This is a genomic window from Arthrobacter sp. 10T44, assembly GCF_056393885.1.
This window is the reverse complement of record NZ_JBFTGT010000007.1, coordinates 1-56033: the sequence shown is the minus strand read 5'-3', so window position 1 is coordinate 56033 and position 56033 is coordinate 1. Positions and strand designations below refer to the sequence as shown.

The 56033-nt window shown below is 68.6% G+C and carries 52 protein-coding genes, 7 tRNA genes and 1 riboswitch (1 of these 60 running past the window's edge); of the genes, 37 read left to right on the top strand and 22 right to left on the bottom strand.

Features of this window, described 5'->3' with window-relative positions; translation table 11 throughout:
• The 9 genes from dxs to AC1DBL_RS12635 all read left to right on the top strand — a co-directional run.
• Positions 1-956, top strand: the 3' portion of a protein-coding gene (dxs, locus tag AC1DBL_RS12675; RefSeq protein WP_476926251.1) for a 1-deoxy-D-xylulose-5-phosphate synthase. The gene continues 1018 nt to the left of window position 1, outside the view; the window shows 956 of its 1974 coding nt (coding positions 1019-1974); the start codon falls outside the window, past its left edge; the stop codon is at positions 954-956.
• A 94-nt stretch (positions 957-1050) separates the two neighbouring features.
• A complete protein-coding gene (locus AC1DBL_RS12670; protein WP_476926250.1) occupies positions 1051-1608 on the top strand; it encodes a hypothetical protein in 558 nt (185 codons plus the stop codon).
• Positions 1609-1690: 82 nt separating this feature from the next.
• Positions 1691-1909, top strand: coding sequence for a helix-hairpin-helix domain-containing protein (locus AC1DBL_RS12665; protein WP_476926249.1), 219 nt, complete (start codon positions 1691-1693; stop codon positions 1907-1909).
• Between the two features lie 53 nt (positions 1910-1962).
• Positions 1963-2940 (top strand): aldo/keto reductase, encoded by a 978-nt coding sequence (locus tag AC1DBL_RS12660; RefSeq protein WP_476926248.1) that lies wholly within the window; start codon positions 1963-1965, stop codon positions 2938-2940.
• A gap of 8 nt (positions 2941-2948) precedes the next feature.
• Positions 2949-4001 (top strand): nucleoside hydrolase, encoded by a 1053-nt coding sequence (locus tag AC1DBL_RS12655; protein WP_476926247.1) that lies wholly within the window; start codon positions 2949-2951, stop codon positions 3999-4001.
• A 124-nt stretch (positions 4002-4125) separates the two neighbouring features.
• A complete protein-coding gene (locus AC1DBL_RS12650) occupies positions 4126-4962 on the top strand; it encodes an ECF transporter S component (RefSeq protein ID WP_476926246.1) in 837 nt (278 codons plus the stop codon).
• A gap of 3 nt (positions 4963-4965) precedes the next feature.
• Positions 4966-5718, top strand: a complete 753-nt coding sequence (locus AC1DBL_RS12645) for an energy-coupling factor transporter transmembrane component T (protein ID WP_476926245.1) — start codon at positions 4966-4968, stop codon at positions 5716-5718.
• The gene (locus AC1DBL_RS12640; RefSeq protein WP_476926244.1) at positions 5694-7274 is read left to right on the top strand and encodes an ABC transporter ATP-binding protein; all 1581 of its coding nucleotides are present in this window, start codon (positions 5694-5696) and stop codon (positions 7272-7274) included. The genes AC1DBL_RS12645 and AC1DBL_RS12640 overlap by 25 nt, the downstream gene beginning before the upstream one ends.
• Before the next feature lie 58 nt (positions 7275-7332).
• The gene (locus tag AC1DBL_RS12635; protein WP_476926243.1) at positions 7333-7722 is read left to right on the top strand and encodes a VOC family protein; all 390 of its coding nucleotides are present in this window, start codon (positions 7333-7335) and stop codon (positions 7720-7722) included.
• 88 nt (positions 7723-7810) lie between these two features.
• On the opposite strand, the gene AC1DBL_RS12630 is transcribed toward AC1DBL_RS12635, so the two are convergent.
• The 9 genes from AC1DBL_RS12630 to AC1DBL_RS12590 form a co-directional block, all read right to left on the bottom strand.
• Entirely contained in the window at positions 7811-9976 is a 2166-nt protein-coding gene (locus AC1DBL_RS12630; RefSeq protein WP_476926242.1) for a 3-hydroxyacyl-CoA dehydrogenase NAD-binding domain-containing protein, read from the bottom strand.
• Positions 9973-11244, bottom strand: a complete 1272-nt coding sequence (locus AC1DBL_RS12625; RefSeq protein WP_441418811.1) for a thiolase family protein — start codon at positions 11242-11244, stop codon at positions 9973-9975. Before AC1DBL_RS12625 ends, AC1DBL_RS12630 begins: the two co-directional genes overlap by 4 nt.
• Positions 11245-11382: 138 nt before the next feature.
• Positions 11383-12786 carry an HRDC domain-containing protein gene (locus tag AC1DBL_RS12620; RefSeq protein ID WP_476909539.1) on the bottom strand — a complete coding sequence of 468 codons (1404 nt, stop codon included), beginning with the start codon at positions 12784-12786 and terminating at the stop codon, positions 11383-11385.
• A gap of 63 nt (positions 12787-12849) precedes the next feature.
• The gene (locus AC1DBL_RS12615; protein WP_476926241.1) at positions 12850-13494 is read right to left on the bottom strand and encodes a DUF3000 domain-containing protein; all 645 of its coding nucleotides are present in this window, start codon (positions 13492-13494) and stop codon (positions 12850-12852) included.
• 69 nt (positions 13495-13563) lie between these two features.
• Positions 13564-14667, bottom strand: a complete 1104-nt coding sequence (locus AC1DBL_RS12610; RefSeq protein WP_476893021.1) for a threonine aldolase family protein — start codon at positions 14665-14667, stop codon at positions 13564-13566.
• 35 nt (positions 14668-14702) lie between these two features.
• Positions 14703-15464 (bottom strand): SDR family oxidoreductase, encoded by a 762-nt coding sequence (locus tag AC1DBL_RS12605; protein WP_476926240.1) that lies wholly within the window; start codon positions 15462-15464, stop codon positions 14703-14705.
• Complete coding sequence (locus tag AC1DBL_RS12600) at positions 15461-16882, bottom strand: DUF6421 family protein (protein ID WP_476926239.1); 1422 nt, start codon at positions 16880-16882, stop codon at positions 15461-15463. The genes AC1DBL_RS12605 and AC1DBL_RS12600 overlap by 4 nt, the downstream gene beginning before the upstream one ends.
• A gap of 148 nt (positions 16883-17030) precedes the next feature.
• Positions 17031-17573 (bottom strand): peptide-methionine (R)-S-oxide reductase MsrB, encoded by a 543-nt coding sequence (gene msrB / locus AC1DBL_RS12595; RefSeq protein WP_476926238.1) that lies wholly within the window; start codon positions 17571-17573, stop codon positions 17031-17033.
• Between the two features lie 14 nt (positions 17574-17587).
• Positions 17588-18079 (bottom strand): hypothetical protein, encoded by a 492-nt coding sequence (locus tag AC1DBL_RS12590; protein ID WP_441418805.1) that lies wholly within the window; start codon positions 18077-18079, stop codon positions 17588-17590.
• Positions 18080-18182: 103 nt separating this feature from the next.
• Between AC1DBL_RS12590 and AC1DBL_RS12585 the strand changes: the two genes are divergently transcribed.
• Entirely contained in the window at positions 18183-19505 is a 1323-nt protein-coding gene (locus AC1DBL_RS12585; protein WP_476892704.1) for an alpha/beta hydrolase family protein, read from the top strand.
• A gap of 20 nt (positions 19506-19525) precedes the next feature.
• Here the strand turns inward: AC1DBL_RS12585 and ybaK are convergent, their stop codons facing one another.
• From ybaK to AC1DBL_RS12570, 3 genes are read right to left on the bottom strand one after another with little or no spacing between them, the layout of a single operon-like run.
• Positions 19526-20026 (bottom strand): Cys-tRNA(Pro) deacylase, encoded by a 501-nt coding sequence (gene ybaK, locus AC1DBL_RS12580; RefSeq protein WP_476926237.1) that lies wholly within the window; start codon positions 20024-20026, stop codon positions 19526-19528.
• Positions 20027-20035: 9 nt separating this feature from the next.
• Positions 20036-20506, bottom strand: coding sequence for a SufE family protein (locus tag AC1DBL_RS12575; RefSeq protein WP_476892703.1), 471 nt, complete (start codon positions 20504-20506; stop codon positions 20036-20038).
• Between the two features lie 57 nt (positions 20507-20563).
• Positions 20564-21481: a sulfurtransferase gene (locus AC1DBL_RS12570; protein WP_476892702.1), complete on the bottom strand. Its 918-nt coding sequence runs from the start codon at positions 21479-21481 to the stop codon at positions 20564-20566.
• A gap of 216 nt (positions 21482-21697) precedes the next feature.
• On the opposite strand from AC1DBL_RS12570, the gene zapE reads away from it, so the two are divergent.
• Entirely contained in the window at positions 21698-22735 is a 1038-nt protein-coding gene (gene zapE, locus AC1DBL_RS12565; protein WP_441418800.1) for a cell division protein ZapE, read from the top strand.
• 166 nt (positions 22736-22901) lie between these two features.
• Here zapE and AC1DBL_RS12560 read toward each other — a convergent pair whose 3' ends face one another.
• The 6 genes from AC1DBL_RS12560 to AC1DBL_RS12535 form a co-directional block, all read right to left on the bottom strand.
• Complete coding sequence (locus AC1DBL_RS12560; protein WP_175321703.1) at positions 22902-23168, bottom strand: antitoxin; 267 nt, start codon at positions 23166-23168, stop codon at positions 22902-22904.
• A 162-nt stretch (positions 23169-23330) separates the two neighbouring features.
• Positions 23331-23402 (bottom strand) — tRNA-Val (locus AC1DBL_RS12555).
• Positions 23403-23452: 50 nt separating this feature from the next.
• Positions 23453-23525, bottom strand: a tRNA-Gly gene (locus AC1DBL_RS12550).
• A gap of 56 nt (positions 23526-23581) precedes the next feature.
• Positions 23582-23656: transfer RNA gene (locus AC1DBL_RS12545), tRNA-Val, on the bottom strand.
• Between the two features lie 41 nt (positions 23657-23697).
• Positions 23698-23768 (bottom strand) — tRNA-Cys (locus AC1DBL_RS12540).
• A 46-nt stretch (positions 23769-23814) separates the two neighbouring features.
• A tRNA-Gly gene (locus AC1DBL_RS12535) sits at positions 23815-23887 on the bottom strand.
• A 553-nt stretch (positions 23888-24440) separates the two neighbouring features.
• On the opposite strand from AC1DBL_RS12535, the gene AC1DBL_RS12530 reads away from it, so the two are divergent.
• The 14 genes from AC1DBL_RS12530 to hisF all read left to right on the top strand — a co-directional run bounded on the left by AC1DBL_RS12530 (position 24441) and on the right by hisF (position 35627).
• Positions 24441-24512, top strand: a tRNA-Val gene (locus AC1DBL_RS12530).
• 87 nt (positions 24513-24599) lie between these two features.
• Positions 24600-25445 (top strand): cytochrome, encoded by an 846-nt coding sequence (locus AC1DBL_RS12525; RefSeq protein ID WP_476892701.1) that lies wholly within the window; start codon positions 24600-24602, stop codon positions 25443-25445.
• Between the two features lie 69 nt (positions 25446-25514).
• Positions 25515-26090 carry a peptide deformylase gene (gene def, locus AC1DBL_RS12520; RefSeq protein WP_476917407.1) on the top strand — a complete coding sequence of 192 codons (576 nt, stop codon included), beginning with the start codon at positions 25515-25517 and terminating at the stop codon, positions 26088-26090.
• Entirely contained in the window at positions 26087-27007 is a 921-nt protein-coding gene (gene fmt / locus AC1DBL_RS12515; protein WP_476917406.1) for a methionyl-tRNA formyltransferase, read from the top strand. Before def ends, fmt begins: the two co-directional genes overlap by 4 nt.
• On the top strand, positions 27004-28629 hold the full coding sequence (locus AC1DBL_RS12510) for an RsmB/NOP family class I SAM-dependent RNA methyltransferase (protein ID WP_476917405.1): 1626 nt from the start codon (positions 27004-27006) through the stop codon (positions 28627-28629). The genes fmt and AC1DBL_RS12510 overlap by 4 nt, the downstream gene beginning before the upstream one ends.
• A gap of 61 nt (positions 28630-28690) precedes the next feature.
• The gene (rpe, locus tag AC1DBL_RS12505; RefSeq protein WP_441418795.1) at positions 28691-29347 is read left to right on the top strand and encodes a ribulose-phosphate 3-epimerase; all 657 of its coding nucleotides are present in this window, start codon (positions 28691-28693) and stop codon (positions 29345-29347) included.
• Between the two features lie 86 nt (positions 29348-29433).
• Positions 29434-29587, top strand: a riboswitch (FMN riboswitch).
• 247 nt (positions 29588-29834) lie between these two features.
• The gene (ribD, locus tag AC1DBL_RS12500) at positions 29835-30899 is read left to right on the top strand and encodes a bifunctional diaminohydroxyphosphoribosylaminopyrimidine deaminase/5-amino-6-(5-phosphoribosylamino)uracil reductase RibD (RefSeq protein ID WP_441418931.1); all 1065 of its coding nucleotides are present in this window, start codon (positions 29835-29837) and stop codon (positions 30897-30899) included.
• Complete coding sequence (locus tag AC1DBL_RS12495) at positions 30899-31555, top strand: riboflavin synthase (protein WP_476926236.1); 657 nt, start codon at positions 30899-30901, stop codon at positions 31553-31555. Before ribD ends, AC1DBL_RS12495 begins: the two co-directional genes overlap by 1 nt.
• Positions 31552-32235, top strand: a complete 684-nt coding sequence (gene ribB, locus AC1DBL_RS12490; RefSeq protein WP_476892696.1) for a 3,4-dihydroxy-2-butanone-4-phosphate synthase — start codon at positions 31552-31554, stop codon at positions 32233-32235. The genes AC1DBL_RS12495 and ribB overlap by 4 nt, the downstream gene beginning before the upstream one ends.
• 21 nt (positions 32236-32256) lie before the next feature.
• Complete coding sequence (ribA, locus tag AC1DBL_RS12485) at positions 32257-32952, top strand: GTP cyclohydrolase II (protein WP_476909547.1); 696 nt, start codon at positions 32257-32259, stop codon at positions 32950-32952.
• Between the two features lie 60 nt (positions 32953-33012).
• Entirely contained in the window at positions 33013-33498 is a 486-nt protein-coding gene (gene ribH / locus AC1DBL_RS12480) for a 6,7-dimethyl-8-ribityllumazine synthase (protein ID WP_476926235.1), read from the top strand.
• An 81-nt stretch (positions 33499-33579) separates the two neighbouring features.
• On the top strand, positions 33580-33843 hold the full coding sequence (locus AC1DBL_RS12475) for a phosphoribosyl-ATP diphosphatase (RefSeq protein WP_175321714.1): 264 nt from the start codon (positions 33580-33582) through the stop codon (positions 33841-33843).
• A gap of 99 nt (positions 33844-33942) precedes the next feature.
• Positions 33943-34785 carry an ATP phosphoribosyltransferase gene (gene hisG, locus AC1DBL_RS12470; RefSeq protein ID WP_476909548.1) on the top strand — a complete coding sequence of 281 codons (843 nt, stop codon included), beginning with the start codon at positions 33943-33945 and terminating at the stop codon, positions 34783-34785.
• Between the two features lie 65 nt (positions 34786-34850).
• On the top strand, positions 34851-35627 hold the full coding sequence (hisF, locus tag AC1DBL_RS12465) for an imidazole glycerol phosphate synthase subunit HisF (protein WP_476917404.1): 777 nt from the start codon (positions 34851-34853) through the stop codon (positions 35625-35627).
• Between the two features lie 98 nt (positions 35628-35725).
• Here hisF and AC1DBL_RS12460 read toward each other — a convergent pair whose 3' ends face one another.
• Positions 35726-36370, bottom strand: coding sequence for a TIGR03085 family metal-binding protein (locus AC1DBL_RS12460; protein WP_175321717.1), 645 nt, complete (start codon positions 36368-36370; stop codon positions 35726-35728).
• A gap of 144 nt (positions 36371-36514) precedes the next feature.
• On the opposite strand from AC1DBL_RS12460, the gene hisI reads away from it, so the two are divergent.
• The 11 genes from hisI (at position 36515) to pyk (ending at position 51995) form a co-directional block, all read left to right on the top strand.
• Positions 36515-36991, top strand: a complete 477-nt coding sequence (hisI, locus tag AC1DBL_RS12455; protein ID WP_476892693.1) for a phosphoribosyl-AMP cyclohydrolase — start codon at positions 36515-36517, stop codon at positions 36989-36991.
• 73 nt (positions 36992-37064) lie between these two features.
• Positions 37065-38633, top strand: a complete 1569-nt coding sequence (locus tag AC1DBL_RS12450; protein WP_476892692.1) for an anthranilate synthase component I — start codon at positions 37065-37067, stop codon at positions 38631-38633.
• A complete protein-coding gene (locus AC1DBL_RS12445) occupies positions 38630-39256 on the top strand; it encodes a Trp biosynthesis-associated membrane protein (protein WP_476892691.1) in 627 nt (208 codons plus the stop codon). Before AC1DBL_RS12450 ends, AC1DBL_RS12445 begins: the two co-directional genes overlap by 4 nt.
• A gap of 91 nt (positions 39257-39347) precedes the next feature.
• Entirely contained in the window at positions 39348-39635 is a 288-nt protein-coding gene (locus tag AC1DBL_RS12440) for an HGxxPAAW family protein (protein WP_476926234.1), read from the top strand.
• Between the two features lie 2 nt (positions 39636-39637).
• Complete coding sequence (trpC, locus tag AC1DBL_RS12435) at positions 39638-40453, top strand: indole-3-glycerol phosphate synthase TrpC (RefSeq protein WP_476926233.1); 816 nt, start codon at positions 39638-39640, stop codon at positions 40451-40453.
• 92 nt (positions 40454-40545) lie between these two features.
• Positions 40546-41895 carry a tryptophan synthase subunit beta gene (trpB, locus tag AC1DBL_RS12430; RefSeq protein WP_441418782.1) on the top strand — a complete coding sequence of 450 codons (1350 nt, stop codon included), beginning with the start codon at positions 40546-40548 and terminating at the stop codon, positions 41893-41895.
• The gene (trpA, locus tag AC1DBL_RS12425; protein ID WP_476892689.1) at positions 41892-42725 is read left to right on the top strand and encodes a tryptophan synthase subunit alpha; all 834 of its coding nucleotides are present in this window, start codon (positions 41892-41894) and stop codon (positions 42723-42725) included. Before trpB ends, trpA begins: the two co-directional genes overlap by 4 nt.
• 3 nt (positions 42726-42728) lie before the next feature.
• A complete protein-coding gene (gene lgt, locus AC1DBL_RS12420; RefSeq protein ID WP_476892688.1) occupies positions 42729-44066 on the top strand; it encodes a prolipoprotein diacylglyceryl transferase in 1338 nt (445 codons plus the stop codon).
• Positions 44067-44337: 271 nt separating this feature from the next.
• Positions 44338-48954 (top strand): glutamate synthase large subunit, encoded by a 4617-nt coding sequence (gene gltB, locus AC1DBL_RS12415; protein WP_476892687.1) that lies wholly within the window; start codon positions 44338-44340, stop codon positions 48952-48954.
• Complete coding sequence (locus AC1DBL_RS12410) at positions 48947-50404, top strand: glutamate synthase subunit beta (RefSeq protein WP_476909553.1); 1458 nt, start codon at positions 48947-48949, stop codon at positions 50402-50404. The genes gltB and AC1DBL_RS12410 overlap by 8 nt, the downstream gene beginning before the upstream one ends.
• Before the next feature lie 91 nt (positions 50405-50495).
• A complete protein-coding gene (pyk, locus tag AC1DBL_RS12405; RefSeq protein WP_476892686.1) occupies positions 50496-51995 on the top strand; it encodes a pyruvate kinase in 1500 nt (499 codons plus the stop codon).
• A gap of 85 nt (positions 51996-52080) precedes the next feature.
• On the opposite strand, the gene AC1DBL_RS12400 is transcribed toward pyk, so the two are convergent.
• Positions 52081-52686 (bottom strand): ANTAR domain-containing response regulator, encoded by a 606-nt coding sequence (locus AC1DBL_RS12400; protein ID WP_056739732.1) that lies wholly within the window; start codon positions 52684-52686, stop codon positions 52081-52083.
• 206 nt (positions 52687-52892) lie between these two features.
• On the opposite strand from AC1DBL_RS12400, the gene AC1DBL_RS12395 reads away from it, so the two are divergent.
• Positions 52893-52974 (top strand) — tRNA-Leu (locus tag AC1DBL_RS12395).
• A gap of 554 nt (positions 52975-53528) precedes the next feature.
• On the opposite strand, the gene AC1DBL_RS12390 is transcribed toward AC1DBL_RS12395, so the two are convergent.
• The gene (locus AC1DBL_RS12390; RefSeq protein ID WP_441418777.1) at positions 53529-53918 is read right to left on the bottom strand and encodes a VOC family protein; all 390 of its coding nucleotides are present in this window, start codon (positions 53916-53918) and stop codon (positions 53529-53531) included.
• A 156-nt stretch (positions 53919-54074) separates the two neighbouring features.
• The gene (locus AC1DBL_RS12385; protein WP_476926232.1) at positions 54075-54854 is read right to left on the bottom strand and encodes an alpha/beta fold hydrolase; all 780 of its coding nucleotides are present in this window, start codon (positions 54852-54854) and stop codon (positions 54075-54077) included.
• Between the last annotated feature and the right edge of the window lie 1179 nt (positions 54855-56033).

Sequence of the window (56033 nt, the reverse complement as noted above, 5' to 3'; positions counted from 1 at the left end):
AACGCAAGGACATCGTCGGCATCACCGGCGCCATGCTGATCCCGGTGGGGCTGCACAAGTTCGCCGCCCGCCACCCGGAGCGCGTGTTCGACGTCGGCATCGCCGAACAGCACGCCCTCACCTCCGCCGCCGGCATGGCATTCGGCGGACTTCACCCCGTGGTGGCGGTCTACGCGACCTTCCTGAACCGCGCCTTCGACCAGCTGCTGATGGATGTCGCCCTGCACAAGGCCGGCGTCACGGTGGTCCTGGACCGGGCCGGCGTCACCGGCCCCGACGGCGCCAGCCACCACGGCATGTGGGACATGGCGATGGTCCAGATCGTCCCCGGCCTGCACCTCGCCGCGCCCCGCGACGCCTCCCGGCTGCGCGAGGAACTGCGCGAGGCCGTCGCCGTCGAAGACGCACCCACCGTCATCCGCTACTCCAAGGGCACCGTCGGCGCGGAAGTCGAAGCCCTCGAACGGCTCAGCGACGGCGTCGACGTGCTGGCCCGCCGCCCGGCCGGATCCAGCGACAACGACGTGCTCATCGTCAGCGTCGGCGCCATGTCCGAACTCGCGCTGGACGTCTCGAACCGGCTCGGCGCCCAGGGCATCAGCTCCACCGTGGTGGACCCGCGCTGGGTCCTCCCGGTGCCGCAGTCCGTCATCGCCCTCGCCTCGCACCACCGCCTCGTGATCTGCATCGAGGACGGTGTCCGGGCCGGCGGCGTCGGCTCCCGGATCCGCCAGGAAATGCGGGCCGCCGGGGTGGACACCGCCCTCAACGAGGTGGGCCTCCCGGTGGAGTTCCTGGACCACGGGAGCCGCAGCCAGGTGCTGGAGCGGGTCGGGCTGACCGCCCAGCAAATCACCCACGACGTCGTCGCGCAGGTCCTTGGGACCAAGGTGCCGTTTGCGCGGCCGCTGCCCGGGCAGCAGCACCCCAGCACCGGCAGCCTGCCGATCCTGTGAGGGATCCGGCGTCGGACCAGCCTTACCCAGCCGTCAAGGCACAGCAATCACCCTTCGACGGCACTGACCGCGGACGGTTTACGAAGGGACAGCCATGAGCGGCATCATCCGGGTCTACAAGCGCGACGAAGAGGGAGTCCTGCACTTCAGGGAAGCCTGGATTGACGAGGAGTACCACGAGTTCGTGATGAACCACGGCGTCGTCGGGCACCAGAGCAAGACCGAGGAGACCGAGGCGGCCGACGCCGCCGCGGGCGAGGGACTCATGGAGGCCTTCGCGGCGCAGTGCGCCGAGGACGGCTACGCGGAGATCCCGGACGAGGAACAGTTCTGGGTGGTGGCGCAGTACGCGCTGAAGACCAAGGACGGCACCAGCCGCGACCGCTACCTCGAGGAAAAAGCCAAAGACGCCCTGATCAGCCACCTCGCCTGGCGCGGCCTCGGCGTCGTGGACCGGTCCGAGTTCTCCGACGCCAAGCTCAACATCTTCTGCCTCACCCCGGACGTCAACAAGACCGTCAACGCGATCAAGGTCTGCATCCGCGGTGAGGACCTGGATTTCACCAAGCTGAGCATCGGCGCCGCCCCGTTCGGCAGCACTGACTTCAAGCTCAAGCACTCGGCCAAACCGGCCAACAGCTTCACGCTCTAGGCACCGCGCCTGGACATCCACCGGTAAGGAGCCGGCACCGGCTCACATCAGTTTTGGGGGCAAGCGATTGGAAGGAAACGCAATGACGCGGAAATCCCCTCGACCAGGCAGCACTCCACTTCCCGCCGGGCTGGCGGCGCCGGCCCGAAAGTCCCTCGCCCATGCGGGGGTGGAAACCCTTGAACACCTGGTGCTGCTGGGCCGGCGCCGGCTGGCAGGGATGCCGGGCGTCTGCCCGCGCACCCTTGCGCAACTACAGGACGCCATGGACGAACAAGGGCTGGAGCTTCCCGCGGGGTAGCACGTCCGGGAGCCTGCCCGGGAGCCCGCCGCGGCCGTTATAGGCTGATTCCCATGACTGAATACCGCCGCGTAGGAAATTCCGGACTAACCGTCTCCGTCGTGGGACTTGGCTGCAACAACCTGGGCCGGGCCAACACCGCCACCGAGTCGCAGGAGGGGACCGACGCCGTCGTGCATGCGGCCCTGGACGCCGGCATCACGTTCTTCGACGTCGCCGACGCCTACGGCCGGGAGCCCGGGCTCAGCGAAACCATGCTGGGCAAGGCCCTCGGTTCGCGCCGCGCCGACGCCGTGATCGGCACCAAGTTCGGCATGGACATGCGCGGGACCAACGGCAACGACTTCGACGCCCGCGGCTCCCGGCGCTACATCATCAAGGCAGCCGAGGCCTCGCTGCGCCGGCTCGGAACGGACTGGATCGACCTCTACCAGTTCCACACGCCGGACCCGCTGACACCCATCGACGAGACCCTCGCCGCCCTCGACGAACTCGTGGCCAGCGGCAAGGTCCGCTACATCGGCCACTCCAACCGGGCCGGCTGGCAGATCGCGGAGGCCGAATTCGTGGCCCGCGGCCGCGGCGGAGCCCGCTTCATCTCCAGCCAGAACCACTACAACCTGCTGGACCGCCGCGCCGAGCTGGAGGTCACCCCGGCCGCCGAGGCCTACGGCCTGGGCGTGCTGCCGTACTTCCCGCTGGCCAATGGCCTGCTGACCGGCAAGTACTCGCAAGGTAAGGCGCCGGAGGGGTCGCGCTTGAGCCACACCCGCACCAACCTCGTCCACGACGCCGACTGGAAACAGCTGGGTGCCTTCTCCGCCTTCGCCGCCGAGCGGGGGCTCAACGAGATCCAGGTGGCGTTCTCCTGGCTCGCCGCCCAACCCTCCGTCAGCAGCGTGATTGCCGGTGCGACCCGGCCCGAACAGGTCCGGCAGAACGCCGCCGCGGTCGCCTGGGTCCCGGACGCCGCCGAGCTGGCAGAACTCGATGAGATCTTCCCGCGCACGCCGAAGGTCGCACTCTTCTGAGCCCGGAAATGCCCCGCGCCCTGGACGCCGACCACCTGGTCCTGATGGACGTCGATACCGGGATCGACGACGCCCTCGCCATCGTGTACCTGCTGTCCCGGCCCGAGGTCCGGCTGCAGGCCATCACCTGCACCGCCGGCAACGTCGGGGCGCGCCAGGTGGCGCTGAACAGCCTGTCCCTGCTGGAGCTGTGCGGGCGGGAAGGGATCGAAGTCGCCGTCGGCGCCGAGGTCCCGCTGGAAATCCCGCTGGTCACCACCGAAGAGACCCACGGGCCGCAGGGGATCGGCTACGCCGAGCTGCCTGCCCCCGCCCAGGCCATTTCGCCGCGGCACGCCGTGGACGTCTGGGTGGAGGAGGCCAGGGCGCATCCGGGGGAGATCACGGGCCTGATCACCGGACCGCTGACCAATTTCGCCCTGGCCCTGCGCCGCGAACCGGAACTGCCGCGGCTGCTCAAGGGCCTGGTGATCATGGGCGGCAGCTTCTATTACCAGGGCAACACGACGCCGACGGCGGAATGGAACACCGCGGTGGACCCGCACGCCGCCAAGGAGGTCTACGCGGCCTACCGCGGGATGCCCGAGGACAAGCTGCCGGTCGTCTGCGCGCTGGAGACCACGGAGCGGATCGAGATGCTGCCGGAGCACCTGCGCCGGCTCGGCGAGGCCGCGGGGGCTGCCGAACCCGAGCTGGTGCTCCCGGAGCAGCCCGAAGGACTGCGCAGCGGCTCCAGCAGCCCGCTGGTGGCGTGCCTGTCGGACGCGATCCGCTTCTACATGGAGTTCCACCGGCTCTATGACCAGGGCTACGTCGCCCACATGCACGACGCGTTCGCCGCCTGCGCCGCCGTCGGACGCACGCCCTTCAGCACGCGGCTGGCGACGGTCGACGTCGAGACGGAGTCCCCGCTGCTGGCCGGCACAACGGTGGCCGACTTCCGCGGCCTGTGGGGGCTGCCGCCGAACGCCAGGATCGTCAGCGGCAACGACCCCGGCCAGTGCTTCGACGAGCTGATTGCCTCCGTGGGCGCGCTGGCACGCTCCCTGGGCGCACGGTAGCCGCGGGCGCCGGCCGGGCCCGCGGCGCCGGTGTTCCCGGGAGGGCCGGCCGATCGCTAAGATGGTAGCTGCGCCGAGGTGACATGAGGCGGTTGTTGCAAACCCCAGCCGAAGGATTTTTCCCATGTCACCGCAGCCCCTGACCCTCCCCGACGCAGGCTCCCGCACCGGAGCCGGCACGGCACCCGGCCGCCGCCGGCTGCTCGAAATCGCAGGCGCCGCGGCCATCGCCGCCACCTACGTCTTTCTCGTCCTCACCCAGCCGGTCGAGATCGCCAACGGACCGGCAAGCTTCTCCGCCCTGGTTGCCCTCGGCGGCTTCCTGCTCGGCGCGGTGCTGCTGCTCGTCGCCGTGCTGCCCGTCCTGCCCACCTCCACCTTGGTCCTGATGCCGGTGGCGATTGTGCTGAACGTGGTCCTCGGCCAGCTGATGGGCAGCACCGGACTGCCGTTCTACCTGGACGCGATCGGCACGGTCCTGATCGCCGTCCTCGCCGGGCCGGCCGCCGGTGCCGCCACCGGAGTGCTCGGCAGCATTGTCTGGTCCTTCTTCAACCCCACCGTGCTGCCCTTCGCCGCCGGCGCGGCCCTGATCGGGTTCCTCGCCGGGCTGGCCGCCCGCGGGGGACTGTTCCGCCGCTTCTATTTCGCGCCCGTGGCCGGCTTCCTTACCGGCATCCTGGCCGGCGTCGTCTCCGCCCCGATCGCAGCCTTTGTCTACGGCGGAACCGCGGGCCTGGGCACCGGCGCCATCGTCAGCGCGTTCCGTGCCATGGGCGACACCCTGCTGGCAGCGATCACCAAGCAGGCACTCATCTCCGACCCGATGGACAAGGCAATTGTCTTCACGATCGCCGCGCTGCTGGCCTACGCCCTGCCGCGGCGCACGACGTTCCAGTTCGCCTTCGTCCGCCGCTTCCGGGTACTCGCGGGTAAGGTCCCGGCGGATCCCGCAGCCTAGGCCATGCGCCTGCACCCGCTCACAGCCCTGACCGCGGCGTGCTGCGCCGCGGTCATTACGACGGCGGCCGGCAGCTGGCGGCTGTCCGTCGCCGTGGCCGTGGCCGCCGTGCTGCTTGCCGCACGCGCGGGCGTCGCAGCGCGGGTGCTGCTGGCTGCCGGGGTCATCCTCGCACCGTTGTTCCTGTCCCTGCTGGTGCTGCACGGCTTGTTCTTCCCGGAGGGGCACACCGTGCTGGCGCAGTGGGGGCCGGCCCGGGTCACCGCCGAAGGACTCAGCTTCGCCCTGGAGCTGGCCTCGCGGACAGCCGCGTGCGTCCTGCTGCTGCTGTTGTTTTCCTTCACCGTCAGCGTCCCGGATCTGCTGACCGCCCTCGCCGCGCGGCGCATCCCTCCGCAGTTCAGCTTCGTGCTCGCGTCCACGCTCACGCTGGTCCCTGCGATGGCCGAAAAGGTGGAGAAGATCCGTCAGGCCCAGGAAGCGCGCGGGCTGGTGGTCGGGCGCGGGCTGCTGTCCCGGCTGGCGGCGGCCAGGCTGCAGGCGGTGCCGCTGGTCCTGGGCCTGGTGGAGGATGCCGGGCTCCGGGCACAGGCCCTGGACGCGCGGGGTTTCGGCACCACCGGACCACGGACCAGCTACCGGCAACTGCAGGACCCTCCTGCGCAACGCATCGTCCGGGCCGCAGCGCTCCTGCTGGCCGCCGCCGCCGTGGTCCTGCGGCTCATCACGGCATGGCCCGCGGCGGTGCACTCGTGAACGGGGACGGACGCGCCAAGCCCGGGCAGCCCGCCACCGGGGCGCTGCCCGCGGCCGCTGCCCGGATCAGGAGCTTCAGCTTCCACGGGGATGCGGGCGATGCGCTGCGGGATGTGCAGCTCTCCGTCCTGCCGGGAACCCTGACCGCCGTGCTGGGAGGTTCCGGCAGTGGCAAGACCACCCTCGGCAAGCTCCTCGCCGGCTGGCTTCGGGGCGGCCATTCCGGTGTCCTGCGCGGCAGTCTGGCGCTGGGCGCGGACCGCCTCGAATTCCACGGCGGCAGCGGCGACCCCCGGATCAACCCCGCTGCCTGGTCCGGCCGGGTGGGTTACGTGCCGCAGGACGCCGCCGCCATGCTGTCCTCGGTGCGCTCTACGGTGGCGGATGAACTGGCCTTCGGCCTGGAAAATCGGGGTGTGCCCCGCCCCGAGATGATCCGGCAGGTGGCCCGAATCGCCGAACAAACCGGCCTGTCCGGGCTGCTGGAGCGGGACCCGGCAGAGCTCTCCGGCGGCGAGCTGCGCCGGCTGGCAGTCGCGTGCGCGGTCATCGCCGACCCGCAAGTGCTGGTGCTGGACGAACCACTCGGGTCCCTCGACGCCGACGGTGCCAGCCGGCTCCGCACCCTGGTGAGCCGGCTGCTCGAAGCCGGCACCGCTGTGGTGCTCCTGAGCCAGACGGCAGACGCACTCGCCCGCAGCGCCGGGCACTGGATCGTCCTGAACGGCGGCACGGTAACGGCGGAAGGCCGGCCGGCCGAGCTGGGGAACGGGGCCGCGCTCCGCGATGCAGGCGTCGTGGCGGAGAGCCTGGACGCCGGGATGCCGAAAGACCTGACCTGGGCCGCCGCGTCGACCCCGGTCCTTGAACTGCGAGGCATCGGCTTCGGCTACGGGCCAGGCAAGACTCGCGCGGGGGGATCCGCGAGGGGACCGGCGGGGAACGTGCCCCGCGCGGCCCTGCTGCGCGACCTGGACCTGACCGTGCGCCCGGGGGAGATTGTCGCTATCACCGGCCCCAACGGCACCGGCAAGTCCACGCTGCTGCGCCACTTCAACGGCCTGCTGCGGCCGCAGGCCGGTGAGGTGCGCGTCGAAGGTCGAGGCATCGACCGGATCCCGACGGGCCGCATCGCCGCTTCGGTCGGGATGTTGTTCCAGCAGCCGCGCGACCAGCTTTTCGAACGGACGGCGCTGCGGGAGGTCGGCTTCGGGCTGCGCCGGCTTGCCGGCGCGGAGGCGGCCGGCCGGGCGCAGGAGGCACTGGCCGCCGTCGGGCTCTCCGGCGCCGCGCAGACCCACCCGGCCGAGCTGCCGTCTTCCAGCCAGCGGTTGCTTGCCCTGGCCACGGTCCTGGCCCGCAGGCCGGCCGTCATCGCGCTGGATGAGCCCACCGTGGGACTGGATCGACAGGGGCTCGAACGGCTGCAGCACACGGTCGCCGCCGCAGCGGCGCGGGGCGCCGGCGTCGTCCTGGTCACGCACGATCTCGCTTACGCCCGGGCCAGCGCCCACCGTGTCCTCGCGCTCGACGGCGGCAGCCTGCGGGACATCTGACGGGCGCCGGTTACGAGCCATCTGCCACCCGGCGCTGTATATTTCTTGGAGTTTTCCCGTGCCGGAGCAGGCACGGGCCATTGACCAGGAGGAACCGTTGAAGAACCCCATCGCCCGCCAGATTGGAACGGTTTTCGTCCCGGTCAGCGACATTGCCAAGGCCCGGGACTGGTATTGCGGCCTGCTCGGAGTCCCGGCCGACGGAGAAATCCTCTTCGACCATCTTTATGTACTGCCGATGGACGGTGCGGGCCTGGTCCTGGACAGCAAGATCTACTCCGCGGACGCGGTCTTCCGCGTCCCCGCGTTCCATCTCAACACGGCAGATATCGAGGCCGCCCACCTGCACCTGCAGGACACCGGGGCCGAGGTCGCGGAGATCCGGGACGGCCAGTGGTTCAACTTCAAGGATCCGGACGGCAATGTGCTGATGATCTGCGAGTGCTAGGAGCGGCCGCCGCGCCCGGGCCGAACGCACGAAGGCGCCGCCGCCCGCGCCGTGATGGCCGGGGCAGCGGCGCCTTCGTCTTTGGTTGCTAGGCTGCCGGTTCGGAGGCCACGCCGGGTGCCAGGAACTTCTTGCCGGTGACACGCTCGGAGGCGCCCACCCGGTCCAGATACGGAGTGATGCCGCCCAGGAACATTGGCCAGCCCGCGCCGAGGATCATGCAGAGGTCGATGTCCTCAGGTCCGGCCACCACGCCTTCGGACAGCATCAGGCCGATCTCCTCCGCGAGGGCGTCCTGCGTGCGGCGCAGCACTTCCTCTGCCGTCGAGGGCGAATCGCCGAAGGTCATCAGGGCCAGGGTCTCGGCCGGGATGACCGGACTGCCGGCCTTCACCGAGGCCGGGTCCCAGATGGACCTGACTCCGTGGTCGATCAGCGCCTGCAGGTTCCGGGACACGGTGAAGCGGTCCCCGAAGGCGTCGTGCAGGGATTCCTGCACGTGCTGGGCGACCGGCAGCCCCACCATGGCGCCGAGCGTGAACGGCGTCATGGGCAGGCCCATCGGGCGCAGTGCGTTGTCCGCCACCTCGGCGGGGGTTCCCTCATCGAAGGCCGCGGTCACTTCGCCCATCAGCCGCAACAGGAGCCGGTTGACCACGAAGGCGGCCGCATCCTTGACCAGCACCGCGGACTTCTTCAGTCCCTTGGCCAGTTCGAACGCGGTGGCCAGCACGGCGTCGTCGGTCTTCGGGGCGCGGACGATCTCCAGCAGCGGCATTACGGCCACCGGGTTGAAGAAGTGGAAGCCCACCAAGCGTTCGGGGTACTGCAAGTCCTCGGCCATGGCCGTGACGGACAGCGAGGAGGTGTTGGTGGCCAGGATGCACTCCGGCGAGATGATCGCCTCGACCTCCTTGAACACCTGCTTCTTGACGCTGAGCTCCTCGAACACTGCCTCGATGACGAAGTCGGCGTCGGCGAAGGCCTCCTTGGAGACCGAGCCGCTGACCAGGGCCTTGGTCCGGTTGGCCGCGTCCGCGCTGATCCGCTTCTTCGCCAGCAGCTTGTCCACCTCGGCGTGCACGTAGTCCACGCCCTTGTCCACGCGCGCCTGGTCGATGTCCGTCATGACCACGGGCACCTTGAGCTGGCGGGCGAACAGCAGTGCGAGCTGGCTGGCCATCAGGCCGGCGCCGACGACGCCGATCTTCGTGACCGGGCGGGCGAGCTTGCGGTCCGGGGCACCCGCAGGGCGCTTGGAACGGCGCTGCACGAGGTCCAGGAAGGCGTACACCGTGGAGCGGAACTCGTCGGTCTGCATGAGGTCCGCGAGGGTCTGGCACTCCAGCTCCGCCGATTCGGCCTGCGTCAGGGTGCGGTTGGCCTCCAGCACGTCCAGCACCTTGGCCGGGGCCGGGGAGGCGTTGGAGGTCTTGGCCTCCACGAACGCGCGGCCCGCCGCGACGGCGCCGGCCCAGCGTTCGGCAATGTCCGGCGCGGAGGGGTCGACGGCGTTGGCGCGTTCCGGTACGACTGCGCCGGCGATCACCTGCGCGGCCCAGGCGACGGACTGTTCGACGAAGTCGGCCGGCTCGAAGATGGCGTCCGCCACGCCGAGGTCGTAAGCCTGCGGACCCGTCAGGGTGCGGTTGTTGCTCAGCGGGTTCTCGATCATCACCTTGACGGCGTTCTCGGGGCCGATCAGCCGCGGCAGGATGTAGACCCCGCCCCATCCCGGGATCAGCCCGATGAACGCTTCCGGCAGGGCCAGCGCACCGGCTCCGGTGGAGACGGTGCGGTAGGTGGACTGCAGGGCGATCTCCAGCCCGCCGCCCAGGGCCAAACCGTTGATGAACGCGAAGCTCGGGACGCCGAGGTTCGCCAGGGTGGCGTAGACGTCGTGGCCGAGCTGGGCCATCCAGAGGCCCTGTTCACGGCCGCTGACCGACTTGACCGTGGACAGGTCCGCGCCGGCGACCAGGAAGTACGGCTTGCCGGTCACGCCGACGCCGACGATCTCACCGCGCGCGGCACGGTCCCGCAGTCCCTCGAGCACCGTGCCGAGCTCGATCAGGGTGTTCGGGCCCAGCGTGGTGGGCTTCGAATGGTCCAGGCCGTTGTCCAGCGTGACCAGGGCGAAGGTGCCGGGGCTCGTGCCGTTGACGGCGGGAAGCTGAATGTCCTGGACGTAGGAATGCGTTACCGTCTCGTTCGGAAACAGCTCGGCAAGCTTGTGGAAATCTGCGGCGCTCATGCTGCGGCTCCAGTCTTGGTCGTGTAGTCGGTGCCGTAGTCGGCGTGGTGCGGGTTCTCCCAGATGACGGTGGCACCCATGCCCAGGCCAATGCACATGGTGGTCATGCCGAAGCGGACCCCGGGATCTTCCTCGAACTGGCGGGCCAGCTGGTTCATCAGCCGGACGCCGGACGAAGCGAGCGGGTGCCCGACGGCGATCGCGCCGCCGTAGCGGTTCACCCGGGGGTCGTCGTCGGCGATGCCGAAGTGGTCCAGGAAGCTGAGGACCTGGACGGCGAAGGCCTCGTTGATTTCGAACAGGCCGATGTCGTCGATGCCGAGCCCGGCGTTCTTCAACGCCTTTTCAGTGGCCGGGACCGGCCCGATGCCCATGACTTCCGGTTCGACGCCGGCGAAGGCGTAGCTGACCAGGCGCATCTTGACCGGCAGCCCAAGCTCCTCGGCGGCGTCGGCGGAGGCCAGCAGCGCCGCGGTCGCGCCGTCGTTGAGGCCGGCGGCGTTGCCGGCGGTGACGCGGCCGTGCGCGCGGAACGGGGTGCGCAGCGCGGCGAGGTCTTCCACCGAGGTGCCCGGGCGCGGCGGTTCGTCCACGGTGTTGACGGTCCAGCCCTGGCCGGGCTTCATGGTGGCCACGGGAACCAGGTCCGGCTGGATCTGTTCCTTGGCGTAGGCCGCGGCCAGCTTGTCCTGGGAGGCCACGGCGTAAGCGTCCGTGCGTTCCTTGGTGATGGCGGGGAAGCGGTCGTGCAGGTTTTCCGCGGTGTTGCCCATGTTCAGGGCGGCGGGGTCGACGATCCGTTCGGACATAAAGCGCGGGTTGGGGTCCGCGCCGGCACCCATCGGGTGGTTGCCCATGTGCTCCACGCCGCCGGCAATGACGACGTCGTAAGCGCCGAAGCCGATGCCGCTGGCGGTCGTCGTCACGGCGGTCATGGCGCCCGCGCACATCCGGTCGATCGCGAAACCGGGAACGGTCCGCGGCAACCCGGCCAGCAGGGCGGCGGTGCGGCCGATGGTCAGTCCCTGGTCACCGGTCTGCGTCGTGGCGGCGATGGCCACCTCGTCGATGCGCTCGGCCGGCAGTGCCGGGTTGCGGCGCATGAGTTCGCGGATGCACTTGACCACGAGGTCATCGGCGCGGGTTCCGGCGTAGATGCCCTTCTCGCCGGCGCGGCCGAACGGGGTGCGGACGCCGTCAACAAAAACGACCTCGCGGATGGTCCTGCTTTGTCCGATTGTCGGCTTTGCGCTGCTGGCTTGGCTCACGTATTACTCCTCATTGAGACATGGGTGCCGGATTTCCGCCCCCGGGCGGTGGGCTCGGGAAGCAGGAGTGATCCTGGCGGCATCCCTAGCTATGTTACTCATGAGTAACATAGCTGGCAAGGAGTGACGGGCAGCCCGTCAGGAAACGGCGTTGGGCGCTGCTTCGGCAGGGGAGGCCACGGAGGCCGCGGCAGGCTTGGCTTCCTTGGGCGGCAGCGGCTGCGGGTTCAGGAAAGCCTCGGCGATCAGCGGAGCAGTGAGCTGGATCTGCCACTGGCGGGCGCCGAGGTTCTGGAGCTCCTCGGCAATGCCTTCCTCGCTGATCTCCGCGGGAGGACGCCATGCCACGCGGCGGAGGTAGTCCGGGGTGAGCAGGTTTTCGACCGGCAGGTTCAGCTCCTCGGCCCGGGCCTGCAGCTTGGGCCGGGCGGTGGCGAGCCGTGCCGCGGCCTCCGGATCCCGGTCGGCCCAGACACGCGGCGGCGGGGGAGCGTTGGTGGGCAGGTGCAGCGGCGGGAGCTCCTCAAGGCTGCGGGCCGTGCTGATGCAGCGCAGCCAGCGCGGAGCCTCGCGCTGCGCGGCCCTGCCGTGGAAGCCCTTGGTGCCGAGCAGTTGCGGCACGGTGCTGGGCATGGCCTTGGCGGCGGCCACGAGGGAGGAATCGGGGATAAGCCGGCCCGGGGCGACGTCGCGCTTCTGCGCCAGCGAGTCGCGCTCCAGCCAGAGTTCGCGCACGGCGGCGAGCTGGCGGCGGTCGCGGATCTGGTGCAGCCCGGAGGTCTTGCGCCACGGGTCGACGCGCGGCGGGGCCTGGCCGGCTTCGAGGATCGCGGCGAATTCCTGCTCGGCGTACTCCAGTTTGCCGTCGGCGGTGAGGAGTTCGATCAGCTCCTCGCGGAGCTCGGTGAGGACTTCGACGTCGAGCGCGGCGTAGCGCAGCCACGGCTCCGGCAGCGGCCGGGTGGACCAGTCGGCCGCCGAGTGTTCCTTGGCCAGGCCGAAGCCCAGCAGCTGTTCGATGACGGCGGCGAGGCCAACCCTCGGCAGTCCGGCCAGCCGTGCGGCGAGTTCGGTGTCAAAGAGTTTGTCCGGCCACATGCCGAGTTCGGACAGGCACGGGAGGTCCTGGCTGGCCGCGTGCAGGATCCACTCGACGCCGCGCAGGGCCTCATTGATGATGCGCAGGTCACCAAAGGGCTCCGGGTCGATTAGCCAGGTGCCTGCGCCCTCGCGGCGGATCTGGACGAGGAAGGCGCGCTGGCCGTACCGGAATCCGGAGGCGCGTTCGGCGTCCACTCCCGCCGGGCCGTGGCCGGCGGCCAGGGCTGCGGCACAGCGTTCCAGTCCTGCTTGGGTCTCGATAACGAGCGGGACGCCGTCGCGGGGAGCGTCGAGGTCGATGACCTCGGGGACCAGGCTGTCGAAGCCTTCCACCGTGATGTGGGCCGGCGCGCCAGCCGCCTCTGCGGTGCTGGAGGCTGTGGTGGCGGCCGTGCTTGGGGCTGTGCCCGCGGTGGTGATTTCCGGATTATGAGGGGTCATGATGACTCCAGTTTACCGACATCGCCGTCGTTGCAGGCCGAGGCCGCGGCCGCCGGGGTCCGGTCATAGCTGCCGTGGGCGTCGGCGCGGCAGTGCGGAGACGCCGTCGGGCAGTGGCGGCAGGCCCGCAAAGGTGCAGACCATGTCCGACCACGCTTCCAGGTGGGCGGTGATGTCCCGGCCGGCCGGTGTCCAGGAAGCGCGGAGTTCAATGTCGATGGTGCCGGGCCGGCCAGCGAGCGTGCCGAAGCTTTCCGAGAGCACCCGGGTGGCGGTGCCCCCGGCCGATCGGTACGCCGCTTGGTGGTTTTCCAGCGCCTCCACGAGCCAGGTCCACGCGACGGAGCCGAGCATCTCGTCGTTGCCCATGTCCGGCTCAAGCTGGGCGCGGATGTAGGTGACGATCCGGAATTCGCCGTCCCAGACCGCGGAGCCGTCCGGGTCATGCAGGAGGATAAAACGGCCGGTGGCGAGTTCGACGTCGTCGCTGCCGGACGCCGGGGCCAGCGCGGCGGCCGCCGGGCCGTGGACCGCACCTGCCGCGGCGTCGCCGGGGACGACGACTTCCGCGCCGAGCGCCACCGCGTAGGGAGCGAGCCGGCCGGGGGCCGGGATCTCATCGAGGCGCAACTCGCTGCGGCACCGTGCTTTTCGAAGCGTCCCCAGGGCGAAGAGGAAATCCGCCGGAACCTGGTCGAGTGGGTTCACAGTGAAAGATTATGCACGGTGCCCGTCCCGGCCCGGCAGGCTCGCCGCCCGGCCGGGACCGGCTTGCACCTAGCCGGCCGCGAGCTCGCGCTTGATCGCGGCGATAAAGGAATCAACGTCTTCCTCGGTGGTGTCGAAGGAGCACATCCAGCGGACCTCGCGGGCCGCCTCGTTCCAGTCATAGAACCGGAAGGACTTCCGCAGCCGGTCCGCCACGCCGGCGGGCAGGACGGCGAAGACGCCGTTGGACTCGGTCTTCTGGCTCAGTTCGACGCCGGGGATCGACTCGACGCCGGCGCGCAGCCGGGCCGCCATCGCGTTGGCGTGCGAGGCCGAGCGCAGCCACAGGTCGCCCTCGAGCAGGGCGATGAACTGCGCGGACATGAACCGCATCTTGGAGGCCAGCTGCATGTTCATTTTGCGCAGGTAGACCAGGCCGTGGGCGGCGTCGGGGTTAAGCGCCACCACCACCTCGCCGAACAGCAGCCCGTTCTTGGTGCCGCCGAAGGAGAGGATGTCCACGCCCGCGTCGCGGGTGAAGGCGCGGAGCGGCACCGCGAGGTGGGCGGCGGCGTTGGCCAGCCGGGCGCCGTCCATGTGCAGCTTCATGCCCTTGGAGTGGACATGCTCAGCGATGGCGCGGACCTCCTCGGGGGTGTAGCAGGTGCCCAGCTCGGTGGTCTGCGTGATCGAGACCGCCAGCGGCTGCGCGCGGTGCTCGTCGCCCCAGCCCCAGGCCTCCTGGTCGATCAGGGCGGGGGTGAGCTTGCCGTCCGGCGTCGGGACCTGCAGGAGCTTGATGCCGCCGATCCGTTCCGGCGCGCCGTTCTCGTCCATGTTGATGTGGGCCGTGGAGGCGCAAATGACGGCGCCCCAGCGCGGCAGCAGGGACTGGAGCGAGAGGACGTTCGCGCCGGTGCCGTTGAAGACGGGGAAGCACTCGATGCCCGAACCAAAGTGCCGCTCCATCAGCTGCTGCAGGCGGGCCGTGTAATCGTCCTCGCCGTAGGATACCTGGTGGCCTTCGTTGGCGGCGGCCAGGGCGGCCAGCACCTCAGGGTGCACACCGGAGTAGTTGTCCGAGGCGAAGCCCCGGACGGAGGGATCATGGAGCCGCAGCGCGGTGCTGGCCGGGGCAGTGTCAATGGTGTTGGTTTCGACCGTGCTGGTCATCTCGTTGCTCACGCTTTCAGTGTAGAGGTGCCGGCTTACTGGCTAAGCGGCAGGCGCCGGCCGTTCAGTTCCGCGGCGGGGGTCCGGAAGAGCCCGACGGCGGCCGCCGCCAGCTCCTCGACGTCGGTGAAGCCCGGGAACTTGCGTTCCGGGGAGGCTGCGCGCATGGCCGCGTCGACGAGGGCCTTCACCACGAAGACGACGGCGGCGCTGCGCTGCTCCACCGGCTCGGCTGCGGTTCCGGAGGCCGCGGAGCTCCCGGAGTTCCCGGACTGGGCGCGCCGGAAGCCGTCGGCCACCGCGAGGGTCCAGGCCTCGGCGGCGGCCTTCGCCGCCGCGTAGCTGGCGCCGGCCGCCGTCGGGCTGGCCACCGCGGTGGACGAGACGATCGCCAGGCGCCCGGCATCCGAGGCGGCCAGGTCGTCGTAGAAGGTCCGGCTGACGTTGCGGAGCGTGGTGACGGCGTTGCGTTCCAGGAAGGCCCAGTCCTCGTCGCTCTGGTCGGTGATGCCCTTGGCGCCGCGCCAGCCGCCCACCAGGTGGATCACGCCGTCGACGCGTCCGGCCCGCTCCGTGAGCGACGCATGGAGATCCCGGACCGCCGCCGGATCGGCCAGGTCGCAGGCCAGCGGCACCACGCCGTCGCCGGCTTCCGCGGCGGCGGCCTCGATCCGGGCGGGATCGGAACCAACGGTGAACACCGTGTGCCCGGCACCCCGGAGGGCGCGGGCCACGGCGATCCCGGACGGGCTGCTGCCGCCGGCTACCAGGACGTTGAGGGCGCGTCCGTCGCTCATCCGGCGTTCATGGCCTGGCTGGTGGAGCCGGCGGCAGCGTTGGTGTCAGCGTTGGCGTCCGTCGACCCCGTGATGCCGGCGGTTGAATCGATCACGTTCCGCATCTTCTTCTCCAGCGCCTCGTAGAACATGGAGAGCGGGAACTCGTCGTCGAGCACCTGGTCGGTCAGGCCGCGCGGCGGCCCGTCCAGCGGCAGGGCGTCCGGTCCCTTGGCCCAGACCGAGGCCGGGTTGGGCGTGACGGTGCCGGAGATCAGCTCATAGGCGGCCAGCCAGTGGGCCATCTTGGGGCGGTCGATCGAGCGCCAGTACAGTTCCTCGATCCGGGCGCCGAGTTCCACTACGACGTCGGCCGCTTCGTCCCAGTCGATGCTGAGCTTGCTGTCGGTCCAGTGCAGCACGTGGTGCTGGTGCATCCAGGCGAAGAGCAGCTGGCCGCCGAGGCCGTCATAGTTGCGGACCCGGCTGCCCGTGATGGCGAAGCGGAAAATGCGGTCGAAGATGACGGCGTACTGGACCAGCTTGGCGTGACGGCGGGCTTCCGGATCCGCCTCCTCGTCCTTTTCGATCTTCACGGACTCGCGGAAGGCGGTGAGGTCGCAGCGGAGTTCCTCAAGTGAGTACAGGAAGAACGGCATGCGCTGCTTGATCATGAACGGGTCGAACGGCAGGTCACCGCGCATGTGGGTGCGGTCGTGGATGAGGTCCCACATGACAAAGGTTTCCTGGGTCAGCTGCTGGTCTTCGAGCAGGCCCGCGGCGTCCTCCGGGAGCTGCAGCGAGGTGATCTCGGCGGCGGCGCGCAGCACGCGGCGGAAGCGGGCGGCCTCGCGGTCGGCGAAGATGGCGCCCCAGGTGAAGGTGGGGGTCTCGCGGACGGCCACGGTCTCGGGGAACAGTACTGCCGAGTTGGTGTCGTAGCCGGGGGTGAAGTCAAGGAAGCGGATCGGCACGAAGAGTTTGTTGGAGTACTCGCCCGCTTCCAGGCCGGCAATGAACTCGGGCCAGATGACCTCGATCAGCACGGCCTCGACCAGGCGGTTGCTGCTGCCGTTCTGGGTGTACATCGGGAAGACCACGAGGTGCTGCAGGCCGTTGACCCGGTGCTGCTGAGGCTGGAAGGCCTGCAGCGAGTCGAGGAAGTCGGGTACGCCGAAGCCGCCGTCGGCCCAGCGCTTGAAGTCTACGGCCAGCAGTTCCAGGTAGCGCGCGTCGTGCGGGAAGGCCGGGGCCAGGGCGGAGACGGCGTCCGTGATGGCGGCGACGTGTCCTGCCGCCGCCTGATGGTCGGCGGCATCGGGCACGGAGCCGTCCTGGCTCTGGAGGGCCTGCAGGGCGGTGGCGGCAGCCTTGAGCCGCTGCCATTCCGGGGAGCCGGCAGTGATCGGGGCAGGGGCGGTGAGGGCGGTCGTGGTCATCGTCAGTCGCCTTTCTGGTTGCTGGGAACGTCTACGGCGAGCGTAGCAAGCAAACAGAAGCTCTAACTCAAAATTGGGCTGAGCATAAGGAACTCTGAGGCATGGTGGTTGCGCCCAGCGTTCCAGCTCCAGCGGGACCGGGGCTGGCTCAGGCGTCCGTGCCGGAGGCGGGGGACTCTGCCGCGGGGACGAGCTTCAGGGAGACCGAGTTGATGCAGTAGCGCTGGTCCGTGGGCGTGCCGTAGCCCTCGCCCTCGAACACGTGGCCCAGGTGCGAATCGCAGGCGGCGCACCGCACCTCGATCCGCTCCATCCCCAGGGTCCGGTCGTGGATGTAGCGCACCGTGCCATCCGCAAGCGGGGCCCAGAAGGACGGCCAGCCGCAGTGCGAATCGAACTTTTCCCGGCTGGTGAAGAGTTCGGTGCCGCACGCCCGGCACTGGTACACGCCCGCGGTGTGGGTGTCCCAGTACTCTCCGGTGTAGGGCCGCTCCGTTCCGGCCTGGCGGAGGACCCGGTATTCCTCAGGGCTCAGTTCCTCGCGCCACTGCTGGTCGGACTTTTCCACCGGCGCCTGGCCGGCCCGCACCTGTTCCGCCGGCGCGCCGGCGGAACCGGCGTCGTCATGGGCGGGGGAGGACGCGGGGGAGGTGACGGGCGCGACTTTGGGCTTGCTGCTGAAGATGCTCATGACCTCAATAACGCTCAGGAGTCCCCGATAAATCCCGATCCGGCGTACAAATGCAGCACCGGCAGGCCGAGCTTGTCCTGCGCCTCGTTGGCCCAGTCGGTGTGGAAGGTGTCCGCGACGGCGTGCGGCCTGGTGATCACCACGGCCTGCCCGGCGTTCAGCTCCTTGACCTTGGCGACCAGGGCGTCAACGGCCCGGCCCTCGACGACTTCGCCGGTCACGCCTCCGCCGATTCCGCCCAGCGCGGCGAGCGACGCGGCGAGCGTTTCGGCCGCCGCCGTCCGTTCCACGGCCGGATCGGGATGCTTGGCAGTCAACTCCCGGAACGCCTTGGCGACCTCCAGCATGGAGAGGTTCTCCAGGAAGTCCACCAGCAGGTGGCGCTCCGTGTTCGCCGGGACCAGGACGACCAGCGGCGAATCACCGTCCGCCACGAGGGTTTCGATGTTGACGCGGTCGTCCGCGCCGAGGGGCTCTTCTGTCAGGATGACGATTGGGTCGCTCATGCCCCCAGCCTAGCCGTATTGCGCCGGGGCCGGCCCCCGCACCGGCGGCGGTATTGGTGCGCCGGATGCCGGGGTTGGCCCGGAGTTCGGTAAGAATGGTGCCATGGCATCCACCCCGCGCCTCGCCCCGCCAACGCCCCGGACCCTGATTGCCCGATCCAGTTCCCGCGCTCTGCCCGCGGGAAACCCGGACACCGGCGTGCTGGACACCGGGCTGAAGGGGAACGCCAGGTGGGCGGTGGGCGGCATCATCGGCGGAAGCGCCGCAGCCGGACTGCTCGCCGCCGGGTCCTCGGCGCTGGCCCTTTACTTCGCCCGGCGTGTCATCACCCCGGTCCGGGTTCGCGAGGAGGACCAGGAGGTGCTGGCCGTAATCCGAGAGGGCCGAGGCCTGCAGGTCATCCTCAAGGCGACCCCCGATTCCACCGTGGAGGGCGTCTACGGTTTCTTTTTCGACGGTGGCCGCGGCCATGCCCGCCTCGGCCGCATCCTGTCCTACTCGCCCGCGGAGCAGACCGTGCTGCGCGAAGTCGAGGCGGTCTATAGCGGGGACCTGACCGCGGCGCGGCGCGGCTACTGGAGCGGTGCCGTGCACCCCGACCCCGCGGCGATCGGACTGCCGTTCGAAGAGGTGCAGATTGCGGTCGACGGCGGGACGGCACCAGCGTGGCAGGTCAGGGCCGCCCCGGCGGCCGGGACGCCGACGTCGGATACCTGGGCGATCATGGTGCACGGGCGCGGCGCCTCGCGGCAGGAGGGCCTGCGCGCCGTCCGGGTGGCCCGCGAGCTGGGCCTCTCCAGCCTGCTGATCTCCTACCGCAATGACGGCCTGGCCCCGTCGGCCGCGGATGGCCGTTACGGCCTGGGCTCCACCGAGTGGCGGGACGTCGAAGCCGCGATCGGATATGCGCTGGAGCAGGGGGCGCACGAGGTGGTGCTCTTCGGCTGGTCCATGGGCGGCGCGATTTGCCTGCAGACCGCGGATTTGTCCCGGTACCACCACCTGATCCGGGCCATGGTGCTGGACGCCCCGGTGATTAACTGGGTGAATGTCCTGGCGCACCATGCCGAGCTGAACCGGATCCCCTCCGCCGTCGGACGCTACGGGCAGTTAATGATGAGCCACCGGCTGGGCCGCCGCCTGACCGGCCTGGCCGCCCCCGTGGACCTCAAGGCGATGGACTGGGTCTCCCGTGCCGTGGAGCTACGGACACCGACGCTGATCCTGCACTCCGTCGACGACGAATACGTTCCCTACGGCCCGTCCGCGGACCTGGCGGAGAAGAATCCGGAGATGGTGACCTTCGAAGCGTTCAGCACGGCACGGCACACGAAGGAATGGAACGTCGACCCGGAGCGCTGGGAGTCGCTGGTCACGGCCTGGCTCCGGCAGCAGCTCGCGCCCCGGCCATCACCCGCGGGCTAAGGCTCCCACCGCCGGAGCCGTTAGCGGTGGTTGGAGGTGCCGATCCGGGCCGTGCTGGCGCCGGTCAGCCGGATCAGTTCGGCCGGGCTGAGCTCCAGGTCCAGGCCGCGGCGGCCGCCCGAGACCAGGATGGTTTCCAGCTCCAACGCGCTCTCGTCGACCACGGTGGGGGAGGGCTGGCGCTGTCCCAGCGGGGAGATGCCGCCGAGGACGTAGCCGGTGCGGCGCTCCGCCGTCGCTGGGTCCGCCATCGCGGCCTTCTTGCTGCCCAGGGCCGCCGCCATCGCCTTCAGGTCCAGGTTGCCGCTGACCGGCACGACGCCGACGGCGAGGCGCCCGTCGACGTCGACCATCAGGGTTTTGAACACCCGGGCGGGGTCGATCCCCAGTACCTCGGCGGCCTCCAGGCCGTAGCTGGCCGCGGCGGGGTCATGGCTGTAGGGGTGCGCAACGAAGGAAACCCCGGCCGCCGCGAGTGCCGCGGTGGCAGGGGTTCCCTGGGATGCCTGTTTGCGGGCCACGGGACCGGCTCAGCCCTGCTGCGGCAGGGCGGCGACTTTGCGCTTGATCCGGCCGAGCATCGCCGTCATACCGCGCATCCGCAGGGGAGTGATGGCGCGCGTGAGTCCGAGGAGTTCGGGCATGTCGTCCGGGACGGCCAGGATCTCCGCCGGGCTAAGCCCGTCGAGGCCCTCGTGCAGCACGCCGGCGAAACCGCGCGTCGTGGGGGCCTCCGGCGGAGCCTTGAAGAACAAGCGCACGCGCTCCGGTGCGCCGCCGGACTGGCCGTCGACGCCGGGTTCCGTCTCGATCGTCAGGAACAGCGGCGACTGGCATTCCACCACCTGCTCCATCAGCTCCGGGTGGTCCTGGAGGCGCGCCGGAGGATCCGGCAGCTCCCGGGAAAACTCGAGCAGCAGCTGGAGCCGCTCGGCTTCTTCGAGGGCTTGGAAGTCGTCAACAATTTCCGCGAGGGCGGCCGGGAGGGCAGAAGTATTCATCAGTCCCAGCTTACGCACGGGCGGCGATTGTGTCCCGGTCGGATCCGGTGACTGCCCCTAGAATCCGGCCGGAACGGTGCCACGGTCGGTGCCCTTGACGATCGGGACACGCACGGCGTTTCCCCACTCGGTCCAGGACCCGTCGTAGTTGCGGACGGTATCAAAGCCCAGGAGGTACTTCAGCGCGAACCAGGTGTGGCTGGAACGCTCACCGATCCGGCAGTAGGCAACGACGTCGTCCCCTTCCTTGAGCCCGGCCTCGCCCAGGTAGAGGGCCTCGAGTTCGGGGCGGCTGCGGTAGGTGCCGTCCTCCGCTGCGGCGCGGGCCCAGGGGATGGACGCGGCGGTGGGGATGTGGCCGCCGCGCAGGGCGCCCTCTTCCGGGTAAGCCGGCATGTGGGTGCGCTGGCCGGTGTACTCCTCGGCCGAGCGGACGTCGATCAGCGGCTTGCCGAAGTGCGCCAGCACGTCCTCCTTGAAGGCGCGGATCGGGGCGTCGTTGCGCTCGACCACGGGGTAGTCGCCCGTCGCGGGCACTGTCCGGTCCGTGGTGATCGGGCGTCCCTCGGCGATCCACTTGTCGCGGCCGCCGTCGAGCAGCCGGACATCCTCGTGGCCGAAGAGGGTGAAGACCCACAGCGCGTAGGCGGCCCACCAGTTGGACTTGTCGCCGTAGATCACCACGGTGCTGTCCCGGGAGATTCCCTTCGCGGCGGCCAGGGCGGCAAAGGCTTCACCGTCCACGTAGTCGCGGGTGACCTCGTCGTTCAGGTCGGTGTGCCAGTCGATCTTGACCGCGCCGGGGATGTGGCCGGTTTCGTACAGCAGCACGTCCTCGTCCGACTCGACGACCACCAGTTTGCCGCCGTCGAGCGCACCGCCTTCAAGTGCCGCCGCGAGCCACTCGGTGGAAACCAGGCGTTCGGGGTGGGCGTAGGCGCTGAATTTCTCGTTCTGCTCAACCGGGTAGGGCATGAAGTGGGCCTTTCACTGGGGCTTTTGGGAGGCCGGGCCAGGGGTGGTACACGGCGCCGGGTCTGCCTCCACACTAACCACGCCCCGGCGGGATTGCTTCCCGGGCCTACATACGCGGAAATATGGCCTTGGTCACGTCCGTTCCCGCGCCCGGAAGGGAACCCGGCCTTTGCCGGTATTCTTTCTGGGGACACGAGACCAGCAGAACGGACCACCTTGGTACAGATCGAACAGCTCGCCGCCAGAACCCCGGCGGTTTCCGTCGATGAACTCCTCAACGGGTTTTATCCGTCGCCGCGCTTCGGCGGGGTGTCCTTCGCCAGCTACCGGCCGGATCCGGCCCAGCCCAGCCAGGCGCACGCGGTGCATGCCCTGCAAAGCTTTGCTGCCGGTGTCGGTTCCCGCGACGGCGACGGCCTGTTCAAGCGGCTCTTCGGCAAGAAGGACACCTCGCGGGCGGGCATCTACCTCGACGGCGGCTTCGGCGTCGGCAAGACCCACCTGCTGGCCTCGCTCTGGCACGCGGCCCCGGGCCCCAAGGCCTTCGGCACCTTCGTGGAGTACACCAACCTGGTGGGGGCGCTGTCGTTCCGCAAGACCGTGGAGGCGCTCAGCCACTACAAGCTGGTCTGCATCGATGAGTTCGAGCTTGATGATCCGGGTGACACGGTGCTGATGTCCCGGCTGATGCGCGAGCTCGCCGACGCCGGAGTCAAGCTCGCCGCAACGTCCAATACCCTGCCCGGCTCCCTCGGTGACGGCCGCTTCGCCGCCGTCGACTTCCAGCGCGAGATCCAAGTCCTGGCGGACCAGTTCGACGTCGTCCGGATCGACGGCGAGGACTACCGCCACCGCGGCCTGCCGAAGGCGCCAGCGCCGCTGCGCAACGACGAGCTTACGCACCATATGCAGGCGGAGTTCGACGGCCAGACGGTGGCCAAGGATGAATTCAGTACCCTGATCAACCACTTGGCCGGGGTGCACCCGAGCCGCTACCGGCAGCTGATCGACGGGATCGACGGCGTGGTGTGGCGCAACGTCGAGACCATCACCGAACAGGCCGTGGCGCTGCGCTTCGTTGTCCTGGCGGACCGGCTGTACGACAAGGACGTGCCGATCCTGGCCAGCGGCGTGCCGTTCGACCAGCTCTTCACCGAGGAAATGATGACCGGCGGGTACATGAAGAAGTACTTCCGTGCCGTGTCCCGGCTCACCGCCCTCGCCCGGGAGGGCCAGAACCACGAGCCGTCCTAGCCCCGGCCGCGGTAGGAACCCAACTAACTCGCAGTAGTTGTCGTTTTGAGGGCTCAAAACGACAACTACTGCGAGCCAGTTGGGGCTGACCCCGCGTCGGTCGTTAAACGACAAAGGTGCCGGCGCCGCCTCGCGGCGGGACCGGCACCTCGCTGACGTACCTGGGTCAGAGGCCCTGCTGCCGGGGTTCCCCGGCGACTGGTGGCTCACCCGCGACGTGCGGCTCTGCGACGGGGGCCGTTGCCGGCCGGCCGTCCGCGTTGTCCACGAAGTCGGAGGCGCCTCGCTGGGCGGAATCTACTTTGTCGGCGTATTTTCCGCCGGTCTTCGAATCGACGAAATCACCCGCCTTTTCGATGCCGTCCTTGATGGCCTGTTCGTTGCCACCAATCAGATGCTGAGCCTTGCCCTTTAGATCGTCAAGTAAACCCACGGGCACCTCCCTTCAGTCGCGGAGCCAGATCGCTCCTAGCGCTTCCGATCCTAACCGCCGGGTGGGGACGTGCCAAGGGTGTACGCCCAGAGGAGAAAGACTCTGTGCGGGGCCGTGGGAAGGGGAACGAAAAAAGCAGCCCCAAGGGAGCTGCTTTTACGGTGGGCGATACTGGGATCTAACCAGTGACCTCTTCCGTGTCAGGGAAGCGCGCTACCGCTGCGCCAATCGCCCGCAACCGGAAGGATCCGGAGTGGAGTTGTGTGAATCTGGTGAAACGACAGAGCGGACGACGAGATTCGAACTCGCGACATCCACCTTGGCAAGGTGGTGCTCTACCAGCTGAGCTACGTCCGCATTTTTAGTCCATTCCGGCAGGCCGGTGGTACTGGATCAAGCAAGTTGCCTTGCTTTGGTGGGCGATACTGGGATCGAACCAGTGACCTCTTCCGTGTCAGGGAAGCGCGCTACCGCTGCGCCAATCGCCCCTTTCGCATCCGGCCGGAACCGGAAACCAGGGTTTTCACCGAGGTGGGTACGGGATTCGAACCCGTGTATACGGCTTTGCAGGCCGCTGCCTCGCCTCTCGGCCAACCCACCGTGTAGACACAGTTCCGAAGAACCGTTGCCGTGACAGTGTCCTGCGAGCGGACGACGAGATTCGAACTCGCGACATCCACCTTGGCAAGGTGGTGCTCTACCAGCTGAGCTACGTCCGCATTGTTGCCTGCGATTCCCTGCCGTATTCGGCATTTCCTCGCGTTCCAACGAGTAAGAACTCTATAGGAGGTTCAGGGAATCTACAAATCGGGCCGCGTCCGGCGTCACCGGACCCCCGTTCTTCCCCGCAATCTAGGGGATTTTGCTAATTACAGGAGTGTAATTCGCCCCCGTTCTCACGTCGCCTGGGCGGGGCGGCGGACGTGGTGTCCGACGACGACGGCGGAGGCAGACGCGGTCAGCGAACGAGCGGTGCCGGGGGAAGGTCTGCGGATCGCTGGGGCGAGCCCGTTCCGCTGATTGCCGCAGACGGCAGCTAAGTCGACCCGTATTGCGGCTATCTTCGTCCAGCGGGGCGCGGTCCGGGCCGGCACCGACCTGCCCTCCGCCCCCGCCCCACCGATTCGCCAATCGTGGCCGCCAAATGACCCCGGAAAGCGGCCATCTTCGTCCAACGGGCGCAGCCAGGCCGGGTCGCCGAGGGGGTCCGCCCGGCATCCGGAGCGCCGATTTCTATATTCCGCCGGGGTGGGCTAGCATTCAATGGCACCGGGGCGATTGGCGCAGTGGTAGCGCGCTTCGTTCACACCGAAGAGGTCACTGGTTCGAACCCAGTATCGCCCACCTGGAAAATGGTCCGTTCCGCTCACAGAGCGGGGCGGGCCATTTTGTTTTCCCTAGAGCGTCCGACCCCTGTGAAAGAGTCTTTTTATGACCGCCCCGCTTCTCGCCCACGCCACCGACTACGGCCGGATGTATGCACGTTCCACGTCCGAGCAGTTCTCCGTACCCTCCATCACCACCGTGATCGGCCAGCAGCCCCACGGCCTGGACGGCTGGTTCGGCTACATGGGTGCGAGCAGCCTCGCGGCGGATCCCTCGCTGCCGGCGATCCTGGGGAGCCCGGCCAAGGTGCGGCAGGCGGTAAGCCGGGCGGCGAAGGCAGCCGAAACGCACCGGGACGACGCCGCCAAGCGTGGCGACCGCGTGCACAACTACTGCGAGCAGGTGGCCCTGCGGGCGCTTGGCCGGCCGCATCAGATGAAGGAAACCCGTGAGGCCCTCGCGGCCAACGGTGAGGAAGCCTTCGCCGCGCGCTTCGACGAGTGGTGGGAACTGTTCCAGGTGGAGCCGATAGCCCCGGAGATCACGGTCTGGAACAAGACCGTGGGCTACGCGGGAACCCTTGACCTGGTGGCCAAGATCAATGGCCGCACCTGCCTCATCGACTACAAGACCAAGGGCACCAGCCGGGACGGCACGGTCAAACCGCTCGACGACAAGGTCGTCATGCAGCTGGTGGCCGGCATGAAGGCGGAGGAAAGCCTCGTGGACCCGGTGGCAGGGGAGTGGGAAGCCTGGCAGCACGGCGATTCCCCGATCCTCCTCGCGGTGGCCATCGGCGAGACCGAGGTCCGGCCGCAGCGGGCCAACCCGGAGGTGCTCAAGCATCACTGGTGGAAGTTCTGCGCGCTGCGCCGCGTCTGGGAGATGTCCGCCGACACCTCGGCCGCCGGAGCAGCCCTGCTGCCGATCGCGCCGCCGGTGGCCCGCTGAGCCGGAAGCCCGAGGCTGCCACTAAACTGGATGGGATCCCAAGCAGCCCACCGTGAGGACAGATTGCCCATGGCCATTTTGAATATCCGCATCATTGGGGACCCGGTGCTGCGCACAGTTGCCGATCCCGTGACGGAATTCGGGCCTGAGCTGGAAAAGCTCGTTGCCGACATGACCGAAACCATGGAGGACGTGGAGGGCGCCGGCCTGGCCGCACCCCAGGTCGGCATCAGCCAGCGGGTCTTCACCTACCGCATCCGCGGGGTGGAGGGCCACATCATCAACCCGGTGCTGGAGAACAGCGAAGACTTCCAGCCGGACGAGGTGGAAGGCTGCCTCTCCATTCCCGGACTGGGGTTCCCGGTCCGCCGGCGCCAAAGCACCCGCGTCACCGGCGTCGACGTGCACGGCAACCCGGTGGTGCTTGAAGGTGAGGGCATGCTCGCGCGGGTCTTCCAGCACGAAACGGACCACCTGGACGGGATCCTCTTCACCGACCGGCTCGAAGGCGAGGACCGCAAAGCGGCCCTGCGCGCCATCCGCAACGCCAACTACGACTCCATCACCGAGCAGACGACGTCGAAGCGCGCCAAGACCGTCGGCTCGAGCTTCGGCGCGGGTTCCTCCTTCGGAACCGGCCAGTGAGGGTCCTCTTCGCGGGAACCCCGGCCGTCGCCGTCCCCTCGCTGGCCGCCCTCGTCGCGGCCGGCTTCGACGTCGTCGCCGTCCTGACCCGGCCGGATGCTCCCTTGGGACGCAAACGCGTCCTGACGCCCTCGCCGGTCGCCGCCCGCGCCGCGGAGCTCGGCATCGAGGTCATCCATGCCGCCAAGGTCGATGCGGCAGTGACGGCCAGGATCGAGGCGGCCGCGCCCGACGTTGCCGCAATCGTCGCCTACGGCGGACTCATTCCGCGGGCGGCCCTGGACGTTCCCCGGCACGGCTGGATCAACCTGCACTTTTCGCTCCTGCCGGCCTGGCGCGGGGCTGCGCCTGTGCAGCGGGCACTCATCGCCGGGGACGACATCACCGGCGCCGTGACTTTCCGGCTCGAAGAGGGCCTGGACACCGGACCCGTGTTTGGCACCCTGACCGAGGCGGTGCGGCCCACGGACACCGCGGGGGAGTTGCTGGACCGACTCTCGCACAGCGGCGCCGTGCTGCTGACCCAGACACTCTCCGCCGTCGACGCCGGCAAGGCCACCGCCGTGCCGCAGCAGGGCGACATCAGCCTGGCCCCGAAACTCACCCTCGAGGACGGCCGGCTCGACTGGCAGCAGCCGGCACTCGCGATCGGACGCCGCGCCCGCGGAGTGACGCCGGAACCCGGGGCCTGGACCACGCTGGACGGACAGCGCATCAAGCTCGAACCGGTACTGCTCCGGCCCGGGGCTCCGGCCCTGCGCCCGGGACACCTGGCCCTCGACGGGAAAGCCGTCCTGGTCGGGACCGGCTCGCACCCCGTTGAGCTCACCCGGGTCCAGCCTGCGGGCAAGAAAATGATGACCGCCGCCGACTGGGCGCGCGGACAGGCAACACTGGAAAGCGTGGTCTTCGAATGAGCGAATCCGGATCAAATGGCAGCGGCCGGGCCAGGGGCCCCCAATCCGGCGGACAAGGGTCCGGCGGCCAGGGGTCCGGCGGCCGCGGCGGCCAGGGCCCCCGGGGCGGCGTGAAGCGGAACGCGCAGGGACGCGAACGGAACCGCGGACCGCAGCGCAGCTACACCGAAAGTGCCCCCTCCCAGCGCAGCCGTCGAGCCGACCCGGCGCGGCTGGTCGCCTTTGAGGTGCTGCGTGCGGTGGCCGCCGAGGACGCCTACGCGAACCTCGTGCTGCCGGCCCGGATCCGGCATCACGGATTGGACAAGCGCGACGCCGGTTTCGCCACCGAGCTCAGCTACGGCGCCCTCCGCGGCCAGGGCACCTATGACGCGATCCTTGCCCGCTGCGTGGACCGCCCGCTGGACCAGCTGGACCCGGCCATCCTCGACGCCCTGCGGATCGGCGCGCACCAGCTGCTGGCCATGCGGGTCCCGGCGCACGCCGCGCTCGACGAGACCGTCGGCCTGGCCCGCGCCGTGATCGGCGCCGGCCCCTCCGGCCTGATCAACGCCGTGCTCCGCAAGGTCTCCGCGCACACGCTGGACGAGTGGCTGGAGCTGCTGCTTCGCGACGAGCCGGACGAGACGAAGGTGGCGTCGGTCCGCTACGCCCACCCCGAGTGGATCGTGCGCGCCTTCCGGCAGTCCCTGGTGGCGCATGGCCGCCCGGTGACCGAAATCAACGACCTCCTTGAGGCAGACAACGCCGCGCCCGTGGTGAACCTCGTGGCGCTGCCCGGTCTCGGCAGCCTCGACGAAGCCCTCGAAAGCGGCGCCACACCCGGCGAGCTCGTGGAAGGTTCGGCGCTCTCCAGCGGCGGCGACCTTGGCCGGCTTGCCTCGGTGCGGGATGGCAGCACCCGGGTCCAGGACGTCGGCTCGCAGCTGGTGGCGCGCGCCCTGGCCTCCGTGGACCTTGCTGCGGGAACCGGCGCGGGCGGCGCCGAAAGCGCCGTCGGCGGCCCTGGCAGCCAGGCCGGCGGCGAACGCTGGCTTGATCTTTGCGCCGGACCCGGCGGCAAGGCAGCCCTGCTCGGCGCCCTGGCCCGGCAGCACGGCGCCACCCTGCTCGCCAACGAGCCGGCGCCGCACCGCGCGAAACTTGTCCGTCAGGCCCTCGCCGCCGTCCCGCACGAGGTCTGGCATGTCCGCACCGGCGACGGCCGCGAGGTCGGGTCCGAGATGGCGGAAAGCTTCGACCGGGTGCTTGTGGACGTACCCTGCACCGGACTGGGCGCGCTGCGCCGCCGCCCGGAATCGCGCTGGCGGCGCACCCCCAAGGACCTTGTCGATCTCGGCCCGCTGCAGCGGGAACTGCTTAAGTCGGCCCTCGATGCGGTCAAGCCCGGCGGTGTGGTGGCCTACGTGACGTGTTCCCCGCACCCGGCCGAGACCACCGCCGTCGTCAGCGACGCGTTGCGCAAGCGCGACGACCTCGAGTTGCTCGACGCCGGCGCGGCCCTCGACGCGGTGAGCCTCACCGGCCACCTCGAGGCCGGCCACGACCTCACGGCCCAGCTCTGGCCGCACCGGCACCGGACGGACGCCATGTTCCTGGCGCTGATCCACAAGAAAGCCTGAGCTTCGGCCATACTGGCACCAGTTACCTGACCTTCCGACCAGCGCAACGACAAGGAAATCCATGGCCCATTGCTGCATCCACCCGAGCATCCTTTCGGCGGACTTCGCGAACCTCCAGTCCGAGCTCCACAAGATCAGGACCGCTGACGCCGTGCACGTGGACGTGATGGACAACCATTTTGTGCCCAATCTCTCGCTCGGGCTTCCGGTGGTCCAGCGGCTGCAGGAAGTCAGCCCGATCCCGTTGGACGCGCACCTCATGATCGAGCACGCCGACCGCTGGGCGCCGGCCTACGCCGACGCCGGGTTGGCTTCCGTGACGTTCCACGCCGAAGCATCCATCGCGCCGGTGAAACTGGCCCGCGAGCTGCGCGCCCGCGGCGCCAAGGCCGGCCTGGCGCTGCGGCCCGGCAGCGGCGTGGAGCCGTTCCTGGACATGCTCGGCGAGCTGGACATGATTCTCATCATGACGGTGGAACCCGGCTTCGGCGGCCAGGAATTCCTGGACCTCACGCTGCCCAAGATCCGCCGGGCCAGGGCGGCAATCGACGCCTCCGGCCTGGATATCAAGATCCAGGTGGACGGCGGAATCACGGAGAAGACCATCTGGCGTGCCGCCGAGGCCGGGGCGGACGTCTTTGTGGCCGGCTCCGCTGTCTACGGCGCAGACGACCCGGCGGATGCGATCGGGCGGTTGCGGGCCGCGGGCAGCCGCTAGCCCGCCGGAACATGACGAAAGTTGTACCGTCCGTTCCGCGGGAATAGCCGGGCCGTCCGCCCGGTTGTGTCAGAATAGCTACACACATACGTGCTCCGGGGTCGGTGTAAGTCCGAACCGGCGGTTATAGTCCGCGACCCGCGAGCCGGCACTCTTCCCTTGGGGAAGGATGACGGCGGACGGTTGAACCGGTGGAACTCCGGTACCGACAGTTAAAGTCTGGATGAGAGAAGCACGTACAGCTGTTACTGCGGAGCCCTCACGGCGCCGCGGAATTGCGCTGTCGTATACCCCCGGAGCCATCGCGGTTCTTGAGGGAAGGAACGACAGACATGAACCCCTTGCGATGGCTCTTCGCCGACTCCGCGGTCCTACGGGACCGGGCGGGCGGCAAATGAGCGTTCAGCAGGCGGCCGCCGGGCCGCAGGAACAGCCGGACAAGGAAGGCTTCGCCGCCGCCGGCTTCAGCGCCGCCGAGACGGCCGCCATGGATGCCGCCCTCGCAGCCGCGGCGCAGGGCCCGCGGGGTGCGAACCCGCTGGTGGGCGCCGTCATTATCGGGCCCGACGGCACACCCCTCGTGACCGGCCACCACCGCGGCGCCGGCACCCCCCACGCCGAGGCCGACGCGATCTCGCAGGCAGTGGCGGCCGGACTGGACCTGACCGGCACCACCATGGTGGTCACGCTCGAGCCGTGCAACCACTGCGGCCGCACCGGCCCCTGCGCCCAGGCCATCATCGACGCCGGCGTGGCCGACGTCGTCTACGCCATCGACGACCCGCATGATCCCGCCGCCGGGGGAGCGGCCACCCTGCGCGCCGCCGGTGTCAGGGTCCGGTCGGGCCTGGGCGCCGTCGCAGCCCTCGAGCTCAACCGACGCTGGTTCGACGCCGTCGCCGCCAAACGGCCCTTCGTCACCTTGCACATCGCCCAGACCCTGGACAGCCGGATCGCGGCCAGCGACGGCACCAGCCAGTGGATCTCCAGCCCCGAGTCGCTCGCCGACAACCACGCGTTGCGGGGCCGGATCGATGCGATCCTGGTCGGCACGCAGACGGTCCTGGTCGACAACCCGCGGCTCACGGCCCGCACCCCCGACGGCGCAGCCGCGGAAAAGCAGCCGCTGCGGGCCGTCATGGGCCTGCGCGGGATTCCCGACGGCGCCGCCGTCAACGGCGGCGACGGCAAGGCGCTGCACCTGCCGACCCGGGACCCCCGCGAGGCCCTGGACCAACTGTTCGACGCCGGCGTCCGGCACCTCATGGTCGAAGGCGGCTCGCGGATCCTGAGCGCTTTCCTCGCCGCGGGCCTCGTCGACGAGCTGATCGTCTATCTGGCCCCGACGCTGCTTGGCTCGGGCACACCTGCCCTGGAGGACCTCGGCATCGGCACCCTCGCCGATGCCCAGCACTGGGACTGGGACCAGGCCTCCGGCGGCGCCGTCCGGATGCTGGGCCGCGACCTGCGGCTGCACCTGCGCCCCGCCACTGACACTTCATCCGATTCCACCCCGCGCACCGACGCGGACACCGCCGCAGGAGGCTACTGATGTTTACCGGAATTATCGCCGAGCAGGGGAAGGTGCTCTCCGTCGAGCGCGACGGCGAAACCAGCGCCACGCTGCGCCTGCACGCCCCCGGCAGCACCGAGGGACTGGCCCACGGCGGCTCGATTGCCGTCAACGGCGTCTGCCTGACCGCCACGGACATCGACGGCGCGGACTTCAGCGTCGACGTCATGGGGGAGACCCTGCTCCGCAGCACCATCGGCGGGCTGGCAGCCGGGGATCCGGTCAACCTCGAGCGCTGCGTCCAGGCCGGCGGCCGGCTCGACGGCCACGTCGTGCAGGGGCACGTCGACGGCGTCGGCGAACTGCTGGAACGCGAGCCGCTCGGCAACTGGGACCGGCTGCGCTTCGGTGTGCCGGCCGGGCTGGCCCGCTACATCGCGGAGAAGGGCTCGATCGCCGTCGACGGCGTCTCCCTGACCGTTACGGCCGTGAGCCCGGCGCCGGAGCCGGCGCCGTGGTTCGAAGTCGGCCTGATCCCGACGACCCTGGCCGAAACGGGCCTGGGCGCCAAGTCCATCGGCGCCCGCGTGAACCTTGAAGTGGACGTGCTGGCCAAGTACACCGAACGGCTGCTCGCCTTCGCCCCCGCCACGCCCCGCCCGGAGGCTGCGCACCGCCAGGCGGCCGCATCATGAGCCGGCTGCAGGAGAACCGCGGACTCGCCGTGGACGCGCCCGCCGCGCTGGACCCGATCGAAGACGCGATCCGCGCCATGGCCGCCGGCCGGCCGGTGCTGGTGGTCGACAACGAGGACCGCGAAAACGAAGGCGACATCATCTTCGCCGCGCAGCACGCGACCCCGGCGCTGATGGGCTGGACCATCCGCTACAGCTCCGGCGTCATCTGCGTACCGCTGACCAGTGAACGGGCGGACGAACTGGCGTTGCCGCCGATGGTGGCGATCAACCAGGACTCCAAAGGCACCGCGTACACGGTTTCGTGCGACGCGGCGGTGGGCGTGAGCACCGGAATCTCGGCCACCGACCGGGCCCTGACGGCCCGGATCCTGGCCGATCCGACCAGCCAGCCAAATTCGCTGACCCGTCCCGGGCATGTTTTCCCGCTCCGCGCCGTTAAGGGGGGTGTGCGGGAGCGTCCCGGCCACACCGAGGCGGCTGTTGAGCTGTGCCGGCTGGCCGGCCTGGAGCCCGTGGGCGTAATTGCAGAGCTGGTGCACGACGACGGAGAAATGATGCGGCTGGACGGACTTCGCGGTTTCGCGATCGAACATGGCTGCCCGCTGATCTCGATTGCCGACCTGGTGGCTTACCTTGAGGCCGGTAACCCCGGCAGCCACGCAGCGGCATCCGCCTGACACCTGGATTGAGGAGAGACAATGACGACTTCTGAAGCGCAGCCGGCCACCCCGGGACAGCAGCCGCATCCGGTCAGCGGCGGGCCAATCGTCCAGCTGCCCACCGCGTACGGCGACTTCGTGGCGCAGGCCTGGACCGATCTGGACACCGGCGCCGAACACCTCGCCGTGAGCTCCCCGCTGCCGGCCACGGACGGCCAGGCCCCCCTGGTCCGGCTGCACTCCGAATGCCTCACCGGGGACGTGTTTGGTTCCTACCGGTGCGACTGCGGCGAACAGCTGGCCTATGCCCTGGAGATGATCCACGAATTCGGTGGCACGCTGCTCTACCTGCGCGGCCAGGAAGGCCGCGGCATCGGCCTGGCCAACAAGATCAAGGCTTATGCCCTGCAGGAGGCCGGCTTCGACACGGTCGAGGCCAACGAGCAGCTGGGCCTGCCGGTGGACGCCCGCTGCTACAAGGCAGCGGCCCAGATCCTCGCCGAGATGGGCCTGCACGAGATCCGCCTGCTGAGCAACAACCCGGACAAGCAGGACAGGCTGGCCCAGGCCGGCGTCCGGGTGGTCGAGATGGTCCCCACAGAGGTGCCCTCCCGGGAACAGAACCTCCGCTACCTGCAGACCAAGAAGGACCGGATGGACCACCGGCTGGTCCTCGACATGGAGCCCGCCGCGCCCGCCGCCGGACAGCTCGGCTTCGAGCACGAACAGGGCTGAGCCCTCCCGCAGCACCCCCAAGCAAGCACCCCCAGACACCTCCCACAGCAAGGAGCTCCCATGAGCGGCCACGGCGCACCCCAGATTGACCTGACCACCTTCCAGCGCGACGAAACCTCACGGCTGAAACTGGCCATCGTGGCCGCCAGCTGGCACACCAAGATCATGGACGGCCTGCTCGACGGCGCGCTGCGCGCCGCCAAGGACGCTGGCATCACCGAACCGACCGTGCTGCGCGTCCCCGGAACCTTTGAACTGCCGGTCGCGGCAGCCCGGCTGGCGCCGCACTTCGACGCCGTAGTGGCGCTCGGCGTCGTGATCCGGGGCGGCACCCCGCACTTCGAGTACGTCTGCGAAGCCGCCACCCTCGGCCTGACCGAGGTCAGCGTCCGCACCGGCGTGCCGGTCGGCTTCGGCGTGCTGACCTGTGACACCGAGCAGCAGGGCATCGACCGCGCCGGCCTCCCCGGCTCCACCGAGGACAAGGGCCACGAGGCCGTCACCGCCGCGCTGGCCACCGCCGTCACGCTCAAGCTGTACTCCTAAGCTGTGTATTCGCTCACATCCGGGCCGTCATGCAAGGGCCCGGCAGGCGTGCTCCGGCCGTGAACAAGTAGGCTGGAGGGTGTGAAGAATTTCGAGTCGCTGTTCGCAGAACTGAGTGAGAAGGCAGCCACCCGCCCGGAGGGCTCCCGCACCGTCGCCGAACTGGAGTCCGGAATCCACGGCATCGGCAAGAAAGTCGTGGAGGAAGCAGCCGAGGTCTGGATGGCTGCCGAGTACGAATCCGATGAGGCCGCCGCGGAAGAAATTTCGCAGCTGCTCTATCACCTGCAGGTTCTGATGCTCGCCAAAGGACTCAGCCTGGAAGACGTCTACAAGCATCTCTAGCCACGTCGCGCCTTCCCCCGGACCTTTGTCCGGGGGGCCGGCGCACCGCGTGGCCCGCTGTGCCTGCACCGATGACTTCCTAACCAGAAAGAACTTCCCATGCTGAGAGTTGCCGTCCCGAACAAGGGATCCCTGTCCGAAGCCGCCTCCGCCATGCTTGCCGAGGCAGGCTACCGCCAGCGCCGCGACAGCCGCGAATTGGTCATGGTGGACCCGGACAACGACATTGAATTCTTCTTCCTCCGCCCCCGTGACATCGCCGTGTACGTCGGCCAAGGCACCCTGGACGTCGGCATCACGGGCCGCGACCTGCTGCTCGACGCCGAGGTTGAAGCCGAAGAGCTGCTGCCGCTGGGCTTCGCGGCCTCCACCTTCCGCTTCGCCGGCCCGGTGGGGGATTTCACCGCCATCGACCAGCTCGAAGGCAAGCGCCTTGCCACCAGCTACGACGGGCTGCTCCGCGGCTACCTCGCCCAGCGCGGCATTAACGCCAAGGTCGTCCGGCTCGACGGCGCCGTCGAATCCTCCGTCCGGCTTGGCGTCGCGGACGCGATCGCCGACGTCGTCGAAACCGGCACCACACTCAAAGCCGCCGGCATGGAAATCTTCGGCGAGCCGATCCTGAACTCCGAGTCGGTCCTGATCGGCCGCAAGGGCGAGCAGAACCCGGCCACCGAAGTGCTGATCCGCCGCCTCCAGGGTGTGCTCGTGGCCCGGCAGTACGTGCTGATGGACTACGACATCCGCAAGGAACTCGTGGAGCAGGCCGCGGCCTTGACGCCCGGACTGGAATCGCCCACCGTCTCGCCGCTGCGCGACTCGGAGTGGGTGGCCGTCCGCTCGATGGTGCCGAAGAAGGACACCAACCGGATCATGGACGAACTCTATGACCTCGGGGCCCGCGCCATCCTGGTCAGCAGCATCCACGCCTGCCGGATCTAGCGCGGCCCGTCCGTGAAGCCATTATCCGTGAGCTCATCGTTTGTGAGCCCAGTTCAGGAGCAGCCATGTCCGTAGCCGTCCGTGTCATCCCGTGCCTGGACGTCGACGCCGGCCGGGTGGTTAAGGGGATCAATTTCGAGGGCCTGCGCGACGCCGGCGACCCGGTGGAGCTCGCGCACCGCTACGACAACGGCGGCGCCGACGAGCTGACCTTCCTGGACGTCACCGCGTCCTCCGGCAACCGCGAAACCACCTTCGACGTCGTCCGGCGCACCGCGGAGGAAGTCTTCATCCCGCTGACCGTAGGCGGCGGCGTCCGCGGCGTGGCCGAGGTGGACAAGTTGCTGCGCTACGGGGCGGACAAGGCGGCCATCAACACCGCGGCCGTGGCCCGGCCCGGGGTGATCGACGAGATTACCCGGCACTTCGGCTCGCAGGTGCTGGTGCTTTCCCTCGATGCGCGGCGCACCCGTCCCGGCTCGCAGCCGACACCGTCCGGGTTCGAGGTCACCACGCACGGCGGCCGCCAGGGCACAGGCATCGACGCCCTCGCCTGGGCCCGCGAGGCCGCCGACCGCGGCGTCGGCGAGATCCTGCTCAACTCGATCGACGCCGACGGCACCAAGGACGGCTTCGACCTGGAACTGATCCGCCTGGCCCGCGCCAGCGTGAAGGTGCCGTTGATCGCCTCGGGCGGCGCCGGCAGGCCCGAGCACTTCCCGCCGGCCGTAGCTGCGGGCGCGGACGCCGTGCTCGCTGCCTCGGTGTTCCACTTCGGGCCGCTCGACATGATCGCCCAGGTCAAAGCCGCCATCCGCGAGGCAGGCTTCGAAGTCCGCTAACCCCCAGCCTGATTAAGGCAACGCGGGGTCACATTGCGCCCATCCCGAAGGGGAATATGGGCGCGATGTGACCCCGCGTTGCTTGGTTAAGCGCGAGCTTAGAGTCCGACTTCGGCGGACTGCAGCAGCGCGACGGCGTCCGGCTGGCCCTCGAAGGTCACCAGCGCGTGCCGGGTCCGGCCATGCGCGTGCATCAGGAGCTCACCCGGTTCGCCCACGATCGCGACCGAGACGGGGGCCCGCTTGGCAACATGCCGCGGCCCGGACGGGCGCACCAGCACGATGCCGAGGTCCACGCCGCGGTACAGGATGGCGGCGCGCTTGATCAGTTCATCCCAGAGTGCGTCCGAGTAAGCCTCGTCCAGGGCCCGGGGCGCCCAGCGGTCCACCGCCCGGCGGACATCCTCCGTGTGCACGAAGTACTCGATCAGGTTGGAGCTTTCGTCCAGGGCCTTGATCCGCATGGGGGAAAGAGCGGGCGGCCCGGCGCGGAAGGTGTTGACCAGCTTCGCGTAGGCTTCCGGGGTCCGTACCGTGGCGGCGAGTTCGGCCGTGGCCTCATCCGAGGCCTTGGACAGCCGTTTGATCAGGAGCCCCAGGCCAACACGGGCTTTGCGCTCCCGCAGGTAGAGGTGGGCTGCAAGATCACGGGTTTGCCAGCCCTTGCAGAGCGTGGGGGAGTCAGGACCGGCCGCCAGCAGGGTTTCGGCCAGAACTTCTCGGGACGGTTCGACGAAATGCATCACTTGTGAAACTAGCACGAGAGGCGCGCCTCTGGGCACAGGAAGCGCCGTGGTTTCGGCCGCAACGCGCTTTCGGCGGCGATGTTAAGCGCGGTGCCCGCAACGCCGGGCAGGGGCGGGCGCGGAGGCACTAGACTTGAGCTGATGTCTGAGCAGCCCGCCCCCGCCCCCGTCCCGGTCGACGACCAGCTAAACGCCCCGGAAAATTCCGTCCCGGTTTCCGCCGCGCCGGGTTCTGCCGTCCCCGATTCGGCGCACGACGCCGGCCCGCTCCCCGCGGGTCTCGCGGCGTCTCTCAAGCGGGACAGCGCCGGCCTGGTGGCCGCGATCGTCCAGCAGTTCGACACCAACGAGGTGCTCATGCTGGGCTGGATGGACGACGAGGCGCTGCACCGCACGATGACCAGCGGGCGGGTCACCTTCTACTCCCGCTCCCGGCAGGAGTACTGGCGCAAGGGCGACACTTCCGGCCACGTGCAGTGGGTCAAGTCGCTCGCTCTGGACTGCGACGGCGACGCCCTGCTGGTCCGGGTCGACCAGGTCGGCGCCGCCTGCCACACCGGGACCCGGACCTGCTTCGACGGACGCGCGCTGGACGCCGTCGTCGGCCAGGCCGACTGACCGGCGCACCGCGGCGCAGGCCGCGGGCACCTCGCAAGCTTTAGACCAAGAGAACAGGCGGAAAAACGCAGCCATGCAGGACCTTGGAATCATCAGCCCCAGCCTGGACGAGTTCCGGGAACTCGCCGGCCACAGCCGTGTCATCCCCGTCCGGCTCAAGGTGCTGGCTGACGCCGAAACGCCGATCGGGCTGTACCGCAAGCTCGCCCAGGGCCAGCCCGGGACGTTCCTGCTGGAGTCCGCCGCAGTGGGCGGCGCCTGGTCCCGTTACTCCTTCATCGGCGCGCGGTCCCGCGCCACGCTGACCACCAAGGACGGGCAGGCGCACTGGCTCGGCGAGCCGCCCGTCGGCGTGCCGCTGGACGGCAGCCCGGTCGATGCCATCCGGGACACCGTCCGTGCCCTGCACACCGAACGTTTCGAAGGACTGCCGCCCTTTACCTCCGGCCTCGTCGGCTTCCTCGGCTGGGAAACCGTCCGGCACTGGGAAAAGCTCACCAGCCCGCCGGAAGACGACCTGCAGCTTCCGGAAATGGCGCTGAACCTCGTGACGGACATGGCCGTGCACGACAACATGGACGGCACGGTGCTGCTGATCGCCAACGCGATCAATTTCGACAACAGCTCCGAACGCGTCGACGAGGCCTGGCACGACGCCGTCGCCCGGGTGAAGGACCTGCTGGCAAAGATCAGCACCCCGACGGAGCAGCCCGTCTCCGTACTCCAGCCCGCAGCCCTGGACTTCGCGTCGAGCGTGCAGGAGCGCTGGGATGAAAACGATTACTTGGCCGCCCTGGACCGTGGCAAGGAAGCGATCGTCGACGGCGAAGTGTTCCAGGTGGTGATCTCGCGCCGCTTCGAAATGGAGTGCGGAGCCGATCCGCTGGACGTCTACCGGGTCCTGCGCAACACCAACCCCAGCCCGTACATGTACATCTTCAGCCTCGAGGACGCCGCCGGCCGCCAGTACTCGATCGTGGGCTCCTCCCCGGAGGCCCTCGTGACAGTCACCGGGGAGGAAGTCATCACGCACCCGATCGCCGGGTCCCGGCCGCGTGGCAAGACGGTTGAAGCGGACAAGGCCTTCGCCGAGGAGCTGCTCGCGGACCAGAAGGAACGCGCCGAACACCTCATGCTGGTGGACCTGTCCCGCAACGACCTCTCCAAGGTCTGCGTGGCCGGAACTGTGGACGTCACGCAGTTCATGGAGGTGGAGCGGTTCAGCCACATCATGCACCTGGTCTCCACGGTGGTGGGCAGGCTCGCCCCGACCGCGACGGCCTACGACGTGCTGAAGGCCACCTTCCCGGCCGGCACCCTGTCCGGAGCGCCCAAACCCCGTGCGCTGCGGCTCCTGGACGAGCTGGAGCCGCACCGCCGCGGCATCTACGGCGGTGTGGTGGGCTACCTCGACTTCGCCGGCGACATGGACATGGCGATCGCCATCCGTTCCGCCCTGCTCCGCGAAGGCCGCGCCTACGTGCAGGCCGGCGGCGGGATCGTGGCCGATTCAGTCAACGCCACCGAGGCGATCGAAACCATCAACAAGGCGGCCGCCCCGATGCGGGCCGTCCACACGGCCCAGTCGCTGCGCAACATCACGGCCGACACCGTGCCCAGTGCCGGGACGGAGCAGCCATGACCGGCCCCGCCATGGTCAAGAGCACCAGCCCGGCCGTCCCGCGCTGGGCCCGGAAATCCACCCTGGTGCTGGTGATTGCCGCGCTTGCGCTGGCGGTCTTCGGCACCACCACGCAGACCTGGCTGACCGTGCAGCTGGACCCCAGCCAGCTGGGTCAGGGCGTTAGCAGCCAGAACGGCCTGCAGGTCCAGGGCAGCAAGGCCGCCACCACGGTGACGGCCCTCGCCCTTGTCGCCCTCGCGGGAGGCCTCGCCGCCTCCATTGCCGGGCGCATCGCCCGCTGGGTCATCACGGCGATCATCCTGCTCGCCTCCGCAGGGATCGTTGCCGCGGCGGCAACCGTGCTGGCCGACCCGCTGGCCGCGGCGCAGGGTTCCATCGCCGCCGCCACCGGCATCAGCGGCAGCAACGTCCAGGTGGCCCTCACCGCATTCCCCGTGCTCGCCGTCGTTGCCGGGTCGCTGCTGGGCCTCGGCGCCCTCGCCATCGTCCCTGCCGGACGGTACTGGAAGAGCCGCACGAAGTACGACGCGGCCGCCAGCGCAGGCGCTTCGGACCCCGCGCAGCCGGCCGATGAGATCGACAGCTGGGACCGGCTCTCCCGCGGCGACGACCCCACCTGAGCCCGCACCCCGCAGCGCGGCCGGTAACGCGGCAAACACCACTGTCAATAAATGGCAGAATGTAAGCAGTATTGATCCTGAGGAGATTTCCATGAGCAAAGCCCCTGTTTCCGCATCCCAGCCCGCTGCCGGCACCGGCATCTACGACGGCGTCGACCACAGCGAGCCGACCGGCCACGGCAACAGCCCGGCGGCCTGGACCACCGTGATCATCATGCTGGTCGGCGCCCTCATCGCGGCCATCGCGTTCGTCGTCGCCAACACCCCGATCTTCGTCGCCGGTGCGGTCGTCATGCTGATCGGCCTCGTGGTGGGCTTCGTGATGCGCAAAGCCGGTTATGGCGTCGGCGGCAGCAAGCTGAAGAACTCCGGCCACTAAGAGTGACTGTTCTCGATGACATCAATGCCGGTGTCAGGGAGGATATGGAGGCCCGCCAGCGCCTCGTCACGCTCGCCGAGCTGAAGGAGCGTGCCGCGGCGGCCGCCCCGGCGCGTGACGCCTGGGCCGCCCTGGGCGGGCCCTCGGACCGGACCCAGCTCAAGGTGATTGCCGAGATCAAGCGGCGCAGCCCCTCCAAGGGCGATCTCGCGAGCATTGCGGACCCGGCCTCGCTCGCCGTGCAGTACGCCGACGGCGGCGCCGCCGTGATCAGCGTCCTCACCGAACAGCGGCGCTTCAACGGCTCCCTCGCCGACCTGGACGCCGTCCGGGCGGCCGTGGACATCCCGTTGCTGCGCAAGGACTTCATGGTCGACGAGTACCAGATCTGGGAGGCCCGTGCCCACGGAGCCGACCTGATCCTGCTGATCGTCGCCTCGCTGACCGATGCGCAGCTGGGCGAGTACAGTGCGCTCAGCCGTGAGCTGGGCATGAACGTGCTCGTGGAGACCCACACGCCCGGCGAAGTTGAACGAGCCGTTGCCGCGGGCGCGAGAATCATCGGAGTCAACGTCCGCAATCTCAAGACGCTCGACGTCGACCGCTCCGTCTTTGCGGATCTCGCCGCCGGCATCCCCGCCGGCGCGCTCGTGGTCGGCGAATCCGGTGTCCGCGGCGTGGATGACGTCCGGCACTACGCGGCAAACGGCGCCAATGCGGTCCTGGTGGGCGAGGCGCTGGTCAGCCATGCGACCCCGCGCGAGCGGATCGCCGAATTCATGGCCGCCGGCGCCGAAGAAATCGCCGCACGCTCCTGACCCGCGGTCCGGCCCGGCCCCCGGCCGGACCCCGCGGTGCTTCCGTGCGGCACCGAAGATCTAGTTAGCAGTGGAACAGGATGGTGAGACTGATGGTCGATGCGCCAACAGCCGGCTCAGATGAAAGCCCCGTGGATGCGTTCCTGGAGGGCAAGCGCCCGGACGAGGACGGACCGCAGGGTGCACCCTCCCTGCGCCACGCCCCCGGACCCTACTTCGGCTCGTACGGCGGCCGCTGGATGCCCGAGTCCCTCATCGCCGCCCTGGACGAACTCGAGGATACCTTCGAGAAGGCCAAGGCTGATCCCGAGTTCACCGCCCAGATCGCGGAGCTGAACAAGAACTACTCCGGCCGTCCCTCGCTGCTCACCGAAGCCAAGCGCTTCGCCGAGCACGCCGGGGGAGTCCGCATCTTCCTCAAGCGCGAGGACCTGAACCATACCGGCTCGCACAAGATCAACAACGTGCTGGGCCAGGCGCTGTTGGCCAAGCGGATGGGCAAGACCCGTGTGATCGCCGAGACCGGAGCCGGCCAGCACGGCGTGGCCAGTGCCACCGCCGCCGCCCTGCTGGGCCTGGAGTGCGTGGTCTACATGGGCGCCGAGGACTGCCGCCGGCAGGCCCTCAACGTGGCCCGGATGGAGCTGCTCGGGGCCACCGTCATCCCGGTGACCAACGGATCGCAGACGCTCAAGGACGCCATCAACGAGGCCCTCCGCGACTGGGTCGCGAACGTGGACAATACGCACTACCTGCTCGGAACCGCGGCCGGGGCGCACCCGTTCCCGGCCATGGTCCGGTACTTCCACGAGGTCATCGGCGAGGAGGCCCGCGCCCAGATCCTGGAACAGACCGGCCGGCTGCCGGACGCCGTCTGCGCCTGCATCGGCGGCGGCTCCAACGCCATCGGCATCTTCCACGGCTTCCTGGATGACCCCTCGGTGAAGATCTACGGCTTCGAAGCCGGCGGCGAAGGCGTCGAAACGGGTCGCCACGCGGCCACCATCACGCTGGGCAAGCCCGGCGTGCTGCATGGCGCCCGGTCCTACCTCATGCAGGACGACGACGGCCAGACGATCGAGTCGCACTCCATCTCGGCTGGCCTGGACTACCCGGGCGTCGGACCCGAGCACTCCTACCTCGCCGACATCGGCCGGGTCAGCTACGAGCCCATCACGGACAGCGAAGCCATGGAGGCCTTCCGGCTGCTTTGCCGGACCGAGGGCATCATCCCGGCCATCGAGTCCGCGCACGCCCTGGCCGGCGCGATCAAGATCGGCCAGCGGCTCGCCGCGGAGGCTGGCGATGCGTCAGAAAAGATCGTCCTCGTGAATCTCTCCGGCCGCGGCGACAAGGACGTGGCCACCGCCGCGGAATGGTTCGACCTGCTGGACAAGGATTCACCCGAACACGAGATCGCCCAGGAGGGGGAGCAGCTGTGAGCACCGCCGAAAACAGAGCAGAAGGCAAGCAGCAGCCCGCCAGCAAGTCCGCGGCGGCCATCGACCGCGCCCGGGCCCAGGGCCGTGCCGCCCTCATCGGCTACCTGCCCGCTGGCTACCCGAGCGTCGAGGACACCATCGCCGCGGGCATCGCCCTGGCCGAAAACGGCGCCGACCTGATCGAAATCGGCATCCCGTATTCGGATCCGGTGATGGACGGCCAGGTCATCCAGGCCGCCACCACGGAGGCCCTCGCCAAGGGCTTCCACGTCGGCCAGGTGTTCGACGTTGTGCGCGGCATCACGAGCAAGACCGACGCGGCCGTCCTGGTCATGACCTACTGGAACCCCGTGGTCCGGATGGGCGTGGACGAGTTCTCCCGCCGCCTGGCGGACGCCGGGGGAGCCGGGCTGATCACGCCGGACCTGATCCCGGACGAGGCGGCGGAATGGATGGCCGCCTCGGACAGGTACGGCCTGGACCGGGTGTTCCTCGTGGCGCCGTCCTCCTCGCCGGAACGGATGAAGCGCACGGTCGACGCAAGCCGCGGCTTCGTCTACGCCGTCTCCATCATGGGCGTCACCGGCGCCCGCACCTCGGTCAGCTCCGCTGCCAAGGACGTCGTGGCCGCAGCGCGCGCGGCGGGCGCCGAGCGCGTCTGCGTCGGCCTGGGCGTCTCCAACGCGGGCCACGTCCGCGAAATCGCCGCCTACGCGGACGGAGTAATCGTCGGCACGGCCCTCGTCGCGGCGATCGGTGAGGGCGGCGTCGATGCTGTAGCGTCCTTGACGAAAGAGCTCAGCACCGGCCTCACCAAGGAAGAAGCGTAAGCAATGCAGTCAGTCCTCCACGCGGCAGCGATGGTTCCCGCGAGCATTCCGAGCCCGGACTGGTCCGGCTTCGATATCCCGCTGCCCTGGGGGTCCCTGCGCATTCACGCCTACGCGCTGTGCATCCTGGCCGGCATCATCGCCGGCCTCTGGCTGACGTCGGTGCGCTGGGCGCGCCGCGGTGCGCCCGAGGGCAGCGTCTGGGACATTGCCATCTGGGCGATCCCCTTCGGCATCATCGGCGGCCGGCTCTATCACGTGGTGTCCTCGCCGGACGCCTATTTCGGCCCGGGCTTCGACGGCACCGGCGACCTGTCCCTGATCCCGCAGATCCAGCGCGGCGGACTCGGCATCTGGGGTGCCGTGGTGCTGGGTGCCGTCGGCGCCTGGATCGGCTGCCGCCGGGCCGGAGTCAAGCTCAGCGCCTTCGTTGACGCCGCGGCGCCCGGCCTGCTGCTCGCCCAGGCGATCGGCCGCTGGGGCAACTACTTCAACCAGGAGCTCTTCGGCGGCCCGACCACCCTGCCGTGGGGCCTCCAGGTCGACGCCGACAGCCCCAACTTCCCGGCCGGGATGCCCGCCGACACGCTGTTCCACCCGACCTTCCTCTACGAATCCGTGTGGAACCTCGTCGGAGTGGCGCTGCTGCTCGCGTTGGACCGCAAGTTCGCGTTCCGCCGCGGCCGGCTGTTCTGGCTCTACGCCATCTACTACACGCTGGGCCGCGTCTGGATCGAGGCCATGCGGATCGACGACGCCGAACAGATCAACCTCTTCGGCATCACCACCCGGCTCAATGTCTGGACCAGCATCTTCGTCCTGCTCGCCGCCCTGGTGGTCTTCATCGTCCTCGGACTGCGCAAGCGCGACGTGCCGGACACCCCGTACCTGCCGGGACGCGAGCCCGAGTCCGCGGCGCTTGCCGGGGACGCCGAGGACGAGACGGCCGGCGTCGAGACGACAGACCACGAGACGACAGACCACGAGACGACAGGCCACGAGAGGGACGCCGCCGACGAAGAAGCCGACAAGACGGCTGACGACGACACCGCCGACGCCGCCGTCGGGCCCGAGCCGGCGGCGGAACCCGGCGAACCCCGGGAGCCGGCGACGGTCCCGGCCGACCGCGGAACCATCCGCCATTCGGACTCTGCTGTCTCAGATACTGAATCGCGTGATAATCTCCGGGAGAACCAGAGCGGTCCGGACCGCGCCTCAGCCTCAGCTGCGGCGGCCGGAGAATCCACCGGCGGCACCATGCCCGCCACCGGAGAACCGGCAACCGGAGTATCCGGCCGCCGGGCCACCGGGACCGCACCGGACGCTGACAGCACCAAGTAACTCAGCTCCGGCAATCGGGCTGCAGGGCGATCGCCGGCTGGGTCCGAGTCCACAGCGTCGTGGCGACAGGGTTTGTACGATTGAGCAGGCAGCAGACAGCTGCGCGCTATGCAAACCCAGGTCGGCGGCCCGCGTAACTGTTCGTACAGCAAGCGGCGCTGGCCTACAATTCGAGTAGGAAAATCACGTTGTTGTGCCCGTCACACCGGCGCACCGATTCGGGCCAATGTTGTCCCTCCCATACGCACGATCAGGAGGAAGGACGTCTCCCATGACCCAAACCCTGCATAGCCCCAGCTGGTCCGGTCCGGAACAGCCCACTACGGCGGTCTCACCGTTCAAGCGTTTTGCGGCGCTGCCCGAAGCTGCCGGGCTTTACAACCCGGAGCAGGAGAAGGACGCCTGCGGGCTGGCCATCATCGCCACCCTGCGCGGCGAGCCTGGCTACGACATCGTCGATGCTGCCCTGACCGCCCTGCGCAACCTTGAGCACCGCGGTGCCGTCGGCGCCGATGAAGGAACCGGCGACGGCGCCGGCCTCCTCATGCAGGTCCCGGACGAGTTCTTCCGTGCAGTTACCGACTTCGAACTCCCCGCCGCCGGGCAGTACGTTGTGGGCACCGCGTTCCTGCCGGCCGAACAGCGCGAATCCGATGCCGCCAAGGCAGGCATTGAGGGTCTCGCGGCCGACGAAGGCCTCACCGTCCTGGGCTGGCGTGAAGTCCCGATCGTGGCCGACCTCGTCGGAGCCATGGCCCGGGCCTGCATGCCGTACTTCGCGCAGCCCTTCTTCGCTTCCAGCACCGGCGAGACGCTCTCCCGCAACGAACTCGACTCCCGGGCCTGGCGGATCCGCAAGCGCGCCCAAAACAAGTACGGCGTGTACTTCCCCTCGCTGTCCTCCCGGACCATCGTCTACAAGGGCATGCTCACCACCGCCCAGCTGGAGCCGTTCTACCCGGACCTCTCGGACAAGCGCTTCAAGACCAAGCTTGCGATCGTCCACTCGCGCTTCTCCACCAACACCTTCCCGTCCTGGCCGCTGGCCCAGCCGTTCCGCACCATCGCCCACAACGGCGAGATCAACACGGTCAAGGGCAACCGGAACTGGATGCGCGCCCGCCAGTCGCAGCTTGCCAATCCGCTGCTGGGGGACAGCCCGGAAGAGCTGTACCCGATCTGCACCCCGGGCGCCTCGGATTCGGCCTCCTTCGACGAGGTCGCCGAACTGCTCTGGCTCTCCGGCCGGCCCATCACGCACTCGATCATGATGATGATCCCCGAGGCCTGGGAAAACCACGCCACGATGGATCCCGCCCGGCGCGCGTTCTACGAGTACCACTCGCTGCTGATGGAGCCGTGGGACGGTCCCGCCGCCGTGTCCTTCACCGACGGCAACCTCGTCGGCGCCACCCTGGACCGCAACGGGCTGCGCCCGGGACGGTACTGGATCACCGAGGACGGCCTCGTCGTCTTCGCCTCCGAGGTCGGCGTGATCGACGTCGAACCCTCCAATGTGGTCAAGAAGGGCCGCGTTTCGCCGGGCAAGATGTTCCTCGTGGACACCGAAGCCGGCCGGATCATCGACGACGCCGAGGTCAAGGCCGAGGTCGCCGCGGCGAACCCCTGGGCCGAGTGGCTCAAGGACAACCTGATCGACCTCAAGGACCTGCCCGAACGCGAGCACGTGGTGCACACCGCCGCCTCGGTCAACATCCGCCAGCGCACCTTCGGCTACACCACCGAGGAACTGAAGATCCTGCTCGGCCCGATGGCCCGGACCGGTGCCGAGCCCCTCGGCGCCATGGGGTCGGACACCCCGGTGGCTGTGCTCTCCAAGCGGCCCCGGCTGCTCTTCGACTACTTCGTGCAGTCCTTCGCGCAGGTCACCAACCCGCCGCTGGATGCCATCCGCGAGGAACTGGTCACGTCCCTGACCTGCGCGATCGGCCCCAACGGCAACCTGCTGGACACCAAGCAGGTCCGCCAGCCGCAGGTCTCGCTGCCGTTCCCCGTGATCAACAACGACCAGCTCGCCAAGATCGCGAACATCGAGAACGCCGACGGCGACCGGGTCGCCATGAAGGTGCGCGGCCTCTACCGCCCCGACGGCGGCGAGAGCGCCCTGCGCGCCCGGCTGACCGAAATCTGCGAGCAGGTCTCCGGCGCCATCAACCGCGGCGTCCAGTACGTCGTGCTCTCGGACCGCGACTCCAACGCCCAGTGGGCGCCGATCCCGTCCCTGCTGCTGGTCAGCGCCGTGCACCACCACTTGCTGCGCAGCGCCAACCGCACCAAGACGGCGCTCGTGGTCGAGGCCGGCGACGTCCGCGAAACGCACCACGTCGCCGTGCTGATCGGCTACGGCGCCTCCGCGGTGAACCCGTACCTGGCGATGGAATCCGTGGAGCAGCTCATCAGTTCCGGAGACGTCACCGGCGTCACCCCGCAGGACGGCGTCTACAACCTGATCAAGGGCCTCGGCAAGGGCGTCCTGAAGATCATGTCCAAGATGGGCATCTCCACGGTCGCGTCCTACACCGGCGCCCAGACCTTTGAAGCCCTCGGCCTCGGCCAGGACCTGGTGGACGAATACTTCTCCGGCACCCACTCCCAGCTCGGCGGCGTCGGCCTCGACGTCATCGCCGCGGAGGTCGCTGCGCGGCACCGGATGGCGTACCCGGAAAACGGCATCGAACAGCCGCACCAGCCCCTGCTGGGCGGCGGCGAGTACCAGTGGCGCCGCGACGGCGAACCGCACCTGTTCAACCCCGAGACGGTGTTCCGGCTGCAGCACGCCACGCGTGAACGCCGCTACGACATCTTCAAGGCCTACACCCGCGGCGTTGACGACCAGTCCGAGAACCTGATGACGCTGCGCGGGCTGCTGAAGTTCAAGGCCGGCCTGCGCCCCGCGGTCCCGCTCGAGGAAGTGGAGTCCGTCTCCAGCATCGTCAAGCGGTTCTCCACCGGCGCCATGAGCTACGGCTCCATCTCGCAGGAAGCCCACGAGACGCTGGCCATCGCGATGAACCGGCTCGGCGGCAAGTCCAACACCGGGGAAGGCGGCGAGGACGTGGACCGGCTCCTGGATCCGACCCGGCGCTCGGCCGTCAAGCAGATCGCCTCGGGCCGCTTCGGCGTCACCAGCCTCTACCTGACTAACGCCGACGACATCCAGATCAAGATGGCACAGGGTGCAAAGCCCGGCGAAGGCGGCCAGCTGATGGCCCAGAAGGTCTACCCCTGGGTGGCCCGGACCCGGCACTCCACACCCGGCGTCGGGCTCATCTCGCCGCCGCCGCACCACGACATCTACTCGATCGAGGACCTCGCGCAGCTGATCTACGATGCCAAGCGCGCCAACCCCTCGGCGCGGGTGCACGTCAAGTTGGTCTCCGAGGTCGGCATCGGCACGGTCGCGGCCGGCGTCACCAAGGCCAAGGCCGACGTCGTGCTGGTTTCCGGCCACGACGGCGGCACCGGCGCCTCGCCGCTGAACTCGCTTAAGCACGCCGGCGTGCCGTGGGAACTCGGCCTCGCCGAGACCCAGCAGACCCTGATGCTCAACGGCCTGCGCGACCGCGTGGTGGTGCAGGTGGACGGTCAGCTCAAGACCGGCCGCGACGTCGTGATCGCCGCGCTGCTCGGCGGCGAGGAGTTCGGTTTCGCCACCGCGCCGCTGGTGGTCTCCGGCTGCATCATGATGCGCGTCTGCCACCTGGACACCTGTCCGGTGGGCGTCGCGACGCAGAACCCCGAGCTGCGCTCACGCTTCACCGGCAAGCCCGAATTCGTGGTCAACTTCTTCGAATTCCTCGCCGAGGAAGTCCGCGAGATTCTGGCCGAACTCGGCTTCCGGAGCCTCGAGGAAGCGATCGGCCACGCCGAAATGCTCGACACCCGCGAGGCGATCAGCCACTGGAAGGCCGAAGGGCTGGACCTGGACCCCATCCTGCACGGACTGGAGTTCGACGACGATGCGCCGCTGCGCAACCTCACGGGCCAGAACCACGAGCTGGACAAGCACTTCGACCAGCGACTGATCGCGATGGCCGCCGAGGCCCTCAGCGACCGGACCCCGGTGAAAATCGCCGTCGACGTGATCAACACGGACCGGTCCGTGGGCACCATGCTCGGCCACGTGGTCACCAAGACCTTCAGCACCGACGTGCTCGCCACCGACACGATCGACATCACGCTGACCGGCACCGCCGGACAGTCGCTCGGCGCGTTCCTGCCGGCCGGCATCACGCTCCGGATGTTCGGCGACTCCAACGACTACGTCGGCAAGGGTCTTTCCGGAGGCCGCATCATCGTCCGCCCGGACCGCACCAACGTGTTCCCGGCGGAGCGGAACGTGATCGCCGGCAACGTGATCGGATACGGCGCCACGAGCGGCGAGTTGTTCCTGCGCGGGCAGGTGGGGGAGCGCTTCATGGTGCGCAACTCCGGCGCCACCGCGGTGGTCGAAGGCATCGGCGACCACGGCTGCGAGTACATGACCGGCGGCCAGGCGCTTATCATCGGCCGCACCGGCCGCAACTTCGGCGCCGGCATGTCCGGCGGCACCGCCTACGTCCTGGACCTGCAGACCGAACGGGTCAACAAGCAGGCCCTCGACGCCGGCGAGCTGCAGCTGCGCGAACTCGACGCCGAAGACCGCGAAATCGTCCACGGACTGCTGGTCAAGCACCTCGAGGAGACCGAGTCGCAGCACGCGGCCCGGCTGCTCGAGAACTTCGACGACACCGCGGCCCGCATCACCAAGGTGCTGCCGCGCGACTACGCGGCCGTGCTGCAAACCCGTCTTGACGCCATCGAAGAGGGCCTGGACCCCGACGGCGAAGAAGTTTGGTCTCGAATCCTGGAGGTGACCGGTGGCTGATCCACGCGGATTTCTGAAAGTACGCCAGCGTGAAACACAGCCGCGCCGTCCCGTCCCGGTCCGCATCATGGACTGGAAAGAGGTTTACGAAGCCCAGGAGAAGGGCGTCCTGAAGAGCCAGGCCGGCCGCTGCATGGACTGCGGTGTCCCGTTCTGCCACCAGGGCTGCCCGCTGGGCAACCTCATCCCGGAGTGGAACGACCTCATCTGGCGGGACAAGGGCGAGGAAGCGATGGAGCGGCTGCACGCCACCAACAACTTCCCCGAGTTCACCGGCCGGCTCTGCCCGGCACCCTGCGAGGCCTCCTGCGTGCTGGGCATCAACCAGCCCGCCGTGACCATCAAGCAGGTCGAGGTTTCCATCGTGGACCAGGCCTTTGACAAGGGCTGGGTCAACCCGCTGCCGCCGGCACGCCTCTCCGGCAAGACGGTCGCCGTCGTCGGTTCCGGCCCCGCCGGGCTCGCCGTCGCGCAGCAGCTGACCCGGGTGGGCCACACCGTCGCCGTTTATGAGCGCGACGACAAGATCGGCGGCCTGCTCCGCTACGGCATCCCCGACTTCAAGATGGAAAAAGAGCACGTGGACCGCCGCCTGGACCAGATGAAGGCCGAAGGCACCCGCTTCCGGACCGGCGTCGCCGTCGGCACCGATGTGACCTGGGAACAGCTGCGCCGGCGCTACGACGCCGTCGTGGTCGCCACCGGGGCGACCGTGCCGCGGGACCTGCCCATCCCGGGCCGGGACCTTGAGGGCGTGCACTTCGCGATGGATTACCTCGTCCCGGCCAACCGCGTGGTGGCCGGCGAGACGGTGGAAAACCAGATCAACGCCGCCGGCAAGCACGTTGTGATCCTCGGCGGCGGCGACACCGGCGCGGACTGCCTCGGCACCGCACACCGGCACCAGGCAGCGTCCGTGACCACGCTGGCGATCGGCAAGCAGCCGTCCGCCGAGCGGGCCGCGCACCAGCCCTGGCCGACGTTCCCCACCCTGTTTGAGGTGGCCAGCGCGCACGAGGAGGGCGGCGAACGTACCTACCTCGCCTCCACCGTGGAATTTGTCGGCGAGAACGGCAAGCTGACCGGCGTGAAGGTTGCCGAGACGGAATTCGTCGGGGGCTTGCGCCTGCCGAAGGCCGGCACCGAACGGATCATCCCGGCGGACCTCGTTTTCCTGTCCCTGGGCTTCACCGGCGCCGAACCCGCCGGGATCACCGAGCAGGTGCACGCCGAGTTCGACGGCCGCGGGAACGTGGCCCGGGACGGTTACTACATGACCAACACGGAAGGGGTCTTCGTCGCCGGAGACGCCGGTCGCGGTCAGTCCCTGATCGTCTGGGCAATCGCCGAGGGCCGCGCCTGCGCCGCCGCGGTGGACAAATTCCTGATGGGCAGCACCATTCTCCCGGCGCCAGTTGCGCCGACCGACCGGGCGATCGCCGTCCTGTAACCCGGTCCGGACCCTGCCGGGTCCGGACCGGGCACCGGCCGTTCATCACCGCAACAACTTAAAACAACCAAGAGACAACTAGGGTAGGTATATGAGACGCGCTAAAATTGTGGCCACCTTCGGACCGGCGATCGCGAGCTTCGAGAACACGCTTGCCGTGCTGGAAGCCGGGGTCGACGTGGCCCGCATGAACATGAGCCACGGAGACTACTCCGTGCACGACAACACCTACGAGAACGTCCGCAAGGCCGCCGGCCAGCTCGGCAAGGCCGTCGCCATCATGGCCGACCTGCAGGGCCCGAAGATCCGCCTCGGCCGCTTCGTTGACGGACCGCACCTGCTGGCCGTCGGTGACACCTTCACGATCACCACCGAGGACGTCCCGGGCACCAAGGACATCTGCTCCACGACGCTGAAGAGCCTCACCGAGGACGTAAACCCCGGCGACTCGCTGCTGATCGACGACGGCAAGGTGGCGCTGCGCGCCATCGAGGTGGACGACGTCAAAGTCGTCGCCCAGGTGGTTGTCGGCGGCTACGTGTCCAACAACAAGGGCATCAACCTGCCCGGCGTGGCCGTCAACGTGCCCGCGCTGAGCGAAAAGGACGAGGACGACCTCCGCTGGGCCATGCGCCGCGGCGTGGACATGGTGGCCCTCTCCTTCGTCCGCGACGCCTCGGACATCAAGCGCGTCCACGAAATCATGGACGAAGAAGGCCGCCGCGTGCCGGTGATCGCCAAGATCGAAAAGCCGCAGGCCGTGGACCAGCTCCCGGAGATCATCGACGCCTTCGATGCCATCATGGTGGCCCGTGGCGACCTCGGTGTGGAGCTGCCGCTCGAGGAGGTGCCGATCGTGCAGAAGCGCGCCGTCGAACTGGCCCGCCGCTGGGCCAAGCCCGTCATCGTGGCCACCCAGGTGCTCGAATCCATGATCGACAACCCGCGCCCGACCCGCGCCGAGGCCTCCGACTGCGCCAACGCCGTGCTCGACGGCGCGGACGCCGTCATGCTCTCGGGCGAGACCAGCGTGGGCAAGTTCCCGATCGAGACCGTCAAGACCATGGCCCGGATCATCGAATCCACCGAGGTCCACGGCCTGGAACGCGTCCCCCCGCTGGGCACCAAGCCCAAGACCCGCGGCGGCGCCATCACCCGTGCCGCCGTCGAGATCGCCGACCAGCTGGAAGCAAAGTACATCTGTACCTTCACCCAGTCCGGCGACTCCGCACGACGCCTGTCGCGGCTACGGCCGATCCGCCCGGTCTTTGCCTTCACCCCGGTGGAGCACGTCTGGAACCAGCTCGCGCTGACCTGGGGCATCCAGCCGGTACTGGTCCCGATGGTGGGCCACACCGACGAGATGACCGCCCAGGTGGACCGCAACCTGCTCGAGATGGATCTCGTCGAGGACGGCGACATGGTGGTCATTGCGGCCGGTTCGCCTCCCGGAAAGGCCGGTTCCACGAACATGCTGAAGGTCCACAAGGTAGGCGACCTGGCCGACGCCGGCAGCCACGGCGAGAACGCCGTCACCAAGGACAAGCTCGGCCCCTGGCCGGAAAAGAAGAAGAAGAACACCAAGATCTAGTTCTTCTCCAGATACACCGAAGGGAGGGCCCCGCCGCTGGCATTCAGCGGCGGGGCCCTCCCTTTGTCTGTCTGTTTGTTAGCGGCTAGTTGACCTGGTTGATGATGGTTTCGGCGACCTCGCGCATGCTGAGGCGGCGGTCCATGGATGTCTTCTGGATCCAGCGGAACGCTTCCGGCTCCGTCAGGCCCATCTTGGTGGTCAGGAGGCTCTTGGCGCGCTCCACGAGCTTGCGGGTGGCGAACTGCTCCTGCAGGTCGCTCACCTCGCTTTCGAGGGCCTTGATTTCCTCGTGCCGGGACAGTGCGATCTCCAGGGCCGGGATCAGGTCGGCCGGGGTGAAGGGCTTCACCACGTAGGCCATGGCGCCGGCGTCGCGGGCGCGCTCGACCAGTTCCTTCTGGCTGAACGCGGTCAGCAGCACCACGGGGGCGATCCGGGCCTTGACGATCTTCTCTGCCGCGGAGATGCCGTCCATGACGGGCATCTTGACGTCCATCAGGACGAGGTCGGGCTTGAGCTCTTCCGCGAGCTGGACGGCCTTCTCGCCGTTGTCCGCCTCGCCTACGACGTCGTAGCCTTCGCCGCGCAGGATCTCGATGATGTCCAGCCGGATGAGGGTCTCATCCTCGGCGACGACGACGCGGCGCGCAGGCTGGGAGGTGGGGGTTGACTCCGTCTGTTCTGACACGGGTACTCCTTGGAAAGGTACGGCGGGAACTGGACCATCTGAGGCACGTCCGCGGGTGTACTGGGGCCGGTAGGGATCGATGCGGCGTCACTGGCGCGATTCTGGAATTCAGCCTATCTGCATGTAGAGTAATTTCGCGCACCGGAACCGATCGCGTTGCTCACAGCACCATGGAGCAAGCGAATGTGACAGCCGGTGTACTCCGCGCCCGAGTGGCGGAATTGGCAGACGCGCCGCACTCAAAATGCGGTATCGAAAGGTGTGTGGGTTCGAGTCCCACCTCGGGCACTTGTTTTCCCTAGGCAGGGGCTGTGGGGCCTCTGCGTGTGGACAAACTGTTGACTTATGGACCCCCTCGGGGGCTTTTTTTGTTGGTGGCTGTGCCTTCTCCTGGGTTTGGGCAGCGGTGTGGCTGGTTATCTGTTCATGGCGGGGAGGGTCTTGAACTGCATGACCTGATGCTGGCTGGGCGAGCGGAGTCGCCTCGGCTCGTTTGCACTAATTCCGGTCACGACTGTTCATGGCAAGATTTCCGGATCTGTCTTTGTCGTACCGGGTTGTGTTGAGAGCGGGCAGATGCGGCTCGAACGGTTTCTTGCCTGTTGTGTCGAATATTTCTGGCCCTGCACGGGAAGCTGAAACTGGCTCCACGCTGTGACGATGGTGAGCGACGAAAACCGAGCCACGGCGTCCGGACCGCACACCCATCTTCAGCCGTGGATAGTCCGAATTGATCCAGCTGTGGGAGCTTAAGAGCGCGCAGACGATCAGAGTCTTTGGGTGTTTTCGTGGCGCCCCGTTGGCGGAGCCTCTCACACACCCGATGCTTGACTTGGGTCGGGTCACAAACCCTGTTGGTCTGTGGGTGGGTGTTCGGCCACGCAGAAGAGGTTCCCCTCCCGGTCAGCAAGAGTGGTCCACCGCACGTGTGGGAATTCGTCAAGGACGTCCCACTGGTAAGTGGCACCGAGGTCGAGGAGGCGTCTGACCTCGGCCTGTCGTGACCCCCAGGGCACGGTCAGATCTAGGTGGAACGTTTGGTGCTCGGGGCGAGGACCGGTCATGGGTTGGAAGAACATTGCGAACCCTCCGGGACCCGCAGATGGCAGGTAGACGCTGTCGCCGCCCGGTGAGGGCAAGGCGCCGGTCACGGACGCCCAAAAATCGGCAAGCGTGGCTGGATTCTGAGCCTCCAGGTTGATCGCACCAAGGGTGATCTGATGTGTCGTCATGGTTGCAACGCTAACAGGATCCTCGGACAGCCTCTCGTTAGTGCACGGCGGCGTCGATGCCTCCCGAGACTGGGGCGTCATCCCCAGCCGTCGCAGGTTCCACCTTTCGGAAGCCAACTCAAACATAATGGCTCCGCCCCGGCGCTCAGCCGCAGCTCAGCCGGTGCTATCGAGGATCAGGCGCGCCGCCTCCGTTGGTTGGTCCCAGTGCGGGAAGTGACCGCAGCTTTCGAACCAGTGGAGCGTTGCATCCGGGAACAGCTCCATGGCCCGCGCCGCCTCACTGGGAGCGGTGACCTTGTCCTTCCGCCCCCATCCAATGACCACTTTGCCCTTGAGTGAACCGGCCGGTGCGCCTTCCTGGCGGGGTCCGTGAATCAGCGCGTTGAGGGCAGGGTCCAGACTGGTCGATGTCTTGAACCCGCGAAGTTCATGCAGGACCAGATCCTGCGGCAGCTTCCATGGGTGGGCGGAGAACTGAGCCAACAGGGCCGTGCGGCCAACGGGGTTGCCCGTGAGGAAGGGGAGCGCCGGTTGGATACGGCGCACCAGTGCGACGGAGGCCTTGATGCTTGCACCAAAGATTGCTGCCTGGCGGTCATTCCAGAATCCCCCGGGGTCCAGTGCGATTGTGGTGCCAGCGTGCCCTCGCCGTGCCATTTCCAACACCATCCGGGCGCCCATGGAGCTGCCTACCAGATCAAGGTCACCCAGTTCCCCGTCGCGGATAAAGGCTTCGACGGCATCGGTCAGCGTGGCAATTGTGGTTTCTCCGGTTAGCGGCGCGGATTCGCCGCAACCGGGGAGGTCGACGGCGATGACATCGCGTTCAGCGGCCAGCGCCGGGATTATCGGGTTCCAGTTACCAATACTGGAACCGAGCCCATGGATCAGGAGGAGTGGCTTACCGGAGCCTTGCCGGGTTGAGTGCAGCATGACTTCACTGTAAGGGGCGGTGCAACATATCTGGCCAGAGGTCATCTGGTGAAAGACTCGACGGCACAGCGATACGCGGTTGGGCAGCGCATCCAACACGCCTCAGGTCGAACACATCACAGGCAGGGGCGAAGAGTTCATGCGCCACGTTGTCGGGGCCCTGAATTCCAGGATGTTACCGGCGCCGATGCCCTTGGACCACCGTGGTGGAGAGCGCCGGATACGACGGCGACAGTGAGAACGTCCGGGTGTCCTCGGGCCAAACCCGCGTAGGTCGTTTTCTGTCCAGTCCGTGCCGGAGCGGGCGGTGATGTCGAAAAGGAGGAACCCGCCGCCGTGATCTTCATTGATTTCCAGCATGAGGGCCGCGCCGTAGTGCTGTGCTTGTTCGAGCCCGGTCCGGTTCCGGTGGCCTACTCTTCAAATCGGAGCGAAATCGCGTTCAAGCCAGAACTGCCCCGCGCGGACTGCCGCTTTAGCAGCCTGGTTGCGCTGAAGTGGGCAAAAGAGGGGGTGTGCACAATGTGCACACCCTGGGCTTCGGATCGGGTCGTACTGCTGCCGGACTGGGCCGAATTGCGGAGGATTTCGGGGCAGCGGCAGAAACTCAGGTGCTGGAACCCGGTTCGAGTCCCACCTCGGGCACAGTGTTTCCTTGTTCAGGGGCTTGTGGGCCGCTGAGTGTGTAAAAATTTCCATTTATGGGCCCGCGCGGGCCCATTTTTGTTGGTCGGCCTGTTGCCGGTTGTGACTCCTCCACTTGATTTCCGGCAGCACTGGCGCTGCTTACCCTTCCATGGCCGGCCACGCCGCAAACGGCATGACTGGACGCTGGCGGGCTGCATTCGGCGTGGGGGCATCCGGCCCGTGGGCTCCGGGTCGGTCAACATGGCGGTGCCGGCGGTGCGGGATCATCAACGTCGGTGCACCCGTTGTGTAACGGGTTGGTGTCGGTTCGGTGGGGACCCATCCGGGAGGGCGGGTGTTGCCGAAGTACTCCTGACAGACCAAGCCGGACCCGCAGGAAAGTGTCAGCCCCTACCAGGGCGGCGGGGACGGGACACCCATTGAGCCAATTCCAAGGAGCACTCCCATGCGTACATCCATCAAGACTTTCCTCGGCGTTGCCGCTGCCGGTTCGCTCATGTTTTCCCTGGCTGCCTGCAGCCCGGCGAACAA

Excerpts from the sequence above, each read along its gene's own strand:
- ribB (WP_476892696.1), top strand. The coding sequence starts at position 31,552 with ATGAGCCGGCTGCAGGAGAACCGCGGACTCGCCGTGGACGCGCCCGCC.
- AC1DBL_RS12525 (WP_476892701.1), top strand. The coding sequence starts at position 24,600 with ATGACCGCCCCGCTTCTCGCCCACGCCACCGACTACGGCCGGATGTAT.
- AC1DBL_RS12510 (WP_476917405.1), top strand. The coding sequence starts at position 27,004 with ATGAGCGAATCCGGATCAAATGGCAGCGGCCGGGCCAGGGGCCCCCAA.
- AC1DBL_RS12600 (WP_476926239.1), bottom strand. The coding sequence starts at position 16,882 with ATGACCACGACCGCCCTCACCGCCCCTGCCCCGATCACTGCCGGCTCC.
- ribA (WP_476909547.1), top strand. The coding sequence starts at position 32,257 with ATGACGACTTCTGAAGCGCAGCCGGCCACCCCGGGACAGCAGCCGCAT.
- gltB (WP_476892687.1), top strand. The coding sequence starts at position 44,338 with ATGACCCAAACCCTGCATAGCCCCAGCTGGTCCGGTCCGGAACAGCCC.
- AC1DBL_RS12640 (WP_476926244.1), top strand. The coding sequence starts at position 5,694 with ATGGCCCGCGGCGGTGCACTCGTGAACGGGGACGGACGCGCCAAGCCC.
- ribH (WP_476926235.1), top strand. The coding sequence starts at position 33,013 with ATGAGCGGCCACGGCGCACCCCAGATTGACCTGACCACCTTCCAGCGC.
- AC1DBL_RS12645 (WP_476926245.1), top strand. The coding sequence starts at position 4,966 with ATGCGCCTGCACCCGCTCACAGCCCTGACCGCGGCGTGCTGCGCCGCG.
- AC1DBL_RS12665 (WP_476926249.1), top strand. The coding sequence starts at position 1,691 with ATGACGCGGAAATCCCCTCGACCAGGCAGCACTCCACTTCCCGCCGGG.
- msrB (WP_476926238.1), bottom strand. The coding sequence starts at position 17,573 with ATGAGCATCTTCAGCAGCAAGCCCAAAGTCGCGCCCGTCACCTCCCCC.
- pyk (WP_476892686.1), top strand. The coding sequence starts at position 50,496 with ATGAGACGCGCTAAAATTGTGGCCACCTTCGGACCGGCGATCGCGAGC.
- rpe (WP_441418795.1), top strand. The coding sequence starts at position 28,691 with ATGGCCCATTGCTGCATCCACCCGAGCATCCTTTCGGCGGACTTCGCG.
- AC1DBL_RS12570 (WP_476892702.1), bottom strand. The coding sequence starts at position 21,481 with ATGCCCTACCCGGTTGAGCAGAACGAGAAATTCAGCGCCTACGCCCAC.
- AC1DBL_RS12590 (WP_441418805.1), bottom strand. The coding sequence starts at position 18,079 with ATGAGCGACCCAATCGTCATCCTGACAGAAGAGCCCCTCGGCGCGGAC.
- AC1DBL_RS12575 (WP_476892703.1), bottom strand. The coding sequence starts at position 20,506 with ATGAATACTTCTGCCCTCCCGGCCGCCCTCGCGGAAATTGTTGACGAC.
- ribD (WP_441418931.1), top strand. The coding sequence starts at position 29,835 with ATGGATGCCGCCCTCGCAGCCGCGGCGCAGGGCCCGCGGGGTGCGAAC.
- AC1DBL_RS12610 (WP_476893021.1), bottom strand. The coding sequence starts at position 14,667 with ATGACCAGCACGGTCGAAACCAACACCATTGACACTGCCCCGGCCAGC.
- AC1DBL_RS12385 (WP_476926232.1), bottom strand. The coding sequence starts at position 54,854 with ATGCTGCACTCAACCCGGCAAGGCTCCGGTAAGCCACTCCTCCTGATC.
- trpB (WP_441418782.1), top strand. The coding sequence starts at position 40,546 with ATGGTCGATGCGCCAACAGCCGGCTCAGATGAAAGCCCCGTGGATGCG.
- AC1DBL_RS12630 (WP_476926242.1), bottom strand. The coding sequence starts at position 9,976 with ATGAGCGCCGCAGATTTCCACAAGCTTGCCGAGCTGTTTCCGAACGAG.
- AC1DBL_RS12450 (WP_476892692.1), top strand. The coding sequence starts at position 37,065 with ATGCAGGACCTTGGAATCATCAGCCCCAGCCTGGACGAGTTCCGGGAA.
- AC1DBL_RS12495 (WP_476926236.1), top strand. The coding sequence starts at position 30,899 with ATGTTTACCGGAATTATCGCCGAGCAGGGGAAGGTGCTCTCCGTCGAG.
- AC1DBL_RS12605 (WP_476926240.1), bottom strand. The coding sequence starts at position 15,464 with ATGAGCGACGGACGCGCCCTCAACGTCCTGGTAGCCGGCGGCAGCAGC.
- hisI (WP_476892693.1), top strand. The coding sequence starts at position 36,515 with ATGTCTGAGCAGCCCGCCCCCGCCCCCGTCCCGGTCGACGACCAGCTA.
- AC1DBL_RS12620 (WP_476909539.1), bottom strand. The coding sequence starts at position 12,786 with ATGACCCCTCATAATCCGGAAATCACCACCGCGGGCACAGCCCCAAGC.
- AC1DBL_RS12660 (WP_476926248.1), top strand. The coding sequence starts at position 1,963 with ATGACTGAATACCGCCGCGTAGGAAATTCCGGACTAACCGTCTCCGTC.
- hisF (WP_476917404.1), top strand. The coding sequence starts at position 34,851 with ATGTCCGTAGCCGTCCGTGTCATCCCGTGCCTGGACGTCGACGCCGGC.
- AC1DBL_RS12655 (WP_476926247.1), top strand. The coding sequence starts at position 2,949 with ATGCCCCGCGCCCTGGACGCCGACCACCTGGTCCTGATGGACGTCGAT.
- AC1DBL_RS12460 (WP_175321717.1), bottom strand. The coding sequence starts at position 36,370 with ATGCATTTCGTCGAACCGTCCCGAGAAGTTCTGGCCGAAACCCTGCTG.
- AC1DBL_RS12445 (WP_476892691.1), top strand. The coding sequence starts at position 38,630 with ATGACCGGCCCCGCCATGGTCAAGAGCACCAGCCCGGCCGTCCCGCGC.
- def (WP_476917407.1), top strand. The coding sequence starts at position 25,515 with ATGGCCATTTTGAATATCCGCATCATTGGGGACCCGGTGCTGCGCACA.
- AC1DBL_RS12440 (WP_476926234.1), top strand. The coding sequence starts at position 39,348 with ATGAGCAAAGCCCCTGTTTCCGCATCCCAGCCCGCTGCCGGCACCGGC.
- lgt (WP_476892688.1), top strand. The coding sequence starts at position 42,729 with ATGCAGTCAGTCCTCCACGCGGCAGCGATGGTTCCCGCGAGCATTCCG.
- AC1DBL_RS12390 (WP_441418777.1), bottom strand. The coding sequence starts at position 53,918 with ATGACGACACATCAGATCACCCTTGGTGCGATCAACCTGGAGGCTCAG.
- hisG (WP_476909548.1), top strand. The coding sequence starts at position 33,943 with ATGCTGAGAGTTGCCGTCCCGAACAAGGGATCCCTGTCCGAAGCCGCC.
- AC1DBL_RS12650 (WP_476926246.1), top strand. The coding sequence starts at position 4,126 with ATGTCACCGCAGCCCCTGACCCTCCCCGACGCAGGCTCCCGCACCGGA.
- AC1DBL_RS12670 (WP_476926250.1), top strand. The coding sequence starts at position 1,051 with ATGAGCGGCATCATCCGGGTCTACAAGCGCGACGAAGAGGGAGTCCTG.
- AC1DBL_RS12585 (WP_476892704.1), top strand. The coding sequence starts at position 18,183 with ATGGCATCCACCCCGCGCCTCGCCCCGCCAACGCCCCGGACCCTGATT.